The sequence below is a fragment of the Amycolatopsis sp. NPDC045836 genome (assembly GCF_056431745.1).
This window is the reverse complement of record NZ_JBWKKF010000013.1, coordinates 55465-99847: the sequence shown is the minus strand read 5'-3', so window position 1 is coordinate 99847 and position 44383 is coordinate 55465. Positions and strand designations below refer to the sequence as shown.

Below are 44383 nucleotides of genomic sequence, written 5' to 3'. Positions count from 1 at the left end.
CGTTTTTTTTTCTTCTCTTCTTTCCCAACCACCGCCCCCTATGAGAGAGGGGGGGGGGGGGGGGGGGGGGGGGGTGTTGTTTGTCCCCCCCCCCCCCCCCACCCCCGCACGGGGATCAGCAGGGACCGTCGTCGCGCCAGACGCCCCATTCGCCGGTGGTGCCGGGCTCCTCACCCTTCGTCCACCACTTCGCCGTCCACTTGGCACCGTTGTGCGAAACCACGTTGCCGCCGGTGTACACCGTCGCGGCGTCCCAGGCGGGCTGGCTGCACACGCCGGGGTTGCCGCCGGTGTCCCACGGGATCTGCGAGGACTTGTAGAAGTTGATGCCCATCGCCGTCCACCGCGGCCCCTGCGCGCCGAGCCGGGTGCGGAACTGGTTCCAGTTGTGCGCGGCCCACGGCGACCAGCCGAGTTCGGCGTGCGCGGCCAGCCGCGGGAACGCCATGTACTCGATGTGCGAGCTGTTCACGATGGTCTCGGTCCACATCGGCGACTCCACGCCGAGCACCGCCGACTCCGGCACGCCGCTGAGGTAGGCGCCCGGGTTCCACTCGTACGCCGTCTGCACCTCGATGAACCCGGCCCAGCTCAGGCCGATCGGGGTGGACGAGTTGTACTTCATGTCCAGGTACGCCTTGTTCGCCGGGGACATCAGCACCTTGCTGCCGCGGGCCACCGCGTTCACCACGCCCTGGTCGCTGGTGGTGGTGCCCCAGAACTGCGGCACCGCGGTGCCCGGCAACTGCACCTTGGCGATGTCGTGCCAGCCCTGCACGGTCTTGCCGTGCTGCGCCACGATCGGCAGAACCTTCGACATGAACGTCTGGTAGTCCGCGTCCGAGGTGGCGTGGGCTTCGTCGCCGCCGATGTGGAAGTACGGGCCCGGGGTCAGCGCGGAGATCTCCCGGATGACGTCGCCGACGAACTTGTAGGTGATGTCCTTCGAGATGCACAGCGAGCTGTAGCCGACCTCGATGTCGGTCCGCAGCGGCGGCGCGACCCCGTTGCAGTTCAGCTCGGCGTAGGAGGACAGCGCCGCGTTGGTGTGCCCCGGCATGTCGATCTCGGGCACCACGGTGATGAACCGCGACGCCGCGTAGGCGACGATCTCGCTGTACTGGGCTTTCGTGTAGAAGCCGCCCGGCCCGCCGCCGACCTGGGTGCTGCCGCCGTGGGTGGTCAGGTTGGGCCAGCTGTCGATGACGATCCGCCAGCCCTGGTCGTCGGCCAGGTGCAGGTGGAAGTAGTTGATCTTGTACAGGGCCAGCTGGTCGATGTACCGCTTCACCGCTTCGACCGGGTGGAAGTGCCTGGCCACGTCCAGCATCGCCCCGCGGTAGGCGAAGCGCGGGTGGTCGGTGATGGTGGCGCCGGGCAGCGTCCACGGGCCGGGCTGCACGGTGGGGCTCTCGATCGCGGCCGGGAACAGCTGGCGCAGCGTCTGCACCCCGCTGAACAACCCGGCGGCGGTGTTCGCCCGCAGCACCACGTTCTGGGCGGACACGGTCAGCTGGTAACCCTGGTCGCCGACGGTGCCCGGCGCGCCGGACAGCAGCAGCGAGATGCCGTCGGCCGGCGGGCTGGCCGGCGCGGCCTCCACCGGCAGCGCGTAGCCGGTCGACTTCCGCAGCACGCCGGCGAGGTATTCGCCGACCGGTGCCGAAGCCGCGTAGATCTTGGTGCCCTCGGCCAGGGTGTGGCTCACCCCGGCGGCGGGCTGCACCGAGACCGGGACGGGGACCAGGCTGGTCAGCGGCTCGGCGGCGGTGGCGGTCGCGGGCTGGAGCGCGGCGAGCGAGCCGCCCGCGATGGTCAGTGCGGCGAGCGCGCGGGCCAGCCGCGAGCGCAAGCGGGGTCTTCCACCGGTTTTCACCATGGGCCTCCTGTAGTCGGATTCTCCCACCGGATCGGGATAGAGGTCTAGACCAATACGGGCTAACCGGGGTCCGGTGTTACCGCCGAACGGGTGCGATGTGGCGATACGGTGGTCCGGTGCGAGTGAGCCTGTGCCTGCCCGGGTTCACCCCGGACGGCGCCGATCGGGCCGAGGTGGCCGAGCGCGGTGGGTTCGACGGGGTGTGGTTCGCCGAACACGCCGGCTTCGCCGACGCCGTCGTGCCCGCCGCCGCGGGGCTCGCCAGGACCGGCCGCATCGACGTCGGCGTGGCCGGGCCGGGCGGCACCCCGGGGTGCTGGCGATGGAACTGGCCTCGCTCGCCCGGCTCGGTCCCGGCCGGGTGCGGGCGCAGGCCGGGCTGGGGGAACCGGCGCTGATCGCCCGGCTCGGCGGGGACCACCGCGGTGGCGCGCGGGTGATGGCGGAGTTCGTCACCGCCCTGCGCGCGCTGCTGGCCGGGCAGCGGTTGACCGGGACCTCGGCCGGGTACCGGTTCGACGGGTTCCGCCTCGCCCACGGCCCGGTGGCCGTGCCGGTCGACCTGCTGGCCGTGCGACCGCGGATGCTGGAGACCGCCGCCCGGTGCGCCGACGGGGTGTCGCTGAGCGCCGGTGCTTCCCGCGAGTACCCGACTTCGGCGGTGCGCCGGGTCAAGGCGTTGCGGGACGGGGAGTTCCGGGTGACCGCGTTCGTGCTCGCCGCCGTCGCGGAGCGGCAGTCGGACGCAATTTCCTTGGTGCAACCGGCATTGCGCGGGTTCACCCCGGAGGTGACCGAAGTGCTGGCACCGGGTGCGGCGGTCGCCGAACGCGCGTTGGCCGCCACGCCCGATACCCTCGCCGGGGAACTGGCCGCCTACGCCGCCACCGGGGTCGACGAACTCGTGCTGACGTTGTTCTCGCCGCTGGATTCGTTCACCGTGCCACCGCAAGTACGCTCGGAAGCATGATCGCCGAACTCCGAGTGCCCGTGCTGGTCGCGCCGATGGCGGGAGGCCCGTCGACGCCCGAACTGGTCGCCGCGGCGACCCTGGCCGGGGCGTCCGGTTTCCTGGCGGCCGGTTACCTCACCGCGGAAGCGCTGGCGGAGCAGATCGAACGCACACGAGCGCTCACCGGTGCCCCGTTCGGCGTGAACCTGTTCGTGCCGGGGGAAGCAGGCGATCCCGACGTCGCGAGCTACCAGTTGCGGCTGCTCGCCGAGGCGCAGCGGTACGGCGTCCGCCCCGGCCTCCCGGACTGGGACGACGACCACTACCCGGCGAAGCTGGACCTGGTGGTGGCGCAGCGGATCCCGCTGGTGTCGTTCACCTTCGGCAGGCCGTCGGCGGCCGACGTCGAACGGTTGCACGCGGCAGGCAGCCAGGTGGTGGTCACCGTGACCACGCCCGCCGAGGCCCGGCTGGCCGCCGAGGTCGGCGCGGACGCGTTGTGCGTCCAGGGTTTCGAGGCCGGGGCGCATCGCGCCCTGTTCACCGACGAGGAGACCGAGGCCGCGGGCGGCGAGACCTACGGCCTGCTCGCCCTGCTGCGGCTCGTCGCGGCCGAAGTGGACCTGCCGCTGATCGCCACCGGCGGGCTGGTGCACGGCGCCGACGTGGCCGCGGTGCTCGCCGCCGGTGCGATCGCCGCGCAACTGGGCACCGCTTTCCTGCGAGCCGACGAGGCGGGCACCAACGAGACCTACCGGCGGGCGCTGGCCGAAGGGGGCCGCCGCACCGCGTTCACCCGCGCGTTCAGCGGCCGCCCCGCGCGCGGGCTGGTCAACCGCTTCCTGCTGGAGCACTCCGAGGCCGCTCCGGCGGCGTACCCGCAGGTGAACAGCCTGAGCAAGCCGATCCGCGCGGCGGCGGCCAAGGCGGGCGACCCGGAGGCGCTGTCGTTGTGGGCGGGGCAGACCTACTCGCTGAGCAGGTCCGCCCCGGCCGCCGAGATCATCGGAACCCTGGACACCGAACTGCGCCGCGCGGTGTCCAGGCTCTCCGGCCGGTGACCTACTTGCCGGCGTTCTCCTTGCCGAGCACCGAGTTCCGGCGGCTGTAGGCGAAGTAGATGAGCAGGCCGATGGCGAACCAGGCGGCGAAGCGCAGCCAGGTCTCCGGCTGCAGGAAGGTGATCAGCCAGATCGAGAAGACCACGCCGATGATCGGCACCACCGGCATGCCGGGGGTCTTGAAGCCACGCGGCAGGTCCGGGCGCTTGTACCGCAGCACGATCACCGCGATGCAGACCACCACGAACGCCAGCAGGATGCCGATGTTGGTCAGCTCGGCCGCCTCGGCGATCGGCAGGAACCCGGCGATCAGCGCCGAGGCCGCGCCCAGCACCCAGGTGATCCGGCTCGGCACCTTCTTCACCGGGTGCGTCTTGGCGAACCACTTCGGCAGCAGCCCGTCACGGCTCATCGAATAACCGACGCGCGCCGCGCCCATCATGAAGGTGAACAACACGGTCAGGATGCCGAGGATGGCCCCGGCGGCGATGATCGCGCCCAGCCACTTCAGCCCGATCCCGGCGAAGGCGCTGGAGAACGCGGCCTCGCTGTCGATGTCGGTGAAGTTGACCATGCCGGTCAGCACCAGGCAGGCCAGCACGTACAGCACCATCGAGATGGCCAGCGAGTAGATGATCGCCTTCGGCATGTGCTTCTGGGAGTCCTGCGACTCCTCGGCCGCGGTGGACATCGCGTCGTAGCCGAACACCGCGAAGAACACCGTCGCCGCCCCGGTGAACGCACCCGCCCAGCCGAACGGGGCGAACGGGTCGTAGTTGTCGGTGTTGATGTGGAAGGCCCCCACCACGATCACCAGCAGCACGATGCCGACCTTGAGGTAGACCAGCAGCGTCTCGAACCTGGCCGCGTTCTTCATGCCCTGGTTCAGGATGAACGCGATCAGCAGGCACAGCAGCACGGCGAACAGGTTCACCTTGTAGGTCCCCGACGCCACCCCGTCCGGCTCGGTGCCGGGCGCGCCGAGCATCCACTCCGGCAGCGAGATGTTCAGGAAGCCGAGCAGGTCGTTGAAGTAACCGCTGATGCCGATGGCGACCACCGCCACGATCGCGGTGTACTCCAGCAGCAGGTCCCAGCCGATGAACCAGCCGGTCAGCTCACCGAGCACCGCGTAGCCGTAGGTGTAGGCCGAACCGGCACGCGGGATCAGCCCGGCGAACTCGGCGTAGGAGAACGCCGCTGCCGCGCTGGCGATGCCCGCGATCAGGAACGAGATCAGCACGGCCGGGCCCGCGGTCTCGTTCGCCACCGCGCCGGCCAGGGAGAAGATCCCCGCGCCGATGATGCCGCCGACCCCGATCGCGGTCAGCTGGCGCAGGCCGAGGGTGCGCTGCAGCCCCTCGCCCTCGGCCACCGGTTCGATCTGGTCGATGGGCTTGCGCCGGAAGATCCCGTTGCCGGAACCGCTCTGGCCGACGGTCATGTCCGCTCCCGTGTTCGTGCTCGTCCGAAGGCCCGGATCGCGGGCCAAGCGGCACCGTACCCGGTGGCGGGAGCGTTGCGCAGCTCCGGCGGGCGAGTCTGGTGAGGCGACTCGATTCAGCCGGCGGCGGTCTCGGTGCCCGCGGCCCCGGTGGCCGGTGCGGTGACCCGGCGGCTCTTGCCGTGGGTGGCGCTCGCGGCGAAGTAGGTGATCAGCTCCGCGATGGCGGGCGGGTCGTCCAGCTGCGGGCAGTGGCCCCAGTCGTCGCGCACCAGCAGCCTGCTGTGCGGCACCAGGCTGTGCAGCTGCTTGCCGGCGGCGGCGCTGACCAGTTTGTCCTTGCCGCAGGCCACCACCAGCAGCGGGGCGCGCACGCCGTCGAGCTGGTAGGCGGTGGCCAGTTCCTCGACCAGCTGCCTGGCCTGCTCCAGGCGGCCGGTGGTGGCGCGGTAGTCGGGGAACAGGTCGGTGAACCGGCGGACCTGGGTGACGTCGGCGACCGCGGCGTCGGCGTAGAGCAGCCGCGGGACCACCTGCTCGGCGATCGCGCGGACGACGAAGGCGGGCACCGGCAGCGGCAGCGCGGAGTACAGCCGCAGCGGCACCGGGAACCGGGCCACCGTGCGGATCAGCCACGAGTCGACAAAACCCGGCGAGGCGATCGAGACCACGCCCGCCACCGGCAGCCGCGTGCTCTGCGCCGCACGCAGGCTGATCGTGCCGCCCAGCGAGTTCCCGACCAGCACCACCGGGCCGAGCACCGACTGCTCCTTGATCAGCGCGGCGAGGAAGGTGTCCAGCTGCGGCAGCATCGCGCCGGGGCGCAGCGCGTCGGCCTCGCCGAAACCCGGTAGATCCACCGCGACCGCGGAGTGCCCCGCGGTCGCCAGCTCTTCCAGTACCGGGCGCCAGGTGTCGGCGCTGTCGCAGTAACCGTGCAGCAGCACCAGTCTCGGCGTGGCGGGCCGCGCGGCGCGGCGGGCGGACCGGCGCCGCGGGGTGCCGGTGTCCGGCTGCCTGCCGACCTCCAGCACCCGGGTCCGGGCACCCGCGAAGCGGCGGTGGGCGACCCGGATCACCGAGTCGTCCTGCACCGTCGCCGGTGGTGCCTCCCGCTGCCGTGCGGTCATGCACTCCAGGGTAAGCACTGAATCGGGATTTCCGCTCGGTTTCGTGCGGTCACGGTCCGATGTCAGGGGTTCCCCTACCGCTGGCCGGGTGGTCTCGACCACTGGGCCGATCAGGCGACGAAGACGGTTTTCCCCGCCGTTTCCCCGTTCAGCATCTGCTGGAAGCCGGTGGCCGCTTCGGCGAACGGGAGTTCCGCGCCGATCTGCGGCCGGATCCCGGAAAGCCGCACGTAGTCGAGCAGATCGCGCAGTTCGTCGCGGGTGCCCATGGTCGATCCGGCGATCCGCAGCTGCAGGAAGAACACCCGCTGCAGTTCCGCGCCGGCGTCCGGCCCGCTGGTCGATCCGGAGACCACGATGATGCCGCCCGGCTTCAGCGACTTCACCGAGTGTGACCAGGTGGCCTTGCCGACGGTCTCGAACACCGCGTCCACCCGCTCCGGCAACCGGGCCCCGGATTCGAAGCTCTGGTGCGCGCCGAGCTGCTCGGCCAGCGCCCGCTTCTGCTCGGTGCGGCCGGTGACCCACACGCGGAACCCGGCCGCGCGGCCGAGCTGGACCAGCGCCGTGGACACCCCGCCGGAGGCGCCCTGCACCAGCATGGTCTGCCCGGGGCGCAGGCCGGACTTGACGAACAGCATGCGGTAGGCGGTCAGCCAGGCGGTGCCCATGGTGGCGGCCTCGGCGAAGGACAGCTCCGCCGGCTTCGGCACGGCGTTGCGCGCGGGCACCACCACGTAGTCGGCGAAGGTGCCCTGGAACTTCTCGGTGAGCAGCGTGCGCTTGGGATCCAGGGTGTCGTCGCCCTGCCAGCCGGGAGCGTTGACCACCGAGTGCAGGACCACCTCGGTGCCGTCGTCGAGCACGCCGGCGCCGTCGCAGCCGAGCACCATCGGGAACTGCTCCGGTTTGATGCCGACCCCGCGCAGGGTCCAGATGTCGTGCATGTTCAGGCTCGCGGCCTTGACCGCGACGCGGACCCAGCCCTCGGGGACTTCGGGTTCGGGGCGCTCGCCGACCACCAGCGAGTCCAGCGGGTCGTCCTGGTTCGGGGCCTTGGCGTATACGGCGAACATGGCTGGGAACCTACCGGCGGGCCGGGGCCGGGGCCATCGGGGAGTATTCTTCGACACGTGCTGGACGGACTGTCGGACTGGTGGGACTCGGTGGAGCTGTGGCTCGCGCAGCTCTGGTTCCCGGTGCAGTTCATCCTGGTCATGGCCGTGCTGCTGCCGTTGTGCGCCGGGCTGGCCTGGCTGATCGACCGGGTGGTCGACCGGCTCTCCCGGTGGTTGTCCTCGGCCCGGCGCGAGGATCCGGCACGCCGGTCGTAGTCTTCGGGTCATGTTCAACCGGAGGCGGATCACCGCCGCGTTGATCGGCCTGATCGTGCTCGTGGTGGGCGGCTGGCTGGTCAAGGACCTGGTGGCGGACGGCTCGCCGCCGGCCACGCTGCCCGGCACCGAATCCGGGCTGCCGGTGGCCTCGCTGTCCAGCCTGCCGCCGGAGGCGGCCGAGACCTGGCGGCTGATCGGCTCGAACGGCCCGTTCCCCCACCCCCGCAACGACGGGGTGGTGTTCGAAAACCGCGAGAAGACGCTGCCCGCCCGTGATCCCGGCTACTACCGGGAGTACACCGTGAAGACGCCGGGCAGCGAAGACCGCGGTGCCCGGCGCTTGGTCACCGGCGCGGCGCGCGAGCTGTACTACACCGGTGACCACTACGCTTCGTTCGTCATCGTGGACCCGAGCAGGTGAGCGCCGTGGAACAACCGGATGCGCGAGCACTGGCGGAGCGCGCCCGCGCCCGTGGTGCCTACGCCCATGTACTGCCCGGCCCCGCGCCGGTGACCAAGGCCGCGGCGCTGGACGCCATCGCGGCCGCACTGGAGTTCCCCGACTGGTTCGGCCGGAACCTCGACGCGTTGTACGACTGCCTGACGGACCTGTCGTGGTTGCCCGCGGGGGAGCACGTGCTGATCTGGGCCGGTTCGGACGCGTTCAAGACGGCTGACCCCAAGGCGTACCTGGCGATCCGGGGGGTGCTCTCGGACGCGCAACGGGCGTTGGCGCCGAACGGGGCGCGGGCGGATTCGCGGAGCCTGACGGTCCAGTTGACCGAAGCCTGATCCGTGGGTGGCTGCCGGGGTGACACGTCCCGGCAGCCCGCTTCACGGGGTCAGCGCGGAACCCAGGCCGGGGGGCGCTTCTGGGCGAAGGCGGTGATGCCTTCCTGGCCCTCTTCACCGGCGAAGAAACCCGTGGACAGTTCCGTCATTTCGGCGAAACCGTCGGACGGGGTGGCGGGGCGGGGGCGGCTGAGCAGTTCCTTGGTGGCGGCCAGCGCCTTCGGGCCGCCGAGGGTGAGGGACCGGACGTAGGCGGCCACGGTTTCGTCCAGCTCGCCCGGGTCGACCGCGGCGTTCAGCAGGCCGATCGACACCGCCCGCACCGCGTCGAACTTGTCGCCGGTGAGGAACAGTTCGTGGGCGGCACGCGCGTTCAGTCGCGGTAGGACGGTGAGCGAGATCACCGCGGGCACCACGCCGATGCGCACCTCGCTGAAGGCGAAGGTGGCGTCCTTGACCGCCACCGCGATGTCCGCGGCGGCCACCATGCCGATGCCGCCCGCCCTGGCCGGTCCGGCCAGTTTGGCCACCACCGGCTTCGGGCTGGTCCACAGCTGGTCGAGGATGCGCGGGAACTCGTTCACGCCCTGGTCGCCGGCCCCGGCGCCCCTGGCCTCCTTGAGGTCCATGCCCGCGCAGAACACCGGCCCGGTGTGGTCGAGCACGATCACCCGCACGCCGTCGTCCTCGCGCGCCCTGGTCAGCCCGGCGCTCAGCTCGGCCCGCAGCTGCGCCGAGAGGGCGTTGCGGTTGTGCGGGGAGTCCAGCGTGATCGTGGCGGTGCCGCCGGACACCGCGTAGTGCACCAGTTCTTCAGCCATGGCCCCACCTTCGCACACGGCTGCCGGAGACCCCGGCAGCCGTGGCGGGAGGAGCTAGCCGATCGCGGTGGTGGTGAACACCGGGCTGGGGTTGGGGAAGCAGGCCGTCGGCGCGGTGACGTCGAAGACCACCGTGGTCACCGTGTCGAAGGTCAGGCCGGGGTCGGCGTAGCTGGTGCCGCCGAGCCTGGTCTGGATCGTGCCCGACTGACCGGCGGTCAGGACCGCCGTCACGGTGGGCAGTTCGAACGCCGCGCCACCGTTGAGCGGGCCGGGGAAGCTCAGGGTGGCGACCCCGTTGGCCACCACCAGCTTCGGCGGCGTGGCGCCCAGCCCGGAACCACCGGACAGGCTCGCGCTGGCGAAGGTGGAGTTGGCCGGGATCGGGATCTCGAGCGCGAAGTTCTTGATCTGCTTTATCTTGAAGCCGTTGACGTCACTGGGCACGGTGTCGGGCGCCGGGTCGACGACCACGGTGAGCGCGCCCCCGGGGGCCACCGTCGCCGGCGCGGTCACGTCCACGGTCTGGTCCAGCGTGGCCTGCTGCGGGCCGACGATCGGGGCGTTGGCCTGGCAGTCCAGGACCACGTCCTGGGCCGCCGCCGAAGCCGGGGTGGCCGTCGCGCACAGCGGCGCGGCGGCCGCGACCGCGGTGACGGCGGTGGCCAGGGTTTTGCGCAGGGCAGACTTCATCGTCTCCACCTTCGGGAAATCGCTGGTGCTCTTCGGGGGAAGTGCCGGCCGGCGAGTAGATAGTTACCGGCCAGTTAAATAGCGCGTCAAGGAGTCACCATTGCCATGAGCGGGTGGTGACCGGCACTGGGAACGAAGCCAGCCGGAAGGAGCAGTGCTGCCGCCGTTCAGGCGGACATGAACTGCGGATACGTCATCTCGGCGTACCGCGCCAGCACCAGTCCGGCCACGCGGTCGTCGGGACCGAGGGGAGCGGCCACCGGCACCCGCGGTCCGGCGAGCGCGGCGACGCGGTCCGGCAGCAGGCCCGGCGCCAGGAACCACGAGGCGACGGCGAACCGCCGCGCGCCCTGCGCACGCAGCTTCGCCAGCGCGGCGGGCACGTCGGGCTTGGTGGCACTGGCGAAGGCCGGGGCGACCAGCAGGCCGTGCCGCTGGTGCCAGCGCTCGGCGAGCGCGCTCACCGCGGCGTTCGCCGCCGCGTTCGACGAGCCGACGGCGGCCAGCACGACGCCCAGCTCCGGGTCGGCGAGGTCGGCGCCGGTCTCCCGCAGCCGGTCCAGCGCCACGGCTTCCAGCGCGGGAGCGGCACCGAGCACGCCGGTGATCCGCACGTCCAGCTGCGGTACCTCGGCGACGAGCGCGGGCAGGTCGACCCGCGCGTGGTAGGCGCTGCCCAGCAGCAGCGGCGCCACCACGGCCTCCCGGTACCCCTCGTCGTGCAACCCGGTCAGCACCCGGGGCACCGGCGGATCGGACAGGTCCAGGAACGCCACCCGCACGTCCAGCCGCGGATCGAGCAGGCGCACCCGGTCGACCAGTGCGCGCACGGTGGCCGCGGACCGCGGGTCCCGGCTGCCGTGCGCGACGACGACCAGCGGCCTCACGCGAACCGCTCGCCGATCAGCCCGGCGGCGAGCGTGTCGCCGTCCTTCGGGTCGATCACCAGGAACGCGCCGGTGCGCGGGCTCACCGCGTAGTCGTCCACCGGCAACTCCTCCGCCAGGCGCAGGGAAACCGTGCCGATGTCGTTCAGCGACAACGATTCCGGACTGTCCACAGTGGTCAGCGTCTGCTCGTCGAAGCGCGAGCCGATGGCGTCGACCAGTGCCTGCACGGTCCGCGTGCCGTGCTTGACGAGCACCCTGGCCCCGGCCGTGAGCGGTTTGCCCGACAACCAGCACAGCGCCGCGGTGAGTTCGCCGGTCACCCGCGGCGGCCGGTCGGCGATGGCGATCAGGTCACCGCGTGAGATGTCCAGATCGTCTTCGAGCAGCAGGGTCACCGAGGTGCCCGCCCCCGCCTCCGCCAGCTGCCCGTCCGCGGTGTCGATGGCCTCGACGCGGCTGCGCGACCCGTGCGGCAGCACCACGACCTCGTCACCGGGGCGCACGCTGCCCGCCGCGATCTGCCCGGCGTAGCCGCGGTAGTCGGGGAACTCCGGGGTGCGCGGCCGGATCACGTACTGCACCGGGAAGCGGAACGCCGCGTCGTGCGGGTCCGGTGCCACCGGCACCTCTTCCAGGTGCTCCAGCAGCGTCGGCCCGGCGTACCAGGGGGTGCGCTCGGACTTGACCGCCACGTTGTCGCCCTGCAACGCGGAAACCGGGATGGACAGCACGTCGCCTTCGGCGTACCCGAGCGAGGTGGCGTGCGTGGCGAACTCCTCGGCGATCACCGCGAAGGTGGCTTCGTCGTAGTCCACCAGGTCGATCTTGTTCACCGCCAGCACCAGCCGCGGCACGCCCAGCAGGGCCAGCACCGCGGCGTGGCGGCGGGTCTGCTCGACCACGCCGTTGCGGGCGTCGACCAGCAGCACGGCCAGTTGCGCGGTGGACGCGCCGGTCACCGTGTTCCGGGTGTACTGCACGTGCCCGGGGGTGTCGGCGAGCACGAAACTGCGCCTCGGCGTGGCGAAGTAGCGGTAGGCCACGTCGATGGTGATGCCCTGCTCGCGTTCCGAGCGCAGCCCGTCCACCAGCAGCGAAAGGTCCGGGGTGGACAGTCCGCGGTCGACGCTGGCCCTGGTCACCGCGTCGAGCTGGTCGGCCAGCACCGACTTGGTGTCGTAGAGCAGGCGGCCGACCAGGGTCGACTTGCCGTCGTCGACACTGCCCGCGGTGGCCAGTCTGAGCAGACCCGACATCAGAAGTAACCCTCTCGCTTGCGGTCTTCCATCGCCGCCTCGGACAGCCGGTCGTCGGCCCTGGTGGCGCCGCGCTCGGTGAGCCTGCTGGCCAGCACCTCCGCGATCACCTCGTCCACGGTGGACGCGGTGGACTCGACGGCGCCGGTGCAGGAGCCGTCGCCGACGGTCCGGTAGCGCACGCTCAGCTCGCGCACGTCCTCACCGGCGCGCGGCCCGCCCCACGGGCCTTCGGTGAGCAGCATGCCGTCGCGCTGGTACACCTTGCGCCGGTGCGCGAAGTAGATCGAGGGCAGTTCGACGCCCTCCCGGTTGATGTAGTGCCACACGTCCGCCTCGGTCCAGTTGGACAGCGGGAACACGCGCACCTGCTCACCCGGGCGGTGCCTGCCGTTGTAGAGGTTCCACAGCTCCGGCCGCTGCCGCCGCGGTTCCCACTGGCCGAAGGCGTTGCGCAGGCTGAAGATCCGCTCCTTGGCGCGGGCGCGTTCCTCGTCGCGCCGCCCGCCGCCGAACACCGCGTCGAACCTGTGCTCGGCGATGGTGTCCAGCAGCGGCTGGGTCTGCAGCGGGTTCCGGGTGCCGTCGGGGCGCTCGGCCAGCCTGCCGTCGTCGATCCAGTCCTGCACGTTCGCCACGATCAGCCGCAGCCCGTGCCGCCGGACCACCTCGTCGCGGAAGGCGATGACCTCGTCGAAGTTGTGCCCGGTGTCCACGTGCAGCAGCGGGAAGGGCACCGGGGCCGGCCAGAACGCCTTGATCGCCAGGTGCAGCAGCAGGGTGGAGTCCTTGCCGCCGGAGAACAGGATCACCGGGCGGTCGAACTCCCCGGCCACCTCCCGGAAGATGTGGATGGCCTCGGATTCGAGCGCGGCCAGGTTGTCCTGTGCCGCGTCGGTCGCTGGCTCGAGCGTCGTCACGTTGGTCCCTTTCAGCCGTGCAAACCGCACTCGGTCTTGGCCTGGCCCGCCCACCGGCCACTGCGCGGATCGGCACCGGGCGCGACCTTCGCCGTGCACGGGGCGCAGCCGATCGACGGGTACCCGGCGGCCACCAGCGGGTTCTGCAGGATGCCGTGGTCGCGGATGTAGTCGTTGAACTGCTCGTCGGTCCACGCCGCCAGCGGATTGACCTTGACCAGGCCGTTGCGCTCGTCCCAGCCGACGACCGGGGTGTTCGCCCTGGTCGGCGCGTCCACCCGGCGCACACCGGTGACCCACGCCGAGTAGTTCGCCAGCGTTTCGCGCAGCGGCACCACCTTGCGCAGGTGGCAGCACTTGCCCGGGTCGCGCTCGTGCAGCCGCGGGCCGTATTCGGCGTCCTGCTCGGCCACGCTCTGCGCGGCCTTGGCGTCGACGATCCGCACGTGCGGGTACACCGCCTCGACCGCGTCCCTGGTGCCGATGGTTTCGGCGAAGTGGTAACCGGTCTGCAGGAACAGGATGTCCACATCGGACTTGGCCTGGGTGGCCAGTTCGATCAGCACGGCGTCCTGCATGTTCGAGGCCACGATGAAGTCGTCGCCGAAGGTGCGCACGGTCCAGTCCAGCGCTTCGGCGGCCGTGGCGTCGGCGAGTTCCGCCGACGCGCGTTCGGCGAGGGTGCGGTAGTCGGCTGTCGCGGTCATTTCTTCGCCACCTCCGGAAGGGACAATCCGAGGAACTTCACCGAGAAGACCCGGCGGCAACCCGAACAGAGCCAGGCTCCGTTCTCTTCCGGCCGGAGATCTTCGTCACCGCAGTAGGGGCAGTGGAACGGGGTGGCGCGCTCGGTCACTGGAGATCGCTTTCCCCGGCCCGCGCCACCCACTGCGGGAAGCGCTCGCCCGGTTCGCGTTGTTCGGCGAACTTGCGGACGACGCGTTCGACGTAGTCGGTCAGCTCGGTGCTGGTCACCTTGTGCCCGCGCAGTTTCCGGCCGAACCCGGCGTCCAGGCCGAGCCCGCCGCCGAGGTGCACCTGGAAGCCTTCGACCTGGTTGCCCTCGTCGTCGGTGACGATCTGGCCCTTGAGCCCGATGTCCGCGGTCTGGATGCGGGCGCACGAGTTCGGGCAGCCGTTGAGGTGCACGCTGATCGGCTCGTCCAGGCCGATGTCGGACAACCGCTTCTCCAGGTCGCCGACCAGGTCGCCGGCCCGGGCCTTGGTCTCGACGATGGCCAGCTTGCAGAACTCCAGCCCGGTGCAGGCCATCACGCCGCGCCGCCACGGTGACGGCTCGCTGTCCAGGCCCAGCTTCGACAGCTCCACCTGCAACTCGGTGACCTTGTCCTCGGGCACGTCGAGCACCACGAGCTTCTGCAGCGGGGTGAGCCGGACGCGGTCGGAACCGGTCCGCGCCACGGCGTCGGCCACGGCCAGCAGCGTGGTGCCGGACACCCGGCCGGCGATCGGCGCGAACCCGACGTAGCGCTTGCCGTCGACCTGCTCGTGCACACCGACGTGGTCGATCGGGCGCTCGGGCACCGCGGGCGCCGGGCCGTCGAGCAGCTCGCGCTTGAGGTACTCGTCCTGCAGCACCTGGCGGAACCTCTCCGCGCCCCAGTCCTTGACCAGGAACTTCAGCCGCGCGCGGGACCGCAGGCGGCGGTAGCCGTAGTCGCGGAAGATGCTGATCACGCCTTCCCAGACCTCGGGCACCTCGTCCAGCGGCACCCAGGCGCCGAGGCGCACGCCGATCATCGGGTTGGTGGACAGCCCGCCGCCGACCCACAGGTCGAAACCGGGGCCGTGCTCCGGGTGGTTCACCCCGACGAAGGCGACGTCGTGGATTTCGTGCGCCACGTCGGCCTGGCCGGAGATGGCCGTCTTGAACTTGCGCGGCAGGTTCGCGTACCGGGGGTCGCCGATGTAGCGGCGCTTGATCTCCTCGAGCGCCGGGGTGGCGTCGATCACCTCGTCGGCGGAGATGCCCGCCACCGGGGAGCCCAGCATGACGCGCGGGCTGTCCCCGCACGCCTCCATCGTGGTCATCCCGGCGCCTTCGAGCTTCTTCCAGATCGACGGCATGTCCTCGACCTGGATCCAGTGGTACTGGATGTTCTGCCGGTCGGTGATGTCGGCGGTGTCGCGGGCGTGGTGCTGCGAGATCTCGCCGAGCACCCGCAGCTGCTCCAGGTTCAGCGCGCCGCCGTCGAGGCGGACCCGGAGCATGAAGTAGCGGTCGTCCAGCTCCTCGGGCTCGAGCGTGGCGGTGCGGCCGCCGTCGATGCCCGGCTTGCGCTGGGTGTAGAGGCCGAACCAGCGGAACCGGCCACGCAGGTCGGCCGGGTCGATCGAGTCGAACCCGCCGTGCGCGTAGATGTTCTCGATCCGCGCCCGGACGTTCAGCGGGTTGTCGTCCTTCTTGGAGCGCTCGTTCGGGTTGAGCGGTTCGCGGTAGCCCAGGGCCCACTGCCCCTCGCCGCGCCGCTGCTTGGCGCGGGCGGGGCGGGACGTGCTCGGGCGAGCGGGCGAGGCCATCGGTCCTCCGGGTGTGTTCTGGCGCCTGCGCACCGTGAACGCCCTGGACTGGCCGTGGTGGGAGCGATCGCGGCTTGGCTCGGCGCCGACGTGGCTGGGTCAGGCGGGCGGAGCGGGATCACGCACGGCAGAGGGCGCTGGCGACACGCCGGAGATCGACGTGGCGGCGGGCCACGAGGAGAACACCGGCGTAGGTCACGGTCCCAGGGTGCCACGCGTCCAATATGTGGTCGAGCGTTGCCCGGATGCTGGGAGAGAGGTCACCGGCCCTGGTCTCCGGGGCGGATTTGGGATAGTGGAGGCGTGCGACTGCTCACCGATCCCGTGCCCCCAGCCGAGCTGGCCCTCCCGGATTCCGCCACGGCGGGCCTCGGCACCCGGCCGTTCGGGGTCTACGTGCACGTCCCGTTCTGCGCCACGCGCTGCGGCTACTGCGACTTCAACACTTATACCGCCGGGGAACTCGGCACGTCATCCTCACCGGGGAGCTGGCTGGAGGGCCTGCGCCGCGAGCTGGACCTGGCGGCGGCGATGCTGGGCCGGGCGCCGGCGGTGGACACGGTCTTCGTCGGCGGCGGCACCCCGTCGCTGCTCGGCGCGGAGGGCCTCGGTGCCGTGCTGGACGCCGTGCGGTCGTCGTTCGGGCTGGCCAAGGGCGCCGAGGTGACCACCGAGTCCAATCCGGAATCGACCTCGCCGGAGTTCTTCGCCGGCATCCGGGACGCCGGCTACAACCGCGTCTCGCTGGGCATGCAGTCCGCCGCGCGGCACGTGCTGGAGGTGCTCGACCGGGTGCACACCCCCGGGCGGCCGATCCTGGCCGCGATCGAGGCCCGCTCGGCCGGGTTCGAGCACGTCAACCTGGACCTCATCTACGGCACGCCGGGGGAGCGCGTGACGGACCTGCGGGCCTCGCTGGACGCGGTGCTGACCGCCGGGGTGGACCACGTGTCGGCGTACGCGCTGATCGTCGAGGAGGGCACCGCACTGGCCCGCCGGGTGCGCCGCGGTGAACTGCCGATGCCGGACGACGACGTGCTCGCGGCGTACTACGAGCTGATCGACGAGGTGCTGGGCAGCGCCGGGCTGCGCTGGTACGAGGTGTCGAACTGGGCGTCGTCGGAGGCCGCGCGCTGCCACCACAACCTGGGTTACTGGCGCGGCGGTGACTGGTGGGGTGCCGGGCCGGGGGCGCACAGCCACGTCGGCGGGGTGCGCTGGTGGAACGTGAAGCACCCGGCCAAGTACGCCGACCTGCTGGCCGCGGGGCACGTGCCCGCCGGTGGGCAGGAGGTGCTGACCGAGCAGGAACGGCACGTCGAGCGGGTGATGCTGGAACTGCGGCTGGCCGAGGGCCTGCCGCTGGAGGCGCTGGACGCCGAGGGCGTCGGCGAAGCCAGGGCAGCCGCGCGCGAGGGCCTGCTGGTGGCCGCCGAACTGGAGGCGAACGGCCGGGCCGTGCTCACGGACAAGGGCCGCCTCCTCGCCGACGGTGTGGTCCGCAGGCTGGTGCCGTAACCCGGCGTTCAGCGGGGGTGCGGGCGGACCAGGCCGGATTCGTAGGCGGCGATCACCAGCTGGGCCCGGTCACGCGCGTCGAGCTTGGTGAGCAGGCGGCTGACGTAGGTCTTCGCGGTCAGCGGGCTGATCACCAGTTCCCCGGCCAGTTCGGCGTTGCTCAGCCCCCGCCCGATCAGGGTGAGCACCTGCCGTTCGCGGGCGGTGAGCACCTCCGGCGCAGCCGAGGGCGGCTCCGGCTGGGCCAGCACCCGGGTGATCAACGCTCGCGTGGCGCCCGGCGACAGCAGCGCGTCACCGGTGGCGACGGTCCGGATCGCGGCCAGCAGCGCGGCCGGTTTGGCGTCCTTGACCAGGAAGCCGCTGGCTCCCGCGCGCAGCGCGCCGAGCACGTTGTCGTCGGTTTCGAAGGTGGTCAGGACGAGCACCCGCACCCCGGCCAGATCGGGGTCCTCGGCGATCCGGGCGGTGGCGGCGATGCCGTCGGTGCCGGGCATGCGGATGTCCATCACCACCACGTCGGCCCGCGCCGACCGCGCCATGGCCACCGCCTGCGCCCCGTCGGCGGCCTCACCCACCACGTCCATGTCCTCGGCCGAGTTGATGAGCAGGGCGAACGCGCTGCGCACCAGCGCCTGGTCGTCGGCGAGCAGGACGCGGATCACGGGCGCTCCCCGGTGGGCAGTTCGGCGGTCACGGTGAAGCCGCCGCGGGCGCCGGGACCGGCGGTGAGCCGCCCGCCGAGCACGGCGGCCCGTTCGGTCATGCCGATGATGCCGTACCCGCCACCACGCCCGCCGTCCCCACCGCGGCCGTCGTCGGTGATCTCCAGCCGCACCCGGTCCCGCCGGTGGTCCAGCCGCACGGTGGCCCGCTCGGCGCCGGCGTGCTTGACCACGTTCGTCAGCGCCTCCTGGGCGATCCGGTACAGCGTGACCTCTGCGGCCGGACCCAGTTCCCGGACTTCTCCGCGTACCTCCACCGAGACGGCCACGCCCGCCGACCGGGTCGCCTCCGCGAGTTCGGGCAGCTGGTCCAGGCCGGGAGCCGGCTGCCGGTCGGCGTCGGTTTCGTTGCCGCGCAACACGTCCAGCGTGGTGCGCAGTTCGGCGAGCGCCTTGCTGCTGGCTTCGGCCACGGTCCGCAGCGGTTCGGCGACCCGCGCCAGCGCCGGGTGCCCGGGCTCGGTGTCCAGCAGGTGCGCGGCCACCCCGGCGTGCGCGTTGATCACCACGATGTTGTGCGCCAGCACGTCGTGCAGGTCGCGGGCGATGCGCAGGCGTTCCTCGGCGACCCGGCGCGCCGCGCGCTCGGTGATGCTGCCGACGTGCTGCCGGTGCTGCCGGACGGCTTCGCCGAACACCGTGGCCACGGTCAGCCAGCCCAGCGGCGCGGCGACCTCCACCCCGGGCGGGCCCTCCTGCGTCAGGCCGATGGTCAGCGCGATGGCCAGGAAGATCGGCAGCAGGGTGACCAGCGTGCGCTTGCGGGTGCCGGTCACCACCACGGTGTAGAGCAGCACCATCACCGGCGGCAGCGCGATCTCGTGCGGGTAGTCGACCGCGTGGTACGGCACCGCCGCCACGCAGCCGGCCAGCAGCGCGGGCAGCGGCCACCGCCGCCGCACCAGCACCGGCAGCGACTGCGCCACCAGCAGCAGCGCCCCGGGACCGTCGAGCGCGCGGCCTTCGAACCAGTGCGCGGGCAGCAGCCACGCGGCGGGCACGGTGACCGCCACCAGCGCGGCGGTCAGCGCCGCGTCGAGCAGGCCGGCGCGGCGCCGGGGATCCGTGGTCACCGCCCCATCTTCCCCGGCAGCACCACCAGCAGGGGCGCGACCAGCAGCGGCTGCACCACCAGCGTCTGCAGCAGCACCCCGGTGGCCACCGCGAACCCCAGTTCGACCATCGGCACGAACGGCAGCGAGGCCAGCACCGCGAAGGTGGCCGCGAGCACCAGCCCGGCCGACGCGATCACCCCGCCGGTCGAGGTCAGCGCCCGCCGGGTGGCCTCCTCGGTGCCGAAGCGCGGGCGGTCGTCGCGGATGCGCGCCACCAGGAAGATCGAATAGTCCACCCCCAGCGCGACGCCGAACACGAAGCACAGGGCGGGCAGGTTCGGCGCCGTGCCGGCGAAGCCGAAGAGCAGGTCGAAGGCGACCGCGCCGATGCCGAGCGCCGCGGCGAAGCAGAGCAGCACCGTGCCCACCACCACGAGCGAGGCCACGACGGCCCGCAGCAGCAGGCCGAGCACGAGCAGGACCACGGCGAGCACCAGCGGCAGCACCAGCCAGTTGTCCTCGGCGGTCGCTTCACGGGTGTCCAGTTCCTCCGCGGCCGGTCCGCCGACCAGCGCGTCCGGTCCGACGGCGGCCCGCAGGCGGCTCACCGTGTCGAACTCCTCCGCGGTGTCCGGCGTGGCGGCCGGGCGGACCTCGATGACGGTCAGCCCGTCACCCCGCCGCGCCGGTCCGGCACCGGCCACCCCCGGCACGGCTGCCGCCCGCGCGGTCACGTCGTCCGCCTTCGCGCTGTCGGCGACCACGGTGAGCGGGCGTCCGCTCCGCTCGGGGAACGCCTGGCCGAGCGTGGTGTACCCGGCGACCGATTCCGGCGTCGAGGTGAACTGGCCGGTTTCGCCGAGGTCGCCGCCGAGCTGGGTGAGACCGAGCGCGAACACCCCGAGCACGGCGGCGCTCGCCGCGGCGGTGCGCACCGGCCTGGTGACCACGTGGTCCGCGACCCCCGCCCAGATCCCGCGGGGTGCGGTGGCCGGGGCGCCGTAACGCGGCACCTTCGGCCAGAACACCCGCCTGCCGAGCGCCACCAGCAACGCCGGGAACAACGTCAGCATGGTGACCAGCGTGCAGGCGATCCCGGCGGCACCGGCCAGCCCGAGACCGGACAGGTCGTTCATCCGCGCGGCCAGCAGGCACAGCAGCCCGAGCGTGACCGTGCCCGCCGACGCGAGCACCGCCGGACCGGCACCGCGCAGCGCGACCCCCATCGCCCGGTGCCCGTCGTGCTCGCGCCGCAGTTCCTCGCGGTACCGGGCGACGAGCAGCATCGCGTAGTCGGTGCCCGCGCCGAACACCAGCACGATCATGATGGAAAAGCTCTGCGTGGACACGGTGATCCCGGCCGCCGACGCGATCAGGTACAACGCCGCCATCGACACCACCGCGGCGGCCCCGACCGCGGCCAGCGGCAGCAGCCACAGGAACGGGCTGCGGTAGGTGACGATCAGCAGCAGCGCCACGACGGCCGTGGTCACCAGCATCAGCGTTTCGTCGATGCCCTCGAACACCGCGTCGGTGTCGGCACCGATCGCACTGGGTCCGGTGACCTGCACGGTGAGTCCCGGCGGCGCTTCCGCGACGGCCAGCCGGACTTCCTCGACGAACTCCGTCGTCCGGGCCTCGTCCTCACCCGGGTTCTCACGTTCGGCGGCGTACAGCAGCGTGCGGCCGTCGTCGGAGGTGACCGGCGGCACGTCACCGCCGAGCGCTTCGCGCCGGCCGTCCGCCCAGGTGCGGTCCGCCGCGGTGAGGCCGTCCGCCCGCTGGTGCACGACCAGCACCTGATCGCCTTCGCCGCCCGGAACGCGTTCCACGAGTTCGGTGACCCTGGTGGACTCCGCGTCGGCGGGCAGCCGGTCGCGGGCGTCGTCGCTCTGCACCGAACCGATGTTCAGGCCCACCGGCACGGCGAGCGCGAGCACCAGCAACCACAAGCCGATGACCACCCGCTTGGCCACCCGCCCGGCGGGCAGCGCGAAGAACCCGCGCCCCCGTTCCGCTTCCTCCAGCACCGTTTCGCCCCTTCACCAGGTTCCTGGCGAAACGGTGCCGGGTCAGCGGGGGTGCGCGCGTCCGGCTGGAGTGGACAGTGCGCTTGCTCCCGGAGTTGACTCAGCGGCGGCTGCGCCGCCAGCCGCTGGTGCGCACGCTGGTGCCGACCCCGGCCAGGTGCAGGGCCATGCACAGCAGGCCGGCGGTGAGCAGGGTGCCACCGTTGATCACCTCACCGATCGAAGCGTCGGTCAGGTCGAGGATCAGCGCCAGGCCGAAGATGACCGCGGCGATAATGGCTAACACGGGCAATCCTCCCTTTGTCGGTCCCCCGATGCCTGCTGAGGTACCCGAGCCGCGGTGAACCGATGCCTCGCATTCGGAGCAATCCGCGTCAACCGGGCGGGATGCGCTCGGCGAGCCGCCGGCGGATGTGACCGCATTCCAGGAAGTCGTCGCTGGTGCACGCCAGTGCGTGGGCCAGGGCGGCACGGGCGGTTTCGGCCTCGGCGATGCGCCGGGTGAGCGCGGCGTGCTGCTCGCGCAACGCGGCGCGCCGGTCGGCCGGGTCGGTGGTGGTCAGCACCCGGCGGATCTCCCCGAGGCTGAACCCGAGGTCCTTGCCCTGCCGGATCAGCGCCACCTTGACCACGTCGGCTTCGGAGTACCGCCGCTGCCCGCCGGCGGTCCGCACGGGGGTGAGCAGTCCCTCGGCCTCCCAGTGCCGGAGCACGTTCGTCGGCAGCCCGAACCGGCCGGCCAGTTCGCCGACGGTGTACTCCCTTGACTTCATGTCGACATGAAGTCACAGGCTGGGTGGCGACGGCAACCCGAGTGGAGGATTTTCCCGATGATCGAACGGTTCGTGGCCACGATGGACGGTTTCGCACGCGAGCCCGACGCCGCCAGGGCGCGGCACCGCTCGCACGAACTGCTGCGGCTCCCACCCGGCGGGCGGGTGGTGGATGTGGGCTGTGGCACCGGAACCTCGGTGGGGGAGCTGACCGCGGCCGGTGCGGCGGTGACCGGGGTGGACGTCAACCCGGAGGTACTGGCGGTGGCCAGGGAACGGCACCCGCGCGGGGAGTTCACCGAAGGCAGTGCGGAGTCACTTCCCTTCGCGGACGGGCGGTTCCACGGTTACCGGGCCGAACGCGTCTACCACGCGGTCGCCGATCCGGCCGCCGCGCTGGCCGAAGCCGCCCGCGTGCTGGTGCCGGGCGGCCGGATCGTGCTCGTCGGGCCGAACTGGGAGATGATCGGGCTCGACAGCACCGACCTGGCCACCGGGCGGGCGGTGATGGCGGCGCAGGTCGCCTCGATGCCCTCCCCGCGCGCCGCCCTGCTGCTGCGGAACCTGTTGCTGGACACCGGTTTCACCGACGTGGCGGCCGAGGTGCACACGGCGGTGCTGACCGGGGCGAGCGGCCTGCCGGTGCTGGAGTCGGCGGCTTCGCTGGCGGTCGGCACCGGAGCCGTCAGCGCCGGACGCGCGCAGGACTGGCTGGCCGAGCAGCGGGAACGGGTGGAGCGCGGCCGGTTCTTCCTGGTCGCGCCCCAGTTCGTGGTGTCGGCCACCCGCCGGTGACTAGGGTGGGCGCATGATCGGAATCGGCGCGCTCGAACCGGCGGACCGCCCGGTCTGGCAGGAACTCTTCCGCGGTTACAACGAATTCTACGGCCGCGAGCTGCCGGACGAAGTCGCCGAGCGGGCGTGGCGGGAGTTCACCACCGGTACGCGGATGCACGCCCTCGGCGCCCGGCTCGACGGGCGGCTGGTCGGCATCGCCCACTTCCTGGTGCACGCCAGCACCACCTCACCCGACGTCTGCTACCTCCAGGACCTGTTCACCGCACCGGAAGCACGCGGGCGCGGAGCCGCCCGCGCGCTGATCGAGGCGGTGTCGGCGTGGGCCGCCGGACGCGGGTGCTCCCGGGTCTACTGGCACACCAAGGCGGACAACCACCAGGCCAGGAAGCTCTACGACCGGGTGGCCGAGAACCGCGGGTTCATCCACTACGTGATCCCGCTCGAAGGGTCCGCCCGGTGAGGCCGGTGTCCTCGACCGCGCGCACGTAGTCGAGCGCGACCACGTCGGCGGGCGTGGCGTGCTCGTGCACCCAGCCGGGGCTGACCACGTTGACCCGCAGGCCGCGGGGCAGTTCCCGGGCCGCCGCCCGGACGAACGCCTCCAGGCCGGTGTTGGTGAGCGCGCCGAACGCGCTGCCGGGCGTCGGCTCCTCGAAGGTGCCGCCGGTCAGGGTGACCGAACCGCCGTCGGGCAGGTGCTCCACGGCCCGCCGCAACAGGAGCACCTGCCCGAGCAGTTTGGTGTGCAGTCCGGTGAAGAACTCCTCGTCGGTCCCCGCGTCGATCGGCACCAGGGCGCCGCTGGCCGCGCAGCACACCACGGCGTCGATGTCGGTGACCGCCTCGAAGAGACGGCCGGGCTGGGCGATGTCGAGCGGGACTCCACCGGTCCGCGAGGCGGCCACCACGTGGTGCCCCCGCTCGCGCAGGGCCGCGGTCACCGCGGTGCCGATGGTCCCGGTCGCGCCGATCACTACTACCTTCACCCGCCCGATCCTGCTGGTGTGGCGGCGGTGGTGCCTGCCCCTGTCAGGTGCAGGCAAACTGGGGTCATGCTGGGTGACTTCCTCCGCACCCGCCGCGCGCGGCTGCGGCCCGCCGACGTCGGGCTGGCGGACTACGGCGAGTTCCGCCGGGTGCCGGGCCTGCGCCGCGAGGAACTGGCGCGGCTGGCCGGGGTCAGCCCCGGCTACTACACGCGGCTGGAGCAGGGGCAGGGCGGCAACGTGTCCGGTTCCGTGCTCGACGCGCTCGCCACGGCCTTGCGGCTGAACGAGGAGGAACGCGCGCACCTGCACACGCTGGCCACCGCGAAGGCCGTCGGCACCACGCCGGAGCGCCTGGCACCACGGCACCGCCTGCTGCTCGACACCCTGGGCACCGTTCCGGCGCTCATCCTCGGCAGGCACACCGGGGTGCTGGCGTGGAACCGCCTGGGCCACGCCCTGCTCGCGCCCCACCTCGGGTTCGACGCCCACCCGAACTGGGCGCGCCTGTTCTTCCTCGATCCCCGGGTGCGGGAACTGTTCGGGGAGACCGGGGAGGCGGGGGAGGCCGGGGACAAGGCGCGGGACACCGTCGCCGACCTGCGGCACATCGCCGGCCGCCGACCCGGTGATGCGGTGCTGGCGGAACTGGTCCGCGGACTGCGGCGGGACAGCCCCGAATTCGACCGCCTGTGGTCGGCCCACCCGGTGCGCGGCTGCGCCCACCACACGCGGCGGTACCAGCACCCGGTGGCGGGCCCGCTCACGCTGACCGACGAACTGCTGCCCCTGCCCGGCACCGACGGGCAACGCCTGGTCCTGTTCTACGCCGAACCGGATTCGCCCGACGCGCACGCGCTGGCGTCCCTATGACGAGCCGGGTTCCTGCAGGGAGGTGAGCAGGGCGTCGAGGTTGCGGTACCGGCTTTCGGCGGCCAGGCGGTAGGAGTCGATCCAGGCGGTCAGTGCTTCGAGGGCAGCGGGGTCGAGGTGGCACGGGCGCCGCTGCCCGTCCCGGGTGCGGGTGATCAGCCCCGCCGCCTCCAGCACCTGGATGTGCCGCGAGACCGCCTGCTTGGTGATCGAGAACGGCTCGGCCAGTTCGTTCACCGTCGCCTCGCCGCGGGAGAGGCGGGCGATCAGGGCACGCCGCACGGGATCACCCAGCGCGGCGAACGCCCGGTCGAGCCAGTCGTCATCCTTCAAGGCAACCTACCATTTTATCAACAATTCAGTTGACCATAGGTGCCGGTCACCGCCGGCGCAAGCCGCCGAGCAGCATGTCCAGGCCGAAGCGGAAGCGGTCCGCGGCGGTCTCCGCCGAGAAGTACGGCCCGAGGGCGAGCATGTTCGGGAACCGGCCGGGCATCGAGCTGAGGTACTCGTGCATCTGCCTGCCGCGGGCCGCCGCCCCCTCCTGGTCGAACCCGCCCGACGCCCAGCCGGTGGCTTCGTAGGCGAACGCCTTGGTGTACAAGGAAAGCGCGTCGGAGGCGTAGGCGGCTTCCCGTTCGGACAGTCCGCCGGCCCGCAGCAGGGCGAGCACGGTTTCCCCGTGCTGCAGCGCATTCGGGCCGACCGGCACCTGTGCCGCCCAGGCGACCTTCGCGATGCCCGGGTGCGCCAGCATCGCCGAAAGCTGCCCGTGCAGCACCTCGCGCACCTGGTCGTCCCAGCGCTCGGCGTCCGGTTCGGGTAGCTCCACCTCACCCAGCACCTGGTCGAACATCAGCTCGTGCAGTTCGTCCTTGCCGGACACGTGGGCGTAGAGCGAGGCCGGACCGGTGTCCAGCGCCTGGGCGACCCGCCGCATGCTCACCGCGTCGATGCCTTCGGCGTCGAGCAGGTCGAGCGCGGTGCGCACGATCGACTCCGGGGACAGCGGCGGTTTGACCGCGCGGCCGGGGCGCCGCCACGGCGGAGCGGGAACCGTCATGCGGGCACTGTACTTGGCGGCGTACTTGACACGAACATCGTTCGTCGATACGAATGGCGTTCGTTGAACGAACATTGTTCGAAGGAGCGGGTGCATGACGGTGCAGGACACGTTGAACGAGCTGAGCGAGGCGTGGAACGCGGGCGACGCGGCGGCGTACGCGCGGCTGTTCCTCGAAGACGCCGACTACGTGAACTTCATGGGGCAGCACAGCCGTGGCCGGGCGGCGATCGAGGAGGCCCACCGGTTCCTCTTCGACGGCCCGCTGAAGGGTTCGAAGATGGCGGGCGGCGCCACGCCGCCGAACGTCCGGTACGTGCGGCCGGACGTGGCGATCGTGGTCGTCGACGGTGGCACGTCGCTCGGCGGGGTGACCGAAGGCCGGGCGTCCACGGTCACGTTCGTGCTGGTGGAGCAGCCGGAGGGCTGGCGGATCGCCTCGTTCCAGAACACGCGGCGCACCGCGTGAAGCTCTTGGCTGGGCCGGTCGGGAACGGGGTGGACGGCCGCGCCGGTGAACCGCCTGTTCCCCGGCTTTCGCGCGACGAGGAGGGATCGGCGGTATCTAGGCTGCGCGGCCCGGCTGATCGAGAAAAGTGACGTAGGTCTCATCGAGTTGGTCGGGCCTGCTCGTGGCGCATCGGACGTGATCTTCGAGCGCCGCTGGGGAGCGGCTGAGCTGTGCGGGCAACGCAGATCGCGTTAGGCTAGCCTTAGCTTTGAACCTGATTCCGGTGAGCGAGGAGCCCTGTGATGGCGGAGCGTCCAGTCAGGCGGCCCCGGCCGCTGATCCGCCTGCGCGTCCTGCGCACCGAGCGGCTTTCCCCGCACATGGTGCGGGTGGTCGCCGGTGGCGAGAACCTCGCGCAGTTCGCCGACAACGGGTTCAGCGACGCGTACGTGAAGCTGACCTTCCCGGTGCCGGGCGTGACCTACCCCGAGCCGATGGACCTGCAGCAGATCCGCGCCGAGCTGCCGCGCGAGCAGTGGCCGCGGACGCGGACCTACACCGTGCGCTACTACGACCCGAAGGCGGGCGAGCTGGCCATCGACTTCGTGGTGCACGGGGACGAGGGCATCGCCGGGCCGTGGGCGCTGGCCGTCCAGCCCGGTGACGACCTGCTGTTCGCCGGGCCGGGCGGGGCGTACGTGCCGGGCGAGGAGGCCGACTGGCACCTGCTGGTCGGTGACGAGAGCGCGCTGCCCGCGATCTCGGCGTCGCTCGAGCGCATGCCGTCGGGGGCGCGGGTCCAGGCGTTCATCCTGGTCGATACCGCTGCCGAGGAACTGCCGCTGGCGACCAAGGCGGACGCGGAGATCACCTGGCTGCACCGGTCCGCCGGGGGTGACCTGGTGAAGAAGGTCCGCTCCCTGGACTTCGGCGACGGTGTGGTGCAGGCCTTCGTGCACGGCGAAGCCGGTTTCGTCCGCGAACTGCGGCGGCACCTGCTCAACGAGCGTGGGGTGCGCAAGGACCTCCTGTCCATCTCCGGCTACTGGCGCCGAGGCAAGGACGAAGACGGCTGGCAGGCGGAGAAGGCCGAAGAACGCGCCAAGGAAGCAGCCGCGGCTCCGGCCTCCTGACGCCGCGGCCGCTGTCCCCGGGCGCCCCCTCAGCCGGTCAGCTTCCCGACCACCTGGGCCCCGTAAGCAGCCAGCGTCTGCTCCCGTTCGTCGTGCATCAGGTACAGCGAGAACTGGTCCACCCCCAGCTCCGCCAGTTCCTGCAACCGGGCGACGTGGGCGCCGGCCGGGCCGGTCAGGCAGAACCGGTCGACGATCTCGTCCGGCACGAATTCGGTGGACGGGTTCCCCGCCTTCCCGTGGTGCGAGTAGTCGTACCCCTCCCGCTCCTTGATGTACGAGGTCAGCTCCCGCGGCACGTCACCCGAATCGCCGTAGCGGGCGACCAGGTCGGCGACGTGGTTCCCGACCATGCCCCCGAACCACCGCAGCTGCTCCCGCTGGTGCACCAGGTTGTCCCCGACGTAGGCGGGCGCCGCCACGCAGATGGTGAGGCCCTCCGGGTCGCGACCCGCCGCCCTGGCCGCCTCCCGCACCGTGCCGATGGTCCACCTGGCGATCGCCGGGTCCGCGCACTGCAGGATGAACCCGTCGGCGTGCTCACCGGCCAGTTTCAACGCCCGCGGCCCGTACCCGGCCATCCACATCTCCAGCCGCCCGTCGCGCACCCACGGGATGCGCACCGGCTGGTCCCGCAGCAGCACCTCCCGCCCCTCGGCCAGTTCCTTGGTGACGTGCATGCACTCGGCCAGGGTGGCCAGGGTGGCCGGTTTCAGGCCGACCACCCGGTGCGCCGAGTCGCCGCGCCCGATGCCGCACACCGTCCGGTTGCCGTGCATGTCGTTCAGCGTGGCGAACAGCGAAGCCAGCACCGACCAGTCCCGCGTCCCCGGACTGGTCACCATCGGCCCGACCACCATCGACGAGGTCGCCGCCAGGATCCGCGAGTAGATGACGAACGGTTCCTGCCACAGCACGCACGAGTCGAAGGTCCAGCCGTAGCGGAAGCCCTCGCCTTCGGCCGCGGTCATCAGCCGCACCAGGTCGGCGGCGGGCGGGTCCGTCTGGAGCACAACACCGAAATCCACTGTGGACACCCCTCGACAAGGTTCAGCTCAGGTACTGGTTCAGGTCGCGCTTGAGGAACTTCCCGTGCGTGGTGGAACCGGAGAACCCGTCCGCCGAGACGACCACCGAACCCCGTGACAGCACGGTTTCCACCCGCCCGGTCAGCTCGAAGCCCTCGTACGCCGAGTAGTCCACGTTCATGTGGTGCGTTTCCGCCGACAGCGTCTGCTTCGCCGAGGGGTCGTAGACCACGATGTCGGCGTCGGAACCGGGGGCGATCACGCCCTTGCGCGGGTACAGCCCGAACATCCGCGCCGGCGTGGTCGCGCAGGTCTCCACCCAGCGCTCCAGCGTCAGCTGCCCGGCCACCACCCCCTGGTGCAGCAGGTCCATCCGGTGCTCCACCCCGGGCATGCCGTTCGGGATCGCCCGGAAGTCGTTGGCTCCGAGCACCTTCTGGTCCTCGAAGCAGAACGGGCAGTGGTCGGTGGACACCACGGACAGGTCGTTCGTGCGCAGCCCGCGCCACAGGTCCGCCTGGTGCTCCTTCTCCCGCAGCGGTGGCGACGCCACGTACTTCGAGCCCTCGAACCCGGGCTTCGCCATGTCCTCGATGGACAGGTACAGGTACTGCGGGCAGGTCTCGGCGAACACGTTCTGCCCGTCGTTGCGGGCCTCGGCCACGGCCGCAAGCGCTTGCGCGGCCGAGAGGTGGACGATGTAGAGCGGTGAGCCGGTCACCTTGGCCAGCTGGATCGCGCGGTGGGTGGCCTCCCCCTCCAGCTCCGGCGGCCGGGTCAGGCCGTGCTGCACCGGCTCGGTCCTCCCGGCGGCGAACGCCTGCGCCGCCAGCTGGTCGATCGCGATGCCGTTCTCCGCGTGCATCATGATCGTCGAGCCGGTTTCGCGGGCCTTCTGCATGGCCAGCAGGATTTCGCCGTCGGTGGAGTAGAACACGCCCGGGTAGGCCATGAACATCTTGAAGCTGGAGACGCCGTCCCCGATGCACGACTCCATCTCCTTCAGCGTGGTGTCGTTCACGTCGGAGATGATCATGTGGAAGCCGTAGTCGACGGCGCAGTTGCCGTCCGCCTTCTCGTGCCACTTGTCCAGTGTGGACTGCAGCGTGGTGCCCTTGGCCTGCACCGCGAAGTCGATGATCGTGGTGGTACCGCCCCAGGCGGCGGCCGTGGTGCCGGTGCCGAAGGTGTCGTGCGAGAAGGTGCCGCCGAAGGGCATCTCCATGTGCGTGTGGGCGTCGATCCCGCCCGGCATCACGTACTTGCCGGTCGCGTCGATCACCCGATCCGCCTCGCCGAACACCCCGGGCGCGGCCACCGCGGCGATCTTCTCCCCGTCGACGAGCACGTCGGCCACGCTGGTGCCGGTCGAGCTGAGCACCGTGCCGCCCTTGATCAGGGTGCGCATCCGGCCCCCCTCACGCCTCGGTCAGCGGGCCGTAGCTGTCCGGGCGCCGGTCCCGGTAGAACGCCCACAGGTCGCGGACCTCGTTGAGCAGGCCCATGTCCAGGTCCCGCACCACGATCTCCTCCTCGGTGTCCGACGCGGCCTCGCCGATCAGCTGCCCGCGGGGGTCGGCGAAGTAGGTCTGGCCGTAGAAGTCGTTGTCGCCCAGCGGTTCCACCCCGACGCGGTTGATCGTGCCGACGAAGTACTCGTTGGCCACCGCGGCGGCGGGCTGCTCCAGGCGCCACAGGTACTCCGAGAGCCCGCGGCTGGTCGCCGACGGGTTGAACACGATCTTCGCCCCGGCCAGGCCGAGCGCGCGCCAGCCCTCGGGGAAGTGCCGCTCGTAGCAGATGTACACGCCGATCCGGCCGACCGCGGTGTCGAACACCGGGTACCCCAGGTTGCCCGGCCGGAAGTAGAACTTCTCCCAGAACCCCTTCACCTGCGGGATGTGGTTCTTGCGGTGCTTGCCGAGGTAGGTGCCGTCGGCGTCGATCACCGCGGCGGTGTTGTAGTACACGCCGGGCTGCTCGGCCTCGTACATCGGCACCACCAGCACCACGCCGTGGCGTTCGGCGACCTCCTGCATCAGCCTGGTGGTCGGCCCGTCCGGGATGCCCTCGGTGTAGGAGTAGTAGTCGGCGTCCTGCACCTGGCAGAAGTACGGGCCGTAGAACAGCTCCTGCAGGCAGACCACCTGCGCACCCTGCGAGGCCGCCTTCGCGATGGCGTCCACCGCGCCCGAGATCATCGACTCCTTGTCGCCGGTCCAGCGCTGCTGGACCAGGCCCGCGCGTACCAGGTCGCTCACTTGTCTCCTCCTTGTCGGGCCGCGGCGTGCTCCCCGCCGCCGGCGTTGTGCCGAGACCGCCACGACAGCGCCAGGTGGACCACGAAGGCCACGGCCAGCCCGGCCACCCAGTTGTAGTCGTAGAACGGCTTGAGGAACGGGATCAGGCCGTCCTCGGGAAAGGGGCCCTGCTCACCGGCGGCGGTGTAGGCGCCACCGACGGCCACCACCGCACCGGCCACGGTGGACGCGATCGCCCGCCAGTTCCAGCCGCCGCGGAACCAGTAGCGGCCGCCTTCGCGGTAGAGGTCGGCCAGGTGCAGTTCGGTGCGGTGGAGCACCCAGTACCCGGCGACCAGCACCCCGGCCACCGCGCCGAGCAGGCCGCCGTAGAACCCGAGCCAGGCGAAGACGTAGATGCTCGGGTCGGAGTAGAGCTTCCACGGCTGGATGCCGATGCCGATCACCCCGGTGATCAGCCCGCCGACGGCGAAGGTGATCCGCTTCGGGAAGGCGTTGGAGAAGTCGTACGCCGGGCTGACCACGTTCGCCGCCAGGTTCGCCGAGATGGTCGCCAGCACCAGCGCGATCAGCGCCAGCACCACCAGCACCGGGCTGGAGAACCGGTCCGCCAGCTTCGCCGGGTCCCAGATCTCCTCGCCGTAGAGCACCTTGCCGCCCGAGGTGGTCAGGATGGCGACGACGGCGATGAAGGTCATCGTGGTCGGCAGGCCGAGGATCTGCCCGCGCATCTGCCTGCGCTGGCTGCCGCCGAAGCGGGTGAAGTCCGGCATGTTCAGCGACAGCGTCGACCAGAAGGCGATCATCGCCATCAGCATCGGCGCGAACACCTTCCAGAACTCCGGTCCCCAGCCGAGCCTGCCCGGGTCGGACAGGATCGGGCCGAAACCGCCCGCCTTGACCAGCACGTAGCCCAGCAGGATCAGGAAGCCGACCGAAACCAGCGGCGCGGTCCAGTTCTCGAAGTGGCGCACGGCTTCCATGCCGCGCCAGATGATCAGCATCTGCACCAGCCAGAACACCGCGAAGGACAACCACAGCGTCCACGGCTGCCCGGCCACCTCGGCGGCGTTGCGCCAGCCGTCGCCGACCAGCTTGCCGGTGAGGATGTAGATGGCCTCACCGCCGACCCAGGTCTGGATGCCGAACCAGCCGCAGGCGATGAACGCCCGCAGCAGCGCGGCGAAGTTGGCGCCGCGGATGCCGTAGAAGGCGCGGGCGAACACCGGGAACGGGATGCCGTACTTGGTGCCGGCGTGGCTGTTCAGCAGCATCGGCGCGAGCACGATGAGGTTGCCGAGCACGATGGTCAGCAGCGCCTGCACCCAGTTCATGCCGAGCGCGATCAGCGAGGCGGCGAGCGCGTAGCTGGGGATGTTGTGCGCCATCCCCATCCACAGCGCGAAGTAGTTGTAGGTGGTCCAGGTGCGCTTGCCGATCGGGACCGGCGCCAGTTCGGGGTTGAGGAAACGGCTGCCCGTGAGCACCCCGGGATCGGCCAGGTCGACGCGGCCGTCGGGGTGCACGACCTCGTCACCGGCGGTGCCGGGCTGCGATCGGGTGTGCGTCATTGCGGAATCCTGCGACCGGCCCCGGCCGTGCCGGCAGTGGCAGAGTGTTCACCGATGCCTGTGTCGGAGAACACACTGTCGATTGCGCATGGCTCGCCGGGGATGCATGCACCCCCGGCGAAACCCCTGTTCAACGCGGTGGTAACGCGTCAGTGCCTCAAAAACCGAAGATGCCGCCCGAGTGGGCGTCGGTGGCGCAGCGGTTGGGGTAGGTGGTGTGGAACTCGATGTGCCTGCCGCGCCAGGTGCCGTGGGCGCGGGCTTCCACCGGGGCGTACTCCAGCGTGCAGGCGACGTCGCGCGGGGTGACGCGCTCGAAGTCGCCGTCGGCGCCGAGCAGGGTGTTGCAGGCGGCTTCGGCGGCCGGGTGGGTGCCGCCGGCCGGGCCGCAGTGCAGCACGACGGCACCGCCGCGGCCGGCGGAGTCCAGGGTGGACAGGGCGAGCGAGGACTCGGCGGGTTGGGCCGGGCCTCCCAGGCAGGCCAGGGTCAGCGCACACGCGGTCAGCGGTTCGAAGGGAAAAATAGCCATGATCGGTTCATCGGCGGCGGCAGCTGTTCACTGAGCTACTCGACGGGGTGAAAATCGCCGTCACGGTCGGGTGGTGGAAATGTCGTGGGCCAGCAGCGCCACATACAGCGAGAGCATCGATTCCGGGTCCTCCAGGGGTACTCCCAGCACCTGTTCGACCCGGGCCAACTGCTGGTAGTAGGCGGTCCTCGACATGTGCGCGGCGGCCGCGGCGGCGGACTTGTTGCCGCCGTGCGCGCAGTAGAACCGCAGCGCCTGCAGCAGCCGGTTGCCGGTGGCCGGGTCCTTGGCGAGCAGCGCGCCGAGTTCCCGCGAAGCGAAGGCGGTCACGCGCTCGTCGCCGGCGAGCAGGTGCAGCAGTCCGCGCAGGCGCACGTCTTCGAGCCGGTGGAAGCCCTTCGCGGACTCGGCGGTGGCCGGTACGGCGTCGGCCACGTGCCCGGCTTCGGTGAGGCTGCGCCGGGCGTCGGCGGCGGCGCCCACCGTGGTCCCCACCGCGACGATCGACGGCGCCACTCCGCGCGCCTGGTGCACCTCGGCCGCCAGCCGGTCCAGCACGGCCTCCGGTTCCGCTTGCGGGGATAGGGAAAGCAGGGCGCGGACGCTGGTGTCGCCGACCACGGCGACCAGGGCGGAGACCCGGGCGCGCCGGGTGGCGACCGCCGCCGCGTCAGCCAGTTCCCGCAGCACCGCGGCCAGGTTGAGCGCCGGGTCGGTGACCCCGGACAGCACCGGCCGGATCGCCGCGCCGATCAGCTGCCTGCCGGTCAGCGGCACGGCCAGCGCGGCCGCGCGCACCACGAGTTCCGCGGCGGGCACCGGGGTGGCCAGCAGTTCGCTGAGCACCGCGCGGTGCGCCTGGCGCTCCAGGCTGTCGCTGTCCTTGGCGACCAGCCGGTGCAGCGCGAGCGCGGACGCGGCCCGTTCGGCGACCACCACGTGCCGGTCGCGGGGCGGTTCGGCGCAGACGACGACCAGCCGCCCCCAGTCGTGCCCCCGCGCGCCGACCACGGTGACCAGCCAGCCGGCCCCCGCGTGGTACCCGGTGCGCTCGCCGAGCTGCACCTGCGCGGACCGCCGCGGCCAGCCGGAGAGCAGTTCACCGGGGTCGGTGCCGGCGGTGTCGTAGGCGAGCACCTCGTGCGACAGCGTCTCCAGCACCACCGGCTGGTCGGTGATCCGGGCGACCTCGCGGAGCACCACGTCGGGCTCGGCGCCGGACACGGTCAGCGCGGTGAAGGTCTGGTGCACCCGGTCCGCTTCACGCAGCTCGTCCACCTGGGCGTCCACGATCAGCCCGTTCACCGTCTCGGTGACCGCGACGAACCGGGTCTCGCGCGAGAGCGTGATCAGCGGCAGGCCACGGCGGTCGGCGGCCTCGGTCAGCCCGGCGGGCAGCGCGTCGCTCCAGTGCCGGACCAGCTCCACCACCAGCCCGGCCACCCCGACCGCGGCCAGCGAATCGAGGTACCCCGCCAGCTGCGCCCCGTCGTCGGGCAGCGCCACCCCGGTGGTCAGCACCAGCTCACCGCCCTTGAGCAGGTGCGCGATGTCGATCACCTCGGCCACGTGCACCCAGCGCACCCGGCGGTCCAGCCCGGCGGCCCCGGCCACCACGTGCGGGCGGCCGTGCCGGAGCACCGGCAGGGCGAGCACCTCGGCGACCGTGGGGTACATGGGCAGACTGTACGGGCGCGGCGCGGAGTCCGTACAGGTTGCTCGTGGCGCCCCCGCCGGGCCGGTCCGCACACTCGGCTGCATGACCGAATCGGAGCTGCTCTCCCGGCATCGCGCCGTCCTGCCGAACTGGCTGGCCCTCTACTACGACGAGCCGATCGAGATCGTGCGGGCTCAGGGGCGCCGGGTCACCGACGCGGACGGGAACACCTACCTCGACTTCTTCGCCGGCATCCTGACCAACGCCATCGGTTACGACGTCGCGGAGATCTCCGAGGCGATCCGCCGCCAGCTCGACACCGGGGTGCTGCACACCTCGACGCTGTACCTGATCCGCAAGCAGGTAGAGCTGGCCGAGCAGATCGCCGGGCTGTCCGGCATCGAGGGCGCGAAGGTGTTCTTCACCAACTCGGGCACCGAGGCCAACGAGACCGCGCTGATGCTGGCGACGCAGTACCGGCGCAGCAACCAGATCCTGGCGCTGCGCAACTCCTACCACGGCCGGGCCTTCGCCACGGTCGGCATCACCGGCAACCGGGGCTGGTCGGCCAGCTCGCTCTCGCCGGTCAAGGTCAGCTACGTGCACGGCGGGTACCGGTACCGCAGCCCGTTCGCTTCGCTGTCCGATGCCGGCTTCATCGCCGCCTGCACCGAAGACCTGCGTGACGTGCTGCAGACCAGCACCTCCGGCGACGTGGCCGCGATGATCGCCGAGCCGATCCAGGGCGTCGGCGGGTTCAACGTGCCGCCGGACGGCTTCTTCGGCGCCTTCAAGGAGGTGCTCGACGAGCACGGCATCCTGCTCATCTCCGATGAAGTGCAGACCGGCTGGGGGCGCACCGGGGAGCACTTCTGGGGCATGCAGGCGCACGGCGTCACCCCGGACGTGATGACCTTCGCCAAGGGGCTCGGGAACGGCCTGGCCATCGGCGGGGTGGTGGCACGCGGTGAGGTGATGGACTGCCTGCGGGCCAACTCCATCTCCACCTTCGGCGGCAACCCGGTCTCCACCGCCGGCGCGAAGGCCACTTTGGACTACCTGCTGGACAACGACCTGCAGGGCAACGCGGCCAAGCAGGGCGACACGCTGTTCGGCGGCCTGCGCGACCTGGCCGGAAAGTACGATGTGCTCGGGGACGTGCGCGGCAAGGGGCTGATGATCGGGCTCGAACTGGTCGAGGCCGACCGCTCGCCCAGCCCGCCGTCCGCCGGGGTGGTGCTGGAGGAGGCGAAGCGGCGCGGGCTGCTGGTGGGCAAGGGCGGGCTGCACGGCAACGTGATCCGGCTGGCCCCGCCGATGACCCTCACCGACGCCGAAACCGGTGAGGCACTGGAAATCCTCGAAGGATCGATCGCCGCGGCGCAGGAGGCACGCAAGTGACGGAACGGATCAGCCACTGGATCGGCGGCAAGCCCTTCAGCGGGACCGCCGAGCGGTCCGGGGAGGTGTTCGACCCGGCGACCGGGCGGGTGGCCGCGCGGGTCGACTTCGCCGGGGCCGCCGAGGTCGAAGCGGCCGTGGGCGCGGCGAAGAACGCCTTCCCCGGCTGGCGGAAGGCTTCGCTGGCGGCGCGCACGCGGGTGCTGTTCGCCTTCCGCGAGCTGCTCTCGGCCCGCAAGCACGAGCTGGCCAAGATCGTCACCAGCGAGCACGGCAAGGTCGAGTCGGACGCCGCCGGGGAGATCGCCCGCGCCATCGAGAACGTCGAATACGCCTGCGGGGCGGCGCAACTGCTCAAGGGCGGGTTCAGCGAGCAGGCGTCCACCGGGGTCGACGTGTACTCGATCGCGCAGCCGCTCGGCGTGGTCGGGGTGATCTCGCCGTTCAACTTCCCGGCCATGGTGCCGCTGTGGTTCGTGCCGAACGCCATCGCCTGCGGCAACACCGTGGTGCTCAAGCCGAGCGAGAAGGACCCGTCGGCGGCCAACTTCATCGCCGAGCTGTTCGCCGAGGCCGGGTTGCCCGCCGGGGTGCTGAACGTGCTGCACGGGGACAAGGTCGCGGTGGACGGGCTGCTGGAGCACCCCGAGGTCAAGGCGATCTCGTTCGTCGGATCCACGCCGATCGCGCGCTACGTCTACGAAACCGGTACCCGGCACGGCAAGCGGGTGCAGGCGCTCGGCGGTGCGAAGAACCACATGGTGGTGCTGCCCGACGCCGACCTCGACCTGGCCGCCGACGCCGCGGTCTCGGCCGGGTTCGGCTCGGCGGGGGAGCGCTGCATGGCGGTCTCCGTGGTGGTCGCGGTCGACCCGGTCGGCGACGAACTGGTCGCCAAGATCACCGAGCGCATCCGGAAGCTGCGGGTCGGTGACGGCAGGCACCCGGACTCGGAGATGGGCCCGCTGGTCACCGCCGCGCACCACGCCAAGGTGGAGTCCTATGTGGAGGCGGGCGTCGAGGCGGGCGCGGAGCTGGTGGTGGACGGGCGCGGGATCGAGGTGGCCGGCGAGGACGGCGGCTACTGGCTCGGCCCGACCCTGTTCGACGGGGTCTCGCCGGAGATGTCGATCTACCGCGACGAGATCTTCGGGCCGGTGCTCTCGGTGGTCCGCGCCGAGGGCTACGAGCCCGCCGTCGAGCTGGTCAACGCGAACCCGTACGGCAACGGCACGGCCATCTTCACCAGCGACGGCGGCGCCGCGCGGCGGTTCCAGAACGAGGTCGAGGTCGGCATGGTCGGGGTGAACGTGCCGATCCCGGTGCCGGTCGGCTACTACTCGTTCGGCGGCTGGAAGGACTCGCTGTTCGGCGACAGCCACGCCTACGGGCCGGAGGGCTTCCACTTCTTCACCCGCACCAAGGTGGTCACCTCGCGCTGGCCCGACCCGTCCCACGGCGGGGTGAACCTCGGCTTCCCGCGCAACACCTGACCCGCCGCGCCCCACCTCCGCCCGCCTTGAGCGCGGCAGGCGCAGCTTTCCGTAAACTTGACCTGATCGTGGCAGGCGGAGGCGGAGGTGAGGCAGGCGTGGCCAACGCGGAAGAGCGCCGGTTCGAGGTGTTGCGCGCCATCGTCGCCGACTACGTGTCGAACCAGGAGCCGGTCGGCTCCAAGGCGATCGTGGACCGGCACAACCTGGGTGTGTCCAGCGCCACAGTCCGCAACGACATGGCGGCGCTCGAGGAAGAGGGCTACATCACCCAGCCGCACACCAGCGCCGGCCGCATCCCCACCGACAAGGGCTACCGGGTCTTCGTCGACCGGCTCTCCGAGATCAAGCCGCTGTCCGCGGCCGAGCGCCGGGCGATCACCTCGTTCCTCGACGGCGCGGTCGACATGGAGGACGTGCTCCGCCGCTCCGTGCGCCTGCTCGCGCAGCTGACCAGGCAGGTCGCGGTGGTGCAGTACCCGATGATGACCAACTCCAGCGTGCGCCACCTCGAGGTGGTGCCGCTGACCCCGGCCCGGCTGATGCTGGTGCTGATCACCGACACCGGCCGGGTCGACCAGCGCACGGTGGACATCGGCGACGTGATCACCGAGGAGGCGGTCTCCCGGCTGCGGACCTCGCTGAACGCCGCGCTGGCCGGGCGCCGGCTGGCCGAGGCGGCGGCCAGGGTGGCCGAGCTGCCCGAGCAGGCCCCCTCCGACCTGCGCGACGCCACCACCCGGGTGTGTACCGTGCTGGTCGAGTCGCTGGTGGAGCACCCGGAGGAACGGCTGGTGCTCGGTGGCACCGCGAACCTGACCCGCAACGTGGCGGACTTCCCGGGTTCGCTGCGCCAGGTGCTGGAGGCGCTGGAGGAGCAGGTGGTGGTGCTGAAGCTGCTCGCGGCGGCCCGCAACCCCGGTGCGGTCACGGTGCGCATCGGCGAGGAAAATGAGGACGAGCAGATGCGGAGCACCTCGGTGGTGTCGGTCGGCTACGGCATGGACACCCTGCTCGGCGGCATGGGGATCGTCGGGCCGACGAGGATGGACTACCCGAGCACCATCGCCGCGGTGCGCGCGGTGGCCAACTACGTGGGGCAGATGCTCTCGGGCAGGTGAGCCCGCTTTTTCGAGGTTTTTCGGCAGGAGGACGGCAGTACGGTGGCCAGGGACTACTACGGCACGCTCGGTGTCGCGAAGAACGCGACTGATCAGGAGATCAAGCGCGCGTACCGCAAGCTCGCCAGGGAACTCCACCCGGACGTCAACCCGTCCGAGGACGCCAAGCACCGCTTCGGCGAGGTGACCACGGCGTACGAGGTGCTGTCCGACCCGCAGAAGCGCAAGATCGTCGACCTCGGCGGTGACCCGATGGACGGCGGGGCCGCCCGCGGTGGCGGGGGCGACCCGTTCGGCGGCTTCGGCGGGCTCGGCGACATCATGGACGCCTTCTTCGGCGGTGCCGCCGGTGGTGGTGGCCGCGGGCGGGGCCCGCGCAGCCGGGTGCAGCCGGGTTCGGACGCGCTCATCCGCATCGGCCTGACGCTGGAGGAGTGCGCCACCGGCGTCGACAAGGAGATCACCGTCGACACGGCGATCCTGTGCGACCTGTGCCGCGGGGCGGGCACGGCGGCCGGTGCCACCACGAAGACCTGCGACACCTGCGGTGGCCAGGGGGAGATCCAGTCGGTGCAGCGGTCGTTCCTCGGCCAGGTGGTCACCGCGCGCGCCTGCCCGGTCTGCCGCGGGTTCGGCGAGGTCATCACCGACCCGTGCCGCCAGTGCGGTGGCGACGGCCGGGTGCGCTCGCGCCGCACGGTCACCGCGAAGGTGCCGCCCGGTGTCGGTGACGGCATGCGGATCCGGCTGTCCGGCCAGGGCGAGGTCGGTCCCGGCGGCGGGCCCGCCGGTGACCTGTACGTCGAGATCGACGAGGCACCGCACGAGGTGTTCATCCGCCAGGGCAACGACCTGCACTGCAAGCTGAGCGTGCCGATGACCACGGCTGCGCTGGGCGCGAAGATGCCGATGGACACGCTGATCGACGGTGAGCACGAGCTGGAGATCGAGCCGGGCACGCAGCCGAACACCGAGCTGGTGCTGACCGGCAAGGGCATGCCGCGGCTGCGTTCGTCCGGGCGCGTGGACGGCCGCGGTGACCTGCACGTGCACGTCGAGGTCGTGGTCCCGACCAAGCTCGACGAAGCGCAGCGCGAGCTGCTGCGCGAGCTGGCCCAGGTGCGCGGGGAGGACTCGCCGACGCTGGCGGGCAACGGCAAGCACGGCGGGCTGTTCTCGAAGTTGCGCACCAAGAGCCGGTAGTGGACCCGGTTTTCCTGGTCGGCGCCCTGCCGTCGGGCGACCACGCGGTGCTCGACGGGGAGGAGGCCCGGCACGCGGCGACCGTGCGCCGGATCCGGCCCGGTGAGCGCGTCGTGCTCACCGACGGCCGCGGCGGCGGTGCCCGGTGCGTGACCGAGTCCGTCCACCCCGGCCGCGACGCCACGCTCACCCTGCGGGTCGAGGAGTCGTGGTCCGAGCCCGAGCCGGCGCTGCGCGTGATCGTCGCGCAGGCGCTGGCCAAGGGCGACCGCGGGGAACTCGCCGTGGAACTGGCCACCGAGGCGGGGGCCGACGAGATCGTGCCGTGGCGGGCCGCCCGCAGCGTGGCGAAGTGGGAAGAGGGCCCACGCGGGGAGAAGGCACTGGCCCGCTGGCGCTCCACCGCCCGCGCCGCCGCGAAGCAGGCCAGGCGCACACGCCTGCCGGAAGTCACCGGCCCGGTCACCACCGGGCAACTGGCCGCCCTGGCCGGCGAAGTCGACCGCGCCCTGGTGCTGGAAGCCGAAGCCGGTGTCCGCCTGGCGGACGCCGGCCTTCCGGCGACCGGGAACCTGTTGCTGGTGGTGGGCCCGGAAGGCGGAATCGCACCGGCCGAGCTGTCCCTGCTCTCGGACGCCGGGGCACGTCCGGTCAGACTAGGCCGGACCGTCCTGCGGACCTCCACCGCCGCCGCGGTGGCCCTCGGCGCACTTGGCGCGCTCACCTCACGCTGGGGTTGACCACCAGGCGGATCGGGCTACCGGAGGTATTCGAAACCCGAGAAATTATTCGGCGTAATTTTACGCCCTGACCTGGCGCGCCCACAGCTTCAGCCGTTACTCTGGTCATCCGAGACAGCACACACGGTTTCCGGGCACAGCGGCTCGAAGCCCGTGCACCGGAGTCCCCGCCGGACACCTCCCCCCTCGGTCCGGCGGAGCCGCGGCGGCGGTGGAGCGACCCCCAGGTTCCACCGCCCCGCGGCGTTCCTTGCGTTCGTCGTCCCTGCTCGGGCGTTGCCCTTCGCGGGGGACGACGGAACGTGTGTCTTCTGGGGGTCGAACCCCCAGACCCCCCGCCAGGGGGCAAGCCCCCTGGACCCCCCGCGTGGCTTCGCTTCGCTCGCCTTTCCGTTGGCGGGTTTCGTTTGGTGGGCGGCACCTTTGGTCGCCGAACGCGTGCGCCGTCGGGCCCACACGTGTGTGCGGCCGGGTCTTGAGAGGGCGGCCCGCGCAGCAGAGCCGGAGTGCGGGCAGCCTAGCGGGAAGTGAGTGGGGGCAGCCCAGCGGAAATGGGTGGGGGCAGCCCAGCGAGAAAAGGGGTGTCCGGGTGGGGCTGGGAAGTGAGGGGGAAGGGTGCAGGAGCACCAACCAGAGCCCCCCTTCTCCGCCGTCGTCACAATGGGCGAGCGGGGTGGGGTCCCCGAACCGCTAGGGTCTCGGTATGAACGACGCGGAGACCCTCTTCGAGAAGATCATCGCCAGGGAGATCCCGGCGGACATCGTGCACGAGACCGAGAACACCCTCGCCTTCCGCGACATCCAGCCCCAGGCCAGGGTGCACGTGCTGGTCGTGCCGAAGAAGCGGTACCGCAACCTCGCCGAGTTCGCCGCCGCCGACGCCGAGGGGCTGGCCGAGGTGGCCGCCACCGCGGCCAAGGTCGCCGAGCTCGAGGGCATCACCACCAGCGGCTACCGCGTGGTGTTCAACACCGGAGGCGACGCCGGCCAGACGGTCTTCCACGTCCACGCCCACGTGCTCGGCGGGGAACAGCTCGGCCACTTCGGCAAACTGGGCTAGCCACAAGCCGGTCACCAGCCGGCCGCGGGGTAACCACCTGCGCCGCCGGGCCGCCTACCGCTAGCATCGTGGGTGACCAAACAACTCACGACCAGCAGCGCAAGCGCAGAAAGCAGGCCCGAGGCCCAGTGGCCGGTACCGCACCGGGTGGAGCCGCCCGATCCGAAGTCCCGCGTGACGACCAGCAGGTCGAGGCGGCAGCCACGCCGGACGCGAAGTCCCGATTCCCCATTCCCGACGCCGCCGCGCTGACCCTGCTGGGGTCGCGGGACGAGAACCTGCGCGTCGCCGAAGAACTGCTCACCGCCGACGTCCACGTCCGCGGCAACGAGGTCACCCTCACCGGTGACCCGGCCGACGTGGCCTTCGCCGAGCGGGTGTTCGCCGAGCTGGTCACGCTGGCCGAGCGCGGCCAGCAGGTCGACCCCGGCACGGTGCGCCGCACCGTCGGCATGCTCTCCGCCGGTGGCGCCGAATCGCCCGCCGACGTGCTCAGCATGGACATCCTGTCCCGCCGCGGGCGCACCATCCGGCCCAAGACGCTGAACCAGAAGCGCTACGTCGACGCGATCGACAAGCACACCGTCGTCTTCGGCGTCGGCCCGGCAGGCACCGGCAAGACCTACCTGGCCATGGCGAAGGCCGTGCAGGCGCTGCAGGGCAAGCTGGTCACCCGGATCGTGCTGACCCGCCCGGCGGTCGAGGCCGGGGAGCGGCTGGGTTACCTGCCCGGCACGCTCAACGAGAAGATCGACCCGTACCTGCGCCCGCTCTACGACGCCCTGCACGACATGGTCGACCCCGAGTCGATCCCGCGGCTGATGCAGGCGGGCACCATCGAGATCGCGCCGCTGGCCTACATGCGCGGCCGCACCCTCAACGACGCGTTCATCATCCTCGACGAGGCGCAGAACACCACGCCGGAGCAGATGAAGATGTTCCTGACCCGGCTCGGCTTCGGCTCGAAGATCGTGGTCACCGGCGACGTCACCCAGGTCGACCTGCCCAGCGGGCAGCGCAGCGGCCTGCGGGTGGTGCGCGAGATCCTCGAGGGCGTGGACGACCTGCACTTCGCCACGCTGACCAGCCAGGACGTGGTGCGCCACCGCCTGGTCGGCGACATCGTCGACGCCTACGAGAAGTGGCAGGCGGTCCAGGACGCCACCGAGAGCACCAACGGCTGGAAGGGCCAGCGCCGGTGAGCATCGAGATCGCCAACGAGTCCGGCGTCGGCGTCGACGAGGCCTCCATCGTCTCGGCGGCCCGGTTCGCGCTGGACAAGATGGAGGTCAGCCCGCTGGCCGAGCTGTCGGTGCTGCTGGTCACCCTGGACGTGATGGAGGACCTGCACGAGCGGTGGATGGACCTGCCGGGTCCGACCGACGTGATGGCCTTCCCGATGGACGAGCTGGACTCCACCCGCCGTCCCGACGCCGCGGACGCCTCCCCGGCGCTGCTCGGCGACATCGTGCTCTGCCCGGCGTTCGCGAAGGACCAGGCGCACACCGCCGGTCACTCGCTGACCGAGGAACTGCACCTGCTCACCGTGCACGGCGTGCTGCACCTGCTCGGCTACGACCACGCGGAACCGGCCGAGGAGAAGGAGATGTTCGGGCTGCAGAAGCGCATCCTGACCGAGTTCCGCGCGGCCACCGCGGCGGTGCGCAGGCAGGACGCGCAGCGCAACGCCGACGACCGGCTGCTCGGCACCGCGGGGCTGGACCGGGTGGCCGAACCCGCCGAGCCCGGCGAACCGGGCGAACCCGGCTGAGCCGATGACCAGCTCGACCTCCCTGCTGCTCGTCGCCGTGGCCCTGGTCCTGCTCGGCGGGGTGTTCGCCGCGGCGGACGCCGCGGTGAGCACGGTCTCGCAGGCCAGGGCCGAGGGCATGGTGCGGCTGGGCCGGGCCGGGGCCCGCCAGCTGGTCGCGGTGATCGCCGAACGCCGCCGCCACATCAACCTGCTGCTCCTGCTGCGGCTGGGCTGCGAGCTGACCTCCACGGTGCTGGTCACCGTGGTGTTCCTGCGCTGGATCGAGCCGGTCTCGCTGGCCGTGGTGGTCGCGGGCCTGGTGATGATCCTGGTCAGCTACGTGCTGATCGGGGTCGGGCCGCGCACCATCGGCCGCCAGCACCCGTACCGCGTCGGCCTGGTGGTCGCCGGGCTGGTGCGGGCGCTCGGCACCGTGCTCGGGCCGCTGAGCAGGCTGCTGATCCTGCTGGGCAACGCGATCACCCCCGGCAAGGGCTTCCGCGAAGGCCCGTTCACCTCCGAGGTCGAGCTGCGTGAACTGGTCGACCTCGCCCAGGAACGCGGGGTGGTGGAGGACTCCGAGCGCGAGATGATCCACTCGGTGTTCGAGCTGGGTGACACCGTGGCCCGCGAGGTGATGGTGCCGCGCACCGAGATCGTCTGGATCGAGCAGGGCAAGTCGGTGCGGCAGGCGCTGGCGCTCTCGCTGCGCTCCGGGTTCACCCGGCTGCCGGTGATCGACGAGTCGGTCGACGACATCGTCGGTGTGGTCAACATCAAGGACCTGGTGCGGGCCTCGATGGCCGACGGCGGCGCCGCGCGTGAGGTGCGCGAGCTGATGAGCCAGGCCAGCTTCGTGCCCGACTCCAAGCGGCTCGACGAACTGCTCAAGGAGATGCAGGTCTCGCGCCACCACCTGGCCATCGCGATCGACGAGTACGGCGGCACCGCGGGCCTGCTGACCATCGAGGACATCCTGGAGGAGATCGTCGGCGAGATCACCGACGAGTCCGACGCCGACGAGCGACCGCCGGTCGAGGCGCTGGACGAGTCCTCGGTGCGGGTGTCGGCGCGGCTCGGCGTGGACGACCTCGGTGAGCTGTTCGGCATCGAACTCGACGACCACGACGTGGAGACCGTCGGCGGGCTGCTCGCGCAACGGCTCGGCCGGGTGCCGCTGCCCGGTGCCGAAGCCGAGGTCGCCGGGCTGCGGCTGCACGCCGAGGGCGGCAAGGACCGGCGCGGCCGGATGCGGATCACCACCGTGGTGGTGCGGGCCAGCGACGAGACGATCGCCGGGCGGCGGGTGCGGGTGCCGCGCGAGGAACGGGACGAGCAGGACGAACGGGATCGGAGCGTGGAGCATGCCTGAGGTGGAGCTGGGTGCCGAGGACGAGAAGATCGTCATCCTCGCCCGGTCGGCCAGGGCCAGGACCGGTGCC

The 44383-nt window shown here is 71.6% G+C and carries 49 protein-coding genes (1 of these 49 cut by a window edge); 22 read left to right on the top strand and 27 right to left on the bottom strand.

The window, feature by feature from the left end; translation table 11 throughout:
* Positions 1–115: 115 nt before the first annotated feature.
* A complete protein-coding gene (locus tag AC07EG_RS24740; RefSeq protein ID WP_478255550.1) occupies positions 116–1852 on the bottom strand; it encodes a family 20 glycosylhydrolase in 1737 nt (578 codons plus the stop codon).
* A gap of 143 nt (positions 1853–1995) precedes the next feature.
* Between AC07EG_RS24740 and AC07EG_RS24735 the strand changes: the two genes are divergently transcribed.
* Genes AC07EG_RS24735 through AC07EG_RS24725 form a run of 3 tightly spaced genes read left to right on the top strand, consistent with a single transcriptional unit; the run spans position 1996 to position 3892 of the window.
* The gene (locus AC07EG_RS24735) at positions 1996–2277 is read left to right on the top strand and encodes an LLM class flavin-dependent oxidoreductase (RefSeq protein WP_478255549.1); all 282 of its coding nucleotides are present in this window, start codon (positions 1996–1998) and stop codon (positions 2275–2277) included.
* Positions 2202–2849, top strand: a complete 648-nt coding sequence (locus AC07EG_RS24730) for an LLM class flavin-dependent oxidoreductase (RefSeq protein ID WP_478255548.1) — start codon at positions 2202–2204, stop codon at positions 2847–2849. Before AC07EG_RS24735 ends, AC07EG_RS24730 begins: the two co-directional genes overlap by 76 nt.
* Entirely contained in the window at positions 2846–3892 is a 1047-nt protein-coding gene (locus tag AC07EG_RS24725) for a nitronate monooxygenase (RefSeq protein ID WP_478255547.1), read from the top strand. The genes AC07EG_RS24730 and AC07EG_RS24725 overlap by 4 nt, the downstream gene beginning before the upstream one ends.
* Before the next feature lies 1 nt (position 3893).
* Here AC07EG_RS24725 and AC07EG_RS24720 read toward each other — a convergent pair whose 3' ends face one another.
* The 3 genes from AC07EG_RS24720 to AC07EG_RS24710 all read right to left on the bottom strand — a co-directional run bounded on the left by AC07EG_RS24720 (position 3894) and on the right by AC07EG_RS24710 (position 7542).
* A complete protein-coding gene (locus AC07EG_RS24720; protein ID WP_478255546.1) occupies positions 3894–5336 on the bottom strand; it encodes an amino acid permease in 1443 nt (480 codons plus the stop codon).
* 116 nt (positions 5337–5452) lie between these two features.
* On the bottom strand, positions 5453–6466 hold the full coding sequence (locus AC07EG_RS24715; protein ID WP_478255545.1) for an alpha/beta fold hydrolase: 1014 nt from the start codon (positions 6464–6466) through the stop codon (positions 5453–5455).
* 110 nt (positions 6467–6576) lie between these two features.
* Positions 6577–7542, bottom strand: coding sequence for a zinc-binding dehydrogenase (locus AC07EG_RS24710; protein WP_478255544.1), 966 nt, complete (start codon positions 7540–7542; stop codon positions 6577–6579).
* 57 nt (positions 7543–7599) lie between these two features.
* Between AC07EG_RS24710 and AC07EG_RS24705 the strand changes: the two genes are divergently transcribed.
* The 3 genes from AC07EG_RS24705 to AC07EG_RS24695 are packed head-to-tail and all read left to right on the top strand — an operon-like array spanning position 7600 to position 8595.
* A complete protein-coding gene (locus tag AC07EG_RS24705) occupies positions 7600–7800 on the top strand; it encodes a hypothetical protein (protein ID WP_478255543.1) in 201 nt (66 codons plus the stop codon).
* A 10-nt stretch (positions 7801–7810) separates the two neighbouring features.
* Complete coding sequence (locus AC07EG_RS24700; protein WP_478255542.1) at positions 7811–8224, top strand: guanyl-specific ribonuclease; 414 nt, start codon at positions 7811–7813, stop codon at positions 8222–8224.
* A complete protein-coding gene (locus AC07EG_RS24695) occupies positions 8221–8595 on the top strand; it encodes a barstar family protein (RefSeq protein WP_478255541.1) in 375 nt (124 codons plus the stop codon). The genes AC07EG_RS24700 and AC07EG_RS24695 overlap by 4 nt, the downstream gene beginning before the upstream one ends.
* A 50-nt stretch (positions 8596–8645) precedes the next feature.
* Here the strand turns inward: AC07EG_RS24695 and AC07EG_RS24690 are convergent, their stop codons facing one another.
* From AC07EG_RS24690 to AC07EG_RS24650, 9 genes are all read right to left on the bottom strand, one after another.
* Positions 8646–9416 (bottom strand): enoyl-CoA hydratase-related protein, encoded by a 771-nt coding sequence (locus AC07EG_RS24690; RefSeq protein ID WP_478255540.1) that lies wholly within the window; start codon positions 9414–9416, stop codon positions 8646–8648.
* A gap of 54 nt (positions 9417–9470) precedes the next feature.
* Positions 9471–10109 carry a cyclase gene (locus AC07EG_RS24685; protein ID WP_478255539.1) on the bottom strand — a complete coding sequence of 213 codons (639 nt, stop codon included), beginning with the start codon at positions 10107–10109 and terminating at the stop codon, positions 9471–9473.
* A gap of 167 nt (positions 10110–10276) precedes the next feature.
* A complete protein-coding gene (locus AC07EG_RS24680; protein ID WP_478255538.1) occupies positions 10277–10996 on the bottom strand; it encodes a sirohydrochlorin chelatase in 720 nt (239 codons plus the stop codon).
* Entirely contained in the window at positions 10993–12255 is a 1263-nt protein-coding gene (locus AC07EG_RS24675; RefSeq protein WP_478255537.1) for a sulfate adenylyltransferase subunit 1, read from the bottom strand. Before AC07EG_RS24675 ends, AC07EG_RS24680 begins: the two co-directional genes overlap by 4 nt.
* Positions 12255–13175 carry a sulfate adenylyltransferase subunit CysD gene (gene cysD / locus AC07EG_RS24670; RefSeq protein ID WP_478255536.1) on the bottom strand — a complete coding sequence of 307 codons (921 nt, stop codon included), beginning with the start codon at positions 13173–13175 and terminating at the stop codon, positions 12255–12257. The genes AC07EG_RS24675 and cysD overlap by 1 nt, the downstream gene beginning before the upstream one ends.
* A gap of 11 nt (positions 13176–13186) precedes the next feature.
* Positions 13187–13882, bottom strand: coding sequence for a phosphoadenylyl-sulfate reductase (locus AC07EG_RS24665; RefSeq protein WP_478255535.1), 696 nt, complete (start codon positions 13880–13882; stop codon positions 13187–13189).
* Positions 13879–14031, bottom strand: coding sequence for an Insertion element protein (locus tag AC07EG_RS24660; RefSeq protein ID WP_162788768.1), 153 nt, complete (start codon positions 14029–14031; stop codon positions 13879–13881). Before AC07EG_RS24660 ends, AC07EG_RS24665 begins: the two co-directional genes overlap by 4 nt.
* Complete coding sequence (locus AC07EG_RS24655; protein WP_478255534.1) at positions 14028–15716, bottom strand: nitrite/sulfite reductase; 1689 nt, start codon at positions 15714–15716, stop codon at positions 14028–14030. The genes AC07EG_RS24660 and AC07EG_RS24655 overlap by 4 nt, the downstream gene beginning before the upstream one ends.
* 118 nt (positions 15717–15834) lie before the next feature.
* Positions 15835–15915 (bottom strand): putative leader peptide, encoded by an 81-nt coding sequence (locus tag AC07EG_RS24650; protein ID WP_370469041.1) that lies wholly within the window; start codon positions 15913–15915, stop codon positions 15835–15837.
* A 104-nt stretch (positions 15916–16019) separates the two neighbouring features.
* Between AC07EG_RS24650 and hemW the strand changes: the two genes are divergently transcribed.
* On the top strand, positions 16020–17234 hold the full coding sequence (gene hemW, locus AC07EG_RS24645) for a radical SAM family heme chaperone HemW (protein ID WP_478255533.1): 1215 nt from the start codon (positions 16020–16022) through the stop codon (positions 17232–17234).
* A gap of 8 nt (positions 17235–17242) precedes the next feature.
* On the opposite strand, the gene AC07EG_RS24640 is transcribed toward hemW, so the two are convergent.
* The 5 genes from AC07EG_RS24640 to AC07EG_RS24620 form a co-directional block, all read right to left on the bottom strand.
* Positions 17243–17899, bottom strand: coding sequence for a response regulator (locus AC07EG_RS24640; protein WP_478255532.1), 657 nt, complete (start codon positions 17897–17899; stop codon positions 17243–17245).
* Positions 17896–19032 (bottom strand): sensor histidine kinase, encoded by a 1137-nt coding sequence (locus AC07EG_RS24635; RefSeq protein WP_478255531.1) that lies wholly within the window; start codon positions 19030–19032, stop codon positions 17896–17898. Before AC07EG_RS24635 ends, AC07EG_RS24640 begins: the two co-directional genes overlap by 4 nt.
* Positions 19029–21044 carry an MMPL family transporter gene (locus AC07EG_RS24630; RefSeq protein ID WP_478255530.1) on the bottom strand — a complete coding sequence of 672 codons (2016 nt, stop codon included), beginning with the start codon at positions 21042–21044 and terminating at the stop codon, positions 19029–19031. The genes AC07EG_RS24635 and AC07EG_RS24630 overlap by 4 nt, the downstream gene beginning before the upstream one ends.
* A 100-nt stretch (positions 21045–21144) precedes the next feature.
* Positions 21145–21330, bottom strand: a complete 186-nt coding sequence (locus AC07EG_RS24625; protein ID WP_478255529.1) for a hypothetical protein — start codon at positions 21328–21330, stop codon at positions 21145–21147.
* 88 nt (positions 21331–21418) lie between these two features.
* A complete protein-coding gene (locus AC07EG_RS24620) occupies positions 21419–21817 on the bottom strand; it encodes a MerR family transcriptional regulator (RefSeq protein ID WP_478255528.1) in 399 nt (132 codons plus the stop codon).
* A 57-nt stretch (positions 21818–21874) separates the two neighbouring features.
* Between AC07EG_RS24620 and AC07EG_RS24615 the strand changes: the two genes are divergently transcribed.
* On the top strand, positions 21875–22612 hold the full coding sequence (locus tag AC07EG_RS24615; protein ID WP_478255527.1) for a methyltransferase domain-containing protein: 738 nt from the start codon (positions 21875–21877) through the stop codon (positions 22610–22612).
* A gap of 13 nt (positions 22613–22625) precedes the next feature.
* Complete coding sequence (locus AC07EG_RS24610; protein WP_478255526.1) at positions 22626–23075, top strand: GNAT family N-acetyltransferase; 450 nt, start codon at positions 22626–22628, stop codon at positions 23073–23075.
* Here AC07EG_RS24610 and AC07EG_RS24605 read toward each other — a convergent pair.
* Entirely contained in the window at positions 23035–23601 is a 567-nt protein-coding gene (locus AC07EG_RS24605) for an SDR family oxidoreductase (protein WP_478255525.1), read from the bottom strand. The two genes, AC07EG_RS24610 and AC07EG_RS24605, sit on opposite strands and share 41 nt — an antisense overlap.
* Before the next feature lie 66 nt (positions 23602–23667).
* Here AC07EG_RS24605 and AC07EG_RS24600 point away from each other — a divergent pair, with 66 nt between their 5' ends.
* Positions 23668–24474, top strand: coding sequence for a helix-turn-helix transcriptional regulator (locus AC07EG_RS24600; protein ID WP_478255524.1), 807 nt, complete (start codon positions 23668–23670; stop codon positions 24472–24474).
* On the opposite strand, the gene AC07EG_RS24595 is transcribed toward AC07EG_RS24600, so the two are convergent.
* Both AC07EG_RS24595 and AC07EG_RS24590 read right to left on the bottom strand, forming a co-directional pair.
* The gene (locus tag AC07EG_RS24595) at positions 24469–24807 is read right to left on the bottom strand and encodes an ArsR/SmtB family transcription factor (RefSeq protein WP_478255523.1); all 339 of its coding nucleotides are present in this window, start codon (positions 24805–24807) and stop codon (positions 24469–24471) included. The genes AC07EG_RS24600 and AC07EG_RS24595 overlap by 6 nt on opposite strands.
* Positions 24808–24853: 46 nt before the next feature.
* Positions 24854–25537 (bottom strand): TetR/AcrR family transcriptional regulator, encoded by a 684-nt coding sequence (locus AC07EG_RS24590; RefSeq protein ID WP_478255522.1) that lies wholly within the window; start codon positions 25535–25537, stop codon positions 24854–24856.
* 94 nt (positions 25538–25631) lie between these two features.
* On the opposite strand from AC07EG_RS24590, the gene AC07EG_RS24585 reads away from it, so the two are divergent.
* On the top strand, positions 25632–26006 hold the full coding sequence (locus tag AC07EG_RS24585) for an SgcJ/EcaC family oxidoreductase (protein ID WP_478255521.1): 375 nt from the start codon (positions 25632–25634) through the stop codon (positions 26004–26006).
* Between the two features lie 284 nt (positions 26007–26290).
* Positions 26291–27121, top strand: coding sequence for a siderophore-interacting protein (locus AC07EG_RS24580; protein WP_478255520.1), 831 nt, complete (start codon positions 26291–26293; stop codon positions 27119–27121).
* A gap of 29 nt (positions 27122–27150) precedes the next feature.
* Here the strand turns inward: AC07EG_RS24580 and AC07EG_RS24575 are convergent, their stop codons facing one another.
* From AC07EG_RS24575 to AC07EG_RS24550, 6 genes are all read right to left on the bottom strand, one after another.
* Entirely contained in the window at positions 27151–28149 is a 999-nt protein-coding gene (locus AC07EG_RS24575) for a TIGR03842 family LLM class F420-dependent oxidoreductase (RefSeq protein ID WP_478255519.1), read from the bottom strand.
* A 22-nt stretch (positions 28150–28171) separates the two neighbouring features.
* Entirely contained in the window at positions 28172–29557 is a 1386-nt protein-coding gene (hydA, locus tag AC07EG_RS24570) for a dihydropyrimidinase (RefSeq protein WP_478255518.1), read from the bottom strand.
* A gap of 10 nt (positions 29558–29567) precedes the next feature.
* Positions 29568–30410, bottom strand: coding sequence for a nitrilase-related carbon-nitrogen hydrolase (locus AC07EG_RS24565; protein ID WP_478255517.1), 843 nt, complete (start codon positions 30408–30410; stop codon positions 29568–29570).
* Positions 30407–31981, bottom strand: a complete 1575-nt coding sequence (locus tag AC07EG_RS24560; protein WP_478255516.1) for an NCS1 family nucleobase:cation symporter-1 — start codon at positions 31979–31981, stop codon at positions 30407–30409. The genes AC07EG_RS24565 and AC07EG_RS24560 overlap by 4 nt, the downstream gene beginning before the upstream one ends.
* Positions 31982–32138: 157 nt before the next feature.
* Entirely contained in the window at positions 32139–32513 is a 375-nt protein-coding gene (locus AC07EG_RS24555; RefSeq protein ID WP_478255515.1) for an SSI family serine proteinase inhibitor, read from the bottom strand.
* 60 nt (positions 32514–32573) lie between these two features.
* Positions 32574–34190 carry a PucR family transcriptional regulator gene (locus AC07EG_RS24550; protein WP_478255514.1) on the bottom strand — a complete coding sequence of 539 codons (1617 nt, stop codon included), beginning with the start codon at positions 34188–34190 and terminating at the stop codon, positions 32574–32576.
* A gap of 82 nt (positions 34191–34272) precedes the next feature.
* Between AC07EG_RS24550 and AC07EG_RS24545 the strand changes: the two genes are divergently transcribed.
* From AC07EG_RS24545 to AC07EG_RS24500, 10 genes are all read left to right on the top strand, one after another.
* Entirely contained in the window at positions 34273–35571 is a 1299-nt protein-coding gene (locus tag AC07EG_RS24545) for an aspartate aminotransferase family protein (RefSeq protein WP_478255513.1), read from the top strand.
* A complete protein-coding gene (locus AC07EG_RS24540) occupies positions 35568–37064 on the top strand; it encodes a CoA-acylating methylmalonate-semialdehyde dehydrogenase (RefSeq protein ID WP_478255512.1) in 1497 nt (498 codons plus the stop codon). Before AC07EG_RS24545 ends, AC07EG_RS24540 begins: the two co-directional genes overlap by 4 nt.
* A 98-nt stretch (positions 37065–37162) precedes the next feature.
* Entirely contained in the window at positions 37163–38185 is a 1023-nt protein-coding gene (hrcA, locus tag AC07EG_RS24535; RefSeq protein WP_478255511.1) for a heat-inducible transcriptional repressor HrcA, read from the top strand.
* Positions 38186–38227: 42 nt separating this feature from the next.
* Positions 38228–39388, top strand: a complete 1161-nt coding sequence (gene dnaJ / locus AC07EG_RS24530) for a molecular chaperone DnaJ (protein WP_478255510.1) — start codon at positions 38228–38230, stop codon at positions 39386–39388.
* Positions 39388–40128 (top strand): 16S rRNA (uracil(1498)-N(3))-methyltransferase, encoded by a 741-nt coding sequence (locus AC07EG_RS24525; RefSeq protein WP_478255509.1) that lies wholly within the window; start codon positions 39388–39390, stop codon positions 40126–40128. Before dnaJ ends, AC07EG_RS24525 begins: the two co-directional genes overlap by 1 nt.
* 703 nt (positions 40129–40831) lie before the next feature.
* A complete protein-coding gene (locus AC07EG_RS24520; RefSeq protein ID WP_478255508.1) occupies positions 40832–41188 on the top strand; it encodes a histidine triad nucleotide-binding protein in 357 nt (118 codons plus the stop codon).
* Positions 41189–41316: 128 nt separating this feature from the next.
* Positions 41317–42390, top strand: coding sequence for a PhoH family protein (locus AC07EG_RS24515; RefSeq protein ID WP_478255507.1), 1074 nt, complete (start codon positions 41317–41319; stop codon positions 42388–42390).
* Positions 42387–42959, top strand: a complete 573-nt coding sequence (gene ybeY, locus AC07EG_RS24510; RefSeq protein WP_478255506.1) for an rRNA maturation RNase YbeY — start codon at positions 42387–42389, stop codon at positions 42957–42959. The genes AC07EG_RS24515 and ybeY overlap by 4 nt, the downstream gene beginning before the upstream one ends.
* A gap of 4 nt (positions 42960–42963) precedes the next feature.
* Complete coding sequence (locus AC07EG_RS24505; RefSeq protein ID WP_478255505.1) at positions 42964–44313, top strand: hemolysin family protein; 1350 nt, start codon at positions 42964–42966, stop codon at positions 44311–44313.
* On the top strand, positions 44306–44383 hold the start of the coding sequence (locus AC07EG_RS24500; RefSeq protein WP_478255504.1) for a cytidine deaminase. 264 nt of this gene lie beyond the right edge of the window; only the first 78 of its 342 coding nucleotides appear in the window; the start codon lies at positions 44306–44308; the stop codon falls past the right edge of the window. The genes AC07EG_RS24505 and AC07EG_RS24500 overlap by 8 nt, the downstream gene beginning before the upstream one ends.

Excerpts from the sequence above, each read along its gene's own strand:
- AC07EG_RS24730 (WP_478255548.1), top strand. The coding sequence starts at position 2,202 with ATGGAACTGGCCTCGCTCGCCCGGCTCGGTCCCGGCCGGGTGCGGGCG.
- AC07EG_RS24725 (WP_478255547.1), top strand. The coding sequence starts at position 2,846 with ATGATCGCCGAACTCCGAGTGCCCGTGCTGGTCGCGCCGATGGCGGGA.
- AC07EG_RS24675 (WP_478255537.1), bottom strand. The coding sequence starts at position 12,255 with ATGTCGGGTCTGCTCAGACTGGCCACCGCGGGCAGTGTCGACGACGGC.
- AC07EG_RS24505 (WP_478255505.1), top strand. The coding sequence starts at position 42,964 with ATGACCAGCTCGACCTCCCTGCTGCTCGTCGCCGTGGCCCTGGTCCTG.
- AC07EG_RS24710 (WP_478255544.1), bottom strand. The coding sequence starts at position 7,542 with ATGTTCGCCGTATACGCCAAGGCCCCGAACCAGGACGACCCGCTGGAC.
- AC07EG_RS24600 (WP_478255524.1), top strand. The coding sequence starts at position 23,668 with ATGCTGGGTGACTTCCTCCGCACCCGCCGCGCGCGGCTGCGGCCCGCC.
- AC07EG_RS24550 (WP_478255514.1), bottom strand. The coding sequence starts at position 34,190 with ATGTACCCCACGGTCGCCGAGGTGCTCGCCCTGCCGGTGCTCCGGCAC.
- AC07EG_RS24585 (WP_478255521.1), top strand. The coding sequence starts at position 25,632 with ATGACGGTGCAGGACACGTTGAACGAGCTGAGCGAGGCGTGGAACGCG.
- AC07EG_RS24555 (WP_478255515.1), bottom strand. The coding sequence starts at position 32,513 with ATGGCTATTTTTCCCTTCGAACCGCTGACCGCGTGTGCGCTGACCCTG.
- AC07EG_RS24590 (WP_478255522.1), bottom strand. The coding sequence starts at position 25,537 with ATGACGGTTCCCGCTCCGCCGTGGCGGCGCCCCGGCCGCGCGGTCAAA.
- AC07EG_RS24720 (WP_478255546.1), bottom strand. The coding sequence starts at position 5,336 with ATGACCGTCGGCCAGAGCGGTTCCGGCAACGGGATCTTCCGGCGCAAG.
- AC07EG_RS24665 (WP_478255535.1), bottom strand. The coding sequence starts at position 13,882 with ATGACCGCGACAGCCGACTACCGCACCCTCGCCGAACGCGCGTCGGCG.
- AC07EG_RS24545 (WP_478255513.1), top strand. The coding sequence starts at position 34,273 with ATGACCGAATCGGAGCTGCTCTCCCGGCATCGCGCCGTCCTGCCGAAC.
- AC07EG_RS24620 (WP_478255528.1), bottom strand. The coding sequence starts at position 21,817 with ATGAAGTCAAGGGAGTACACCGTCGGCGAACTGGCCGGCCGGTTCGGG.
- AC07EG_RS24655 (WP_478255534.1), bottom strand. The coding sequence starts at position 15,716 with ATGGCCTCGCCCGCTCGCCCGAGCACGTCCCGCCCCGCCCGCGCCAAG.
- AC07EG_RS24610 (WP_478255526.1), top strand. The coding sequence starts at position 22,626 with ATGATCGGAATCGGCGCGCTCGAACCGGCGGACCGCCCGGTCTGGCAG.
- AC07EG_RS24715 (WP_478255545.1), bottom strand. The coding sequence starts at position 6,466 with ATGACCGCACGGCAGCGGGAGGCACCACCGGCGACGGTGCAGGACGAC.
- AC07EG_RS24615 (WP_478255527.1), top strand. The coding sequence starts at position 21,875 with ATGATCGAACGGTTCGTGGCCACGATGGACGGTTTCGCACGCGAGCCC.
- AC07EG_RS24580 (WP_478255520.1), top strand. The coding sequence starts at position 26,291 with ATGGCGGAGCGTCCAGTCAGGCGGCCCCGGCCGCTGATCCGCCTGCGC.
- AC07EG_RS24700 (WP_478255542.1), top strand. The coding sequence starts at position 7,811 with ATGTTCAACCGGAGGCGGATCACCGCCGCGTTGATCGGCCTGATCGTG.
- AC07EG_RS24560 (WP_478255516.1), bottom strand. The coding sequence starts at position 31,981 with ATGACGCACACCCGATCGCAGCCCGGCACCGCCGGTGACGAGGTCGTG.
- hydA (WP_478255518.1), bottom strand. The coding sequence starts at position 29,557 with ATGCGCACCCTGATCAAGGGCGGCACGGTGCTCAGCTCGACCGGCACC.
- AC07EG_RS24690 (WP_478255540.1), bottom strand. The coding sequence starts at position 9,416 with ATGGCTGAAGAACTGGTGCACTACGCGGTGTCCGGCGGCACCGCCACG.
- AC07EG_RS24685 (WP_478255539.1), bottom strand. The coding sequence starts at position 10,109 with ATGAAGTCTGCCCTGCGCAAAACCCTGGCCACCGCCGTCACCGCGGTC.
- AC07EG_RS24520 (WP_478255508.1), top strand. The coding sequence starts at position 40,832 with ATGAACGACGCGGAGACCCTCTTCGAGAAGATCATCGCCAGGGAGATC.